The sequence below is a fragment of the Parabacteroides leei genome (genome assembly GCF_023369805.1).
GTDB lineage: Bacteria > Bacteroidota > Bacteroidia > Bacteroidales > Tannerellaceae > Parabacteroides > Parabacteroides leei.
Window position 1 is genome coordinate 57672 of the sequence record NZ_JAMBQG010000022.1, and the last position, 41860, is coordinate 99531.

Annotated in this window: 39 protein-coding genes (1 of these 39 running past the window's edge); 28 read left to right on the forward strand and 11 right to left on the reverse strand. The window is 44.6% G+C overall.

Annotated features, from left to right (window positions below):
- From M1P97_RS22375 to M1P97_RS22455, 17 genes are all read left to right on the forward strand, one after another.
- Positions 1-1206 carry the 3' portion of a phage tail sheath family protein gene (locus M1P97_RS22375; protein ID WP_195373544.1) on the forward strand. It extends 291 nt beyond the left edge of the window, so 1206 of the gene's 1497 nt are visible here — the last part of the coding sequence; the start codon falls outside the window, past its left edge; its stop codon occupies positions 1204-1206.
- Positions 1207-1250: 44 nt separating this feature from the next.
- Positions 1251-1712 carry a phage tail protein gene (locus M1P97_RS22380; protein ID WP_195373543.1) on the forward strand — a complete coding sequence of 154 codons (462 nt, stop codon included), beginning with the start codon at positions 1251-1253 and terminating at the stop codon, positions 1710-1712.
- A 1-nt stretch (position 1713) separates the two neighbouring features.
- Positions 1714-2193, forward strand: coding sequence for a phage tail protein (locus M1P97_RS22385; protein ID WP_195373542.1), 480 nt, complete (start codon positions 1714-1716; stop codon positions 2191-2193).
- A 3-nt stretch (positions 2194-2196) separates the two neighbouring features.
- Complete coding sequence (locus M1P97_RS22390; RefSeq protein WP_249390252.1) at positions 2197-2379, forward strand: hypothetical protein; 183 nt, start codon at positions 2197-2199, stop codon at positions 2377-2379.
- Between the two features lie 21 nt (positions 2380-2400).
- Positions 2401-3063 carry a CIS tube protein gene (locus M1P97_RS22395; RefSeq protein ID WP_195373540.1) on the forward strand — a complete coding sequence of 221 codons (663 nt, stop codon included), beginning with the start codon at positions 2401-2403 and terminating at the stop codon, positions 3061-3063.
- Between the two features lie 6 nt (positions 3064-3069).
- Positions 3070-4845 (forward strand): type VI secretion system tip protein VgrG, encoded by a 1776-nt coding sequence (vgrG, locus tag M1P97_RS22400; protein ID WP_249390253.1) that lies wholly within the window; start codon positions 3070-3072, stop codon positions 4843-4845.
- A 40-nt stretch (positions 4846-4885) separates the two neighbouring features.
- Positions 4886-5188, forward strand: coding sequence for a PAAR domain-containing protein (locus M1P97_RS22405; protein WP_195373538.1), 303 nt, complete (start codon positions 4886-4888; stop codon positions 5186-5188).
- Between the two features lie 4 nt (positions 5189-5192).
- Positions 5193-5612 carry a GPW/gp25 family protein gene (locus tag M1P97_RS22410; RefSeq protein ID WP_249390254.1) on the forward strand — a complete coding sequence of 140 codons (420 nt, stop codon included), beginning with the start codon at positions 5193-5195 and terminating at the stop codon, positions 5610-5612.
- 32 nt (positions 5613-5644) lie between these two features.
- Positions 5645-6127, forward strand: a complete 483-nt coding sequence (locus tag M1P97_RS22415) for a D-Ala-D-Ala carboxypeptidase family metallohydrolase (protein WP_249390255.1) — start codon at positions 5645-5647, stop codon at positions 6125-6127.
- A gap of 156 nt (positions 6128-6283) precedes the next feature.
- On the forward strand, positions 6284-6739 hold the full coding sequence (locus M1P97_RS22420) for an HU family DNA-binding protein (RefSeq protein ID WP_249390256.1): 456 nt from the start codon (positions 6284-6286) through the stop codon (positions 6737-6739).
- Between the two features lie 138 nt (positions 6740-6877).
- Positions 6878-7810 (forward strand): hypothetical protein, encoded by a 933-nt coding sequence (locus M1P97_RS22425; protein ID WP_249390257.1) that lies wholly within the window; start codon positions 6878-6880, stop codon positions 7808-7810.
- Between the two features lie 103 nt (positions 7811-7913).
- Positions 7914-11072, forward strand: a complete 3159-nt coding sequence (locus M1P97_RS22430; RefSeq protein WP_249390258.1) for a hypothetical protein — start codon at positions 7914-7916, stop codon at positions 11070-11072.
- 6 nt (positions 11073-11078) lie between these two features.
- A complete protein-coding gene (locus M1P97_RS22435) occupies positions 11079-11783 on the forward strand; it encodes a hypothetical protein (RefSeq protein ID WP_249390259.1) in 705 nt (234 codons plus the stop codon).
- A gap of 37 nt (positions 11784-11820) precedes the next feature.
- Positions 11821-14082, forward strand: a complete 2262-nt coding sequence (locus M1P97_RS22440) for a hypothetical protein (RefSeq protein WP_249390260.1) — start codon at positions 11821-11823, stop codon at positions 14080-14082.
- The gene (locus M1P97_RS22445) at positions 14069-17302 is read left to right on the forward strand and encodes a contractile injection system tape measure protein (protein ID WP_249390261.1); all 3234 of its coding nucleotides are present in this window, start codon (positions 14069-14071) and stop codon (positions 17300-17302) included. The genes M1P97_RS22440 and M1P97_RS22445 overlap by 14 nt, the downstream gene beginning before the upstream one ends.
- Before the next feature lie 37 nt (positions 17303-17339).
- The gene (locus M1P97_RS22450) at positions 17340-17885 is read left to right on the forward strand and encodes an eCIS core domain-containing protein (RefSeq protein ID WP_195373531.1); all 546 of its coding nucleotides are present in this window, start codon (positions 17340-17342) and stop codon (positions 17883-17885) included.
- A 12-nt stretch (positions 17886-17897) separates the two neighbouring features.
- A complete protein-coding gene (locus M1P97_RS22455; protein WP_249390262.1) occupies positions 17898-19190 on the forward strand; it encodes an ATP-binding protein in 1293 nt (430 codons plus the stop codon).
- A gap of 12 nt (positions 19191-19202) precedes the next feature.
- Here the strand turns inward: M1P97_RS22455 and M1P97_RS22460 are convergent, their stop codons facing one another.
- Positions 19203-19871 (reverse strand): DUF2490 domain-containing protein, encoded by a 669-nt coding sequence (locus M1P97_RS22460; RefSeq protein ID WP_249390263.1) that lies wholly within the window; start codon positions 19869-19871, stop codon positions 19203-19205.
- Between the two features lie 98 nt (positions 19872-19969).
- On the opposite strand from M1P97_RS22460, the gene M1P97_RS22465 reads away from it, so the two are divergent.
- The 3 genes from M1P97_RS22465 (at position 19970) to M1P97_RS22475 (ending at position 22043) form a co-directional block, all read left to right on the forward strand.
- Complete coding sequence (locus tag M1P97_RS22465) at positions 19970-20641, forward strand: SGNH/GDSL hydrolase family protein (RefSeq protein ID WP_195373528.1); 672 nt, start codon at positions 19970-19972, stop codon at positions 20639-20641.
- Positions 20642-20902: 261 nt separating this feature from the next.
- Positions 20903-21454 (forward strand): GNAT family N-acetyltransferase, encoded by a 552-nt coding sequence (locus M1P97_RS22470; protein WP_249390264.1) that lies wholly within the window; start codon positions 20903-20905, stop codon positions 21452-21454.
- A 64-nt stretch (positions 21455-21518) separates the two neighbouring features.
- Positions 21519-22043, forward strand: coding sequence for a GNAT family N-acetyltransferase (locus tag M1P97_RS22475; protein ID WP_249390265.1), 525 nt, complete (start codon positions 21519-21521; stop codon positions 22041-22043).
- Here M1P97_RS22475 and M1P97_RS22480 read toward each other — a convergent pair.
- From M1P97_RS22480 to M1P97_RS22505, 6 genes are all read right to left on the reverse strand, one after another.
- The gene (locus M1P97_RS22480; protein ID WP_249390266.1) at positions 22038-22802 is read right to left on the reverse strand and encodes an exodeoxyribonuclease III; all 765 of its coding nucleotides are present in this window, start codon (positions 22800-22802) and stop codon (positions 22038-22040) included. The two genes, M1P97_RS22475 and M1P97_RS22480, sit on opposite strands and share 6 nt — an antisense overlap.
- Before the next feature lie 90 nt (positions 22803-22892).
- Positions 22893-23645: a LytR/AlgR family response regulator transcription factor gene (locus tag M1P97_RS22485; RefSeq protein ID WP_249390279.1), complete on the reverse strand. Its 753-nt coding sequence runs from the start codon at positions 23643-23645 to the stop codon at positions 22893-22895.
- Positions 23645-24778 (reverse strand): sensor histidine kinase, encoded by a 1134-nt coding sequence (locus M1P97_RS22490; protein WP_249390267.1) that lies wholly within the window; start codon positions 24776-24778, stop codon positions 23645-23647. Before M1P97_RS22490 ends, M1P97_RS22485 begins: the two co-directional genes overlap by 1 nt.
- 5 nt (positions 24779-24783) lie before the next feature.
- On the reverse strand, positions 24784-25458 hold the full coding sequence (locus tag M1P97_RS22495) for a DUF2490 domain-containing protein (protein WP_249390268.1): 675 nt from the start codon (positions 25456-25458) through the stop codon (positions 24784-24786).
- Between the two features lie 22 nt (positions 25459-25480).
- Positions 25481-26164, reverse strand: coding sequence for a DUF4956 domain-containing protein (locus M1P97_RS22500; RefSeq protein WP_195373523.1), 684 nt, complete (start codon positions 26162-26164; stop codon positions 25481-25483).
- Positions 26148-26927: a polyphosphate polymerase domain-containing protein gene (locus tag M1P97_RS22505; RefSeq protein ID WP_249390269.1), complete on the reverse strand. Its 780-nt coding sequence runs from the start codon at positions 26925-26927 to the stop codon at positions 26148-26150. Before M1P97_RS22505 ends, M1P97_RS22500 begins: the two co-directional genes overlap by 17 nt.
- A 273-nt stretch (positions 26928-27200) precedes the next feature.
- Between M1P97_RS22505 and M1P97_RS22510 the strand changes: the two genes are divergently transcribed.
- The 4 genes from M1P97_RS22510 (at position 27201) to M1P97_RS22525 (ending at position 31193) form a co-directional block, all read left to right on the forward strand.
- The gene (locus tag M1P97_RS22510; RefSeq protein WP_249390270.1) at positions 27201-28814 is read left to right on the forward strand and encodes a carbohydrate-binding domain-containing protein; all 1614 of its coding nucleotides are present in this window, start codon (positions 27201-27203) and stop codon (positions 28812-28814) included.
- 85 nt (positions 28815-28899) lie between these two features.
- Positions 28900-30141, forward strand: a complete 1242-nt coding sequence (locus tag M1P97_RS22515) for a PLP-dependent transferase (protein ID WP_249390271.1) — start codon at positions 28900-28902, stop codon at positions 30139-30141.
- Positions 30138-30788 (forward strand): response regulator transcription factor, encoded by a 651-nt coding sequence (locus M1P97_RS22520; protein WP_195373519.1) that lies wholly within the window; start codon positions 30138-30140, stop codon positions 30786-30788. Before M1P97_RS22515 ends, M1P97_RS22520 begins: the two co-directional genes overlap by 4 nt.
- Before the next feature lie 123 nt (positions 30789-30911).
- Entirely contained in the window at positions 30912-31193 is a 282-nt protein-coding gene (locus tag M1P97_RS22525; RefSeq protein WP_195373518.1) for an HU family DNA-binding protein, read from the forward strand.
- Between the two features lie 136 nt (positions 31194-31329).
- Here M1P97_RS22525 and M1P97_RS22530 read toward each other — a convergent pair whose 3' ends face one another.
- Genes M1P97_RS22530 through M1P97_RS22545 form a run of 4 tightly spaced genes read right to left on the reverse strand, consistent with a single transcriptional unit; the run spans position 31330 to position 35776 of the window.
- Entirely contained in the window at positions 31330-32934 is a 1605-nt protein-coding gene (locus tag M1P97_RS22530; protein ID WP_195373517.1) for an MFS transporter, read from the reverse strand.
- Positions 32935-32952: 18 nt separating this feature from the next.
- A complete protein-coding gene (locus tag M1P97_RS22535; protein ID WP_249390272.1) occupies positions 32953-34023 on the reverse strand; it encodes an HlyD family secretion protein in 1071 nt (356 codons plus the stop codon).
- 21 nt (positions 34024-34044) lie between these two features.
- The gene (locus M1P97_RS22540) at positions 34045-35355 is read right to left on the reverse strand and encodes a TolC family protein (RefSeq protein WP_249390273.1); all 1311 of its coding nucleotides are present in this window, start codon (positions 35353-35355) and stop codon (positions 34045-34047) included.
- Positions 35333-35776, reverse strand: coding sequence for a MarR family winged helix-turn-helix transcriptional regulator (locus M1P97_RS22545; RefSeq protein ID WP_075557126.1), 444 nt, complete (start codon positions 35774-35776; stop codon positions 35333-35335). Before M1P97_RS22545 ends, M1P97_RS22540 begins: the two co-directional genes overlap by 23 nt.
- A 441-nt stretch (positions 35777-36217) precedes the next feature.
- On the opposite strand from M1P97_RS22545, the gene M1P97_RS22550 reads away from it, so the two are divergent.
- From M1P97_RS22550 to M1P97_RS22565, 4 genes are all read left to right on the forward strand, one after another.
- Positions 36218-36607 carry a hypothetical protein gene (locus M1P97_RS22550; protein WP_249390274.1) on the forward strand — a complete coding sequence of 130 codons (390 nt, stop codon included), beginning with the start codon at positions 36218-36220 and terminating at the stop codon, positions 36605-36607.
- Positions 36608-36619: 12 nt separating this feature from the next.
- Positions 36620-37417, forward strand: a complete 798-nt coding sequence (locus tag M1P97_RS22555) for a DUF6261 family protein (protein WP_195373513.1) — start codon at positions 36620-36622, stop codon at positions 37415-37417.
- Between the two features lie 22 nt (positions 37418-37439).
- Positions 37440-41138 (forward strand): InlB B-repeat-containing protein, encoded by a 3699-nt coding sequence (locus tag M1P97_RS22560; RefSeq protein WP_249390275.1) that lies wholly within the window; start codon positions 37440-37442, stop codon positions 41136-41138.
- 142 nt (positions 41139-41280) lie between these two features.
- Positions 41281-41860 (forward strand): Rpn family recombination-promoting nuclease/putative transposase (locus tag M1P97_RS22565; RefSeq protein ID WP_249390276.1); only part of this gene is annotated, 580 nt, incomplete at its 3' end.

Consider the following 41860-nt stretch of genomic DNA (forward strand, 5'->3'; position numbering starts at 1 on the left):
ATGGCTACTTTTAGTGGCAATCATTACACCTTATACTATCACATGACACTATTCTTTGCCAACGGAGGCGGAACATGCTACATTGTTTCCATAGGTGACTATCAAGCCGACCCACCTGCCCAAAGCTCTGTAGAGAATATCCTTTCAGAATTGAAAAAAGTGCAGGATATAACCATGTTGGTAATTCCGGAAGCTGTGTATAACAAAGCTGGTTACCAGAATTTATATACAGGGATGTTGGCGCATTGCAACAAATATAACCGTTTTGCCATCTTTGATATCCCTAATGGAGAAAGTATAGATGATTTTCGTTCCAAAATAGGCAGTAATTTCCTTGCTTACGGAGCTGCTTACTATCCGTGGCTGGAAACATCCGTACTATCGGATAATGATATTGACGGAGAGATATTAACCTGGAAGAAAGCTCCCGGTTTGGAAGCATTAGATAAGAATGAAAATATGAAGAAATATTTTGACGAATGTTTTACTCAAATAACGACTCAAAAGAACGGAGATAAAGTATTGGATGACAAGGCCGTCAAACAAGTCAAAAATGATCTTCATAACGCCTTGATACAAAACTGGCCACTTTATAAACTGTTGGCAAAGAAAGTGAAAGACTATCTGAACCTTCTTCCCCCGTCGGCAGCCATGGCCGGTATCTATACTATGGTGGATAATACGCGCGGTGTATGGAAAGCCCCTGCGAACGTATCGGTCAACTATGTAAATAAGCCGAAAGAAAATATAGACAACGCCATGCAGGCAGATCTGAATATGCCGATGAACGGAAAGGCTATCAACGCTATCCGTACCTTTCCCGGTGAAGGGATCAAGGTATGGGGTGCACGCACGTTGGACGGAAATTCGCAGGACTGGCGTTACATCAATGTGCGCCGCACAATAACTTTCCTCGAACAATCAGTGAAGAACGCCGCTCGCGCTTACGTTTTTGAGCCGAACGATGCCAACACGTGGATCAACATGAAATGTATGATCGAGAACTTCCTGCGTAGCGTATGGAAACGTGGAGGACTGGCCGGTGCAAGCCCCGAAGATGCTTTTGAGGTACATGTGGGCCTGGGTGATACGATGACTCCGGAGGATATATTGGAAGGTATTATGCGCATCACCGTATTGGTAGCCGTAAGTCGTCCGGCAGAGTTTATCGAAATCACTTTCCAGCAACAGATGCAAAAGAGTTGAATTTAATAAAACAAAGAAAAATAACAATTTAAAATCAGTACATTATGGCAGATGATGGATCAGCACAGAGTGCAAGTACGCAAGCATGGCCGTTGCCAGGTTTTTATTTCAAAGTATCAATAACCAACGTAGGAGATCTTTCTTGTAATGAGGTTTCCGGTCTTGACGCAGAGTATGAAGCTATAGAGTATCGCGCCGGTGATAGCCCGATATTCACTAAATTGAAAATGCCCGGACTACGAAAGTCAGGCGACGTAACACTGAAGAAAGGCATATTCAAGGACGAAAAAGCCATGTGGGACTGGTTCAATAAGGTAAAACAGAACATTATCCAGCGTGAAACTGTCACTATCAGCCTGTTGGACGAGTCTGGATCTCCGGTTAAGACATGGGAAGTGACAAACGCATGGCCGAAGAAGATCACTGTTGAAGGCTTTAAGTCCGATAGTAATTCTCCCTCGATGGAAACACTGGTATTGGCAAATGAAGGGGTAACTGTTAAGTAATATGGCGAAGAAGCAGGACCAAACAGAATGGATACCGCCCGTAGAGTTTCATTTTCGTGTGGACTTTCAATGGCAAAGCGAGCATTTCAAGGCTTCGTTCATGGAAGTGCAAGGACTGAATATGCAACTTCAAACAGAAGAAGTTCATGACGATAGTACTGTACGTGTCAAGATTCCTAAAGGTTCATCACATGGTAATATAACACTTAAGCGTTCTCTGGAGCCTCTTTCAGAACCGTTTACAGAATGGATGAATGAGTGTTTTGGTTACTTGGAAAACAGAAACAGGAAACTTAAGGCTTATGACATGGTCATTAAACTTCTGGATAAGGATGGAAATCCCCTTGCCGGCTGGTTGGGTAGGCATGCTTATCCTATACAGTGGGATATGAGCGGAATGAACGCTATGGAAGGCAAGTTGGTAACGGAATCTATTGTAATGGCCTGCAACAGTTTGAAACGTATAACAAATATCCGGTAGACAATGCCTGTTGTCATCAAGGAAATGCGCATCCGTACTGTGGTGGAGAAACGCATCATCACAGAGGCGGAGATTTCGGAAGAGATCGTCCGAAAGATAGAAGACCGTGTATTGGACAGGTTGACCGCCTATGAGAGCGATCAGCCTGCCGGTCTGCGGTGGAAACGAAAAAGGAACGAACGGTAAACAGAATAAAGAACTGAAGATATGGGGAAAATGACGCTGACAGCCTATACGGACGACAGTTTCGGCAGCGAATACAAATCGGTACTGGAACTGCCTATCAACCCGGACAAGGTGAAGCTCACCAAAGGAATCCGTTATGCGGAGGACAGGCAGTTGGGCAGCCTGAACGGATCGAACGTTTATGTGCGTTACCGTCCGGAAACCCTCTACTTCGAGTGTCTGCTCGACATGACCAATGCCATGGAGGAAGACGATTTGAAGAAGCCTGTGCGCAATATGGTTAACGAGATCGAAGAACGCCTGTACTTTTACAACAGAGATGGTCACCGCCCTTCGTTTGTCAAGGTACAGTATGGCGACATATCGTTTTACGGCCAGCTCAAGACGCTCGAAACGGAATACAGCTTGTTCGATCCGGACGGTATCCCGCTTCGCGCTGACCTGAAAGTGACGCTGACCGGCTATTGCAGCCAAAAGGAAGAGAAGAAACGTTTTTCGAAACGTTCGCCCGACGTATCGCGGCTGATTACGTTGAGAGAGGACCAGACCCTGGCTGCTCTTTGCGACGAGATATACGGCGATCCTCTCCTGGTAGGGCAGGTCGCTCGATTTAATAACCTCAACGGTTACAGGAATGTGTCTGCCGGCACACAGATACTGTTGCCTATGCTAAAAAAAGAATAAAAAATTATGGCAAATTCACCTTCAATCGCTAAAGATCGTGTATTATCCTGTTCTGTCTACTGTAACGGGACTAAGCTGAAAGATAATTATGCGCTGGTATCGGCTACGGTACGCCTGGAACTGAACCGTATCGGTAAAGCTACCCTGAGGTTCAACGCAGGTAATATGGACAAGCAGACCTTCGACGAAAGTGATGCCGACCTTCTGAAACCGGGCAACTCGATCCGGCTGAATGCAGGTGATACCGAAAAAGAAGATACCCTGTTCGAAGGTATTATCACCGGCCTGCGTGTCATCATCGGCAAGGATCTTCGTTCATATATGGTGGTGGAATGCCGAGACAATGCCTATCCTGCCACGCAGGGACGCAAGAACCGTATCTTCGAAAAAAAAGCGGACAGTGACATCATCAAGGAAGTATTGTCTGCTTATGGCAGTATCAAAGTAGATGCTACGCCTTACCAACATCCCACGCTGGTGCAGTATTACTGTTCCGATTGGGACTTTGCACTTTCCCGTGCGGATGCCAACGGTTTGTTTGTTTTCGCCAGCGGAAGCACTATTCAGGTGAAGAAACCCGAGGTAAGTGCATCACCGGTATTGACTGTAACCTATGGTTCCGACTTGATATCCTTCGACCTCGAACTCTCTGCAGGCGACCAGTTCACGCAGTACGAAGCGGTATCCTGGTCTCCCAAGACGCAGAAAGCCGTCAAGGTTTCAGCTTCTGCACCTTCACTTAATAAGCAGGGCGATTTACAGCCGAAAAACATTGCTACAGGTGACAGCCTATTGTTGCAAACCGATGCGCCGACTGATGAAAAGGCACTGAAGCAATGGGCGGACAGTATGGCCTTGAAAGCCGGATTGGCACGTTATCAGGGTTCGTGCAGTTTCTATGGCTCGGCCAATGTCATTCCCGGTTGCATCATCGAATTGAAAGGCCTGGGTAAACGTTTTAATGGTAACCTGTTTGTTGGCTCAGTGACGCATACCATAGAAGATAACGAATGGATTACCGAAGCAGGTGCGGGTGTATCTCCCCTGAATATCACCGACGAGACGGATGTGGTGTCGTCTTCCGCCTCCGGTTTCCTGCCCGGCTTGCAAGGACTTCATGCGGCAGTAGTGAAGAAACTCGATGGCGATCCGCTGAAAGAATACCGTATACAGGTGGAACTGCCCTGGCTGAACGGTAAAAGCCAGTTCTTGTGGGCACGTCTATCCACGATGTACGGCACGAACGGGATGGGCAGCTTCTTCCTTCCCGAACCGGGAGACGAGGTGATGATAGGTTTTATGAACCAAGACCCCGGTCACCCTGTCATACTTGGCGCACTGTACGGTGAAAAACATAAGCCGCCTTACGAATATGAAGCAAAGAACAACACAAAAGCTATCGTTACCCGCGAGAAGATGCGTATTGAGTTCGACGAGGAAAAGAAGATCATAACAGTCTCCACCCCCGGAAACAACAAGGTAGAAATCAATGACGACGGAAAGCATATCCGTCTGACCGACCAGCATAAGAACGAGATAAGTATGAACAAGGACGGCATTACGTTATCGTCTTCCAAAGATATAGTGTTGAAAGCCAAAGGTGCCATTACGATGGATGCCATTTCGAAAATCAGCGGTACAGCCAAGTCGGATGTCAGCCTTGAAGGAATGAATGTGAAGATACAGGCGAAAGTGGGCGCATCCGTCAAGGGAAATGCAACTGCGGAACTCTCGGCTTCGGGGCAGACTACGGTCAAGGGAGCGATGGTCATGATTAATTAATGGAAAATTGAGAATTTATGGATAAGAAAAGGAGGACAATATGCCACCGGCAGCAAGAATAACCGATATGCACACCTGCCCGATGCAAACCCCGGCGTTTCCCTCGCCGATACCGCATGTAGGCGGCCCGATAGCAGGGCCATGTGTGCCAAATGTACTGATAGGGAAAGTGCCGGCAGCCGTCGTAGGTGATATGTGCGTCTGCGTGGGGCCGCCGGATACGATCATAAAAGGTTCTTCCACGGTCTTGATAGGCGGAAGACCGGCAGCCCGGATGGGCGACAGCACCGCGCATGGTGGCACGATAGTCACAGGATGTCCCACGGTAATGATAGGAGGATAAATAGATGGATGAGCTGGATACTTTATTGGACAACAACGCCTTTCTGGGTAAAGGCTGGAGCTTCCTGCCCAAACTGACGAAGGATGGTGTGAAGATGTCGGCCTACGAGAAGGATATCGAGGAAAGCCTGCATATCCTGTTCAGCACTTCACCGGGCGAACGGGTAAATCGTTACGACTACGGTTGCCCGCTATGCCGTTATGCCTTCGAGCCGATCAATATGGCTGTCACCATCCGTATGCGCAACGACATCACCCGGGCCATCACTCTCTTCGAACCGCGTATCACGCTCGAGGATGTCTCTTTTGAAGAACGGCCGGATGAGGGGATGCTATTGATACAATTAACGTATACCGTTATTCGGACCAATAGCCGGAATAATATGGTGTACCCGTTTTATTTGAATGAAGGAACGAATATATGATGTGTTATACTATTCACTAATAGATTTGAATTATGAAATATTTTACTCTTGAAGAATGTACATATTCTGCCACAGCAAAAGACAAAGGCATTGACAATACGCCGAATGCAGAACATGAGGCACATATCGTGGAAAGCATAGAAGCATTACTAGACCCACTACGTGAGGCATGGGGAGTTTATTGCCGTAAAGTCAAGCTCGGCAAAGAAGGTATTAGTATCTCGTCCGGTTATCGCAGCCCGGCGCTTAATGCCGCCGTCCACGGTTCGAAGACATCCGCGCATTGTTACGGCTATGCCTTCGATCTGGTTCCGACGAATGGTCATATGATAGAATTCAAGCATTTTTGTCGTGATTTTCTCTCCAACCATCCGTTCGACCAGCTGATTTCCGAAAAAGAAAACAAGAACGGGGTTCCGAACTGGATGCATGTTGGTTACAAAAGTCCGCACGACGAACAGCGTCGCGCATTCCTTTCCATGATAGATGGTGAATATTGCCCTATGACCAAGTAAACGGACTATATCAGAATGTATAAATCCGACGAAAAACCGTAAGGCTGAACTGTCTTTCTCAATATGCCGTATTGAGGAGCACAATACGGCATATTGAACACCTCGATTCGGCGTATTGAGAAATTAACATATTTGCAAACTTAAAACAGAAAAGTTATGCCATTTTACAAGAAATCGTTCAACAAGCAGCAAGGGGTGTATTATCCCCGTGCTATCGTGCAGGGTAAGCCTGTAGAAACAGAAACAATCGCCAAAGACCTGTCGAAAATTTCCACAGTAAGCAACTCGGACGTTCAGGCTGTACTGGGCGATATCTCCGGCGTGATGCACACCCGCATGTCGCAGGGTAAGAGTGTCCACATCAAAGGCCTCGGCTATTTTCGCTACGTACTTGACACGAAAGGAGTGAAAGATGTAAAGGATTTCAATTTCAGTAAGCAAGTACAAGCCGTTCGTGTAGAGTTTATCCCCGAACGTACTCGTATGTCCAACGGAACATATAGCCGTGCCTTGGTAGAGAGCGACGAACTGGAGTGGATCGAACTTTCTCCTGATACCGAAGATCAAGACCCGGCTCCGGGTGGCGATGATGATAGACCGGTGATAGAGTGAGGGGAAATTGAACTTGGCTCTGTACCCTCTACCGTTGGAATAACTGACGGTAGAGGATTCTTATCTAAATTTAGCAGATTTCGATTCTCAGTATTTATATAAAATATAGATGATATTTATTAGAAATATATTATTGTTATGAATATAGAATTACAGCCAAAATTGACAAATTCACGAGTATATCAATTATCAAAAATGCCTAAGAAAACAATACAATTATTTGATAATCGGAATTGTACATCTGTGATACAATGTGATAAAATAAAATGGTGTACTAAAAATCTTATTTTACTTCGTTTTATGGGAAATTCGCTAGATGATCTTCGTGAGCGAGTAGAATATATACGTTTTTTAAGAGGGATACTCCCTGTTACCTTTAATTCACAATTACGGGATGCTTTTGATCGTATTTCCAATAAAAAGTCTTGGGATAATCTTCTGGAAAAAGAATGCGATATGGCACTCACTTCAGCATTTAATTCTTTTGATGGAAATTTGGAACGACATTCTCTAAAATATTTAAAACAATTATCAATAGATAAATTGATATATACTCCTAGTCTAAAAAAAGTGGAGAAGGTTAAAGATATGTATAAAGAAATCAATAGGGATAATCAAGATCCTATGGAGTTATCACTTGATATAAAAAATAAATACAAAACAGAGAAAGCTCCTAGCCCTAATTCCCTTAAAGTAAATTGGTCAGAGATATATACTTGTCCTCCTTTTAACTTAAATAAAAGTGGAGGCTATTTTTATAAAGGCCCAATAAATAAGATTCATACAACTATTTATATAAATAATCTTTTAAGTAAACAGTGGTTTGATTCTGAATCTTCTATTATTGAAGCTGCTATCCCAAAACAGTCAGGTGTAGAGGAAAAGTATTTAGGATTACACACGAGTTTAGATGGGAATCATGCATATAGAGATACTTCAGGTAATATAAAGAGCCCATCAATAGAATTAAAGAATAGATTAGAATCGGAAATAAAAAATATTACTCAAAAAGTAGTTTCTATTAGAGAACACAAAACTGGATTAACTCGAAATAATCTTTGGGGACATTAATTATTATTCATACATGAGCATATCTTGCATATTTATCTTTGGATTTGAATTATTTTCTAAATCTGAAATGAAAACAAGGAGCTAATAAAAAGTAGATAAGACAATGACACCATCCGGCAAACCCAGCGGCCTCCTCCGCACCACCTACGAAACCTCCATAGCCCGGCTCGATAACTTCCCGGCCATGGAGAGCGACTGGTGCGAACTGCTCACCCGACTGACAAAAGCAAATAGCGACATCCGCTACTGCAATGAAGAGGGTAGGGAGGAGGCGCTCGCCAGCCTGTGGGTAAACCATGTTCTGACGGTACTGGTCGACATCGCCCGGCAAGCGACGTCGACCGATGCCGAAAGCCTGCAACGGGAGGCCGGAGAATGGATAGTCCGTCTCGATCATTATATCAACAGAAATTGGAAAATCGGAAATAGCGAAATCTCTGCCGTCAAGGCCGCCCGCCAACTGAAAGAACGTTTAGAGAAGTCATTGTCTGAAAGGATACTCCGCACCATCCGCGACATTCGGGAGCATTTCGACTACTACCTGTCGCAGATAGAAGACAGTGGCGATATGGATGCAGCCTTGTCCCTGTTGATTATCTATCTGCGCAACTATGGCGGCATCGCACAAACATTCAACCGTCGCCTGAACAAATTAACCGAACTCTATCACCACGACATCCTGCACGCCGTACCGCAAGAGACGGTGCAGGATAATGCCTATATTGTTATCACCCCGACAGAAAACACCCAGGGTTTTACCCTGCCTGCAGGCGATCTTTTCCCTGCCGGAGAGAATGCCACCGATGAAGAATTGTTCTATCGAACTACCCAAAAGGAATACATTTCCCCTATACTGTGTGCCGGGGTGAATGCCGTTTATCTCAGACGGGGAGAGCAAAATAACGTAACAGCTATTCGCCGTCAATCCCTGTCATTTAAGGATACCGCTACCATTGAAAAACTGTTTGCCGACGAACACAGCCAGGCGTTACCTCTCGGCTGGCAGGTAGAATCTCCTATGCTGGTTCTGAACGAAGGCGAACGAAACATCAGTATTCGTTTCTGCCTGACCGACGACAGTATAGTGCCGGATCGTTTATCGGCAGCCAGTTTTATCCTTCAATTCAGTAGTGCGGAAGGCTGGATAGAGCCGGTGCGCATCTGGTTTGCTAACTTGAGACGGCCTATAGATCCGACCGAATCCACTGACTCTGTTCCCCGGCTTTATTTCGACTTTACAATAGCGCAGGACGCAGCTGCTCCCATTCCCTGCAACGAAGAAACGCATGGCCTGACAACCGAATATCCCGTCGTCCGTATCCTGACTAGCGAAACATATTGTCCCTACGACTGGGTTACCCGGTTGAATTTCGATGCCATAGAAATACGGACAAAAGTAACCGGTATCCATAATTTCACCTTCTACAATGAATTGGGTGCGGTCGATACATCCCAGCCTTTCCAACCTTTCGGCCTGCAGGCCGGAAGAGGTGCCTGGTTCCTCTTTGGTAACGGAGAAATGGGATTGAAATCTTTGCAGGAAGTCAGCCTGAAAGGTATCTGGAAGAAATTGCCTGAAACAAAAGTAGCATTCGACCAAATATACAAAGACTATGGAAGCAATGCCGATGCATTCAAAATTAAGACCGAATGGCAAAAGGGCGGCAAATGGCACAACTGCGGTAGTGAACAAAACCTGTTCACTTTTGATGGAGAGAATAAATTCAAACCTGCCGAAATAGTTTTCCGTGTGGAAAGCAGTAAAAAGCAGATGCGCAGTGCAGCCCCCCTTTATGAATACGATCGTGACCGTAACGGTTTCTTTCGAGCCACCCTCGACGCTCCCGTCATAGGTTTCGGGTTGGATGCCTACCGCACCCTTTTTACCGAAACGCTACTGCATAATAGTCGTTGCAAAGAAAAACAGCGTAAACCCCTGCCTTCAGAACCGGTTATCCCCCTGCTGGCTGATGCAGAACTCTCGTACATCGCATTAGAGACGACTTCTACCAAAGGAAATGAAAACCCATCTATCCGTCTGAGCCGTATCACAGCTTTGCCGGAACTGGAGCCATTCTCAATCAAAAAAGAATCACCGGTCCTTCCTGCTGCCCCGGCGGATAATATGTTGTATTTTGCTTTCCTTCATGCGAAGGGAGAACGAGCCGTACGGATGTATCTCGACATGGTCTTGCCTCCTTCAAAAAAACTGCCTGACGAACAGCCGTCCGCTGAAACTGTAAATCTGGCATGGGAATACCGGAACGGCAATAGCTGGCAACCCATTTCCTCTGATTCCGTCCGTGCCGAAGAAACTTCGGGATTAACGCAAAGCGGGTTTATCGAAATCAAATTACCGGAAAAGATAAATGATAACCATATAGATAAGCAAGGTCGTATATGGCTGCGTGTTGCTCTGACGGGTAATGTATCATCCTGTCTTGCCATCCGCAACATCTGGACGAACTGTGTCCGCCTCACCGCCGTGAATGGTGACGGAACGCCGTTACCTGCCGGAACGATACAGTCCCGTATAGAAGCAGACGAACGGATAGGAAACATCACCCAGCCCCTGAACGGCTTTGGTGGCCGGCCGGCCGAAGTGGAAGCCGGGATAGCCGTGCACCAGGTTTCACGTATCCATAACCGGCACCGGGCCATTACGATACAGGACTATGAACAGCTTGTATTGGAACATTTTCCCGAAGTGGATAAGGTACAGTGTATCACTACCCCGCCCAAGAATATCCGGCTCGTAGTATTCAGTAGTGCCGAAGATAACCGCTACTATCTTTCTCCGGCATGGAAGCTGGCGGAGATAAAAAGGCTTATCAAGCAGTACGCCTCCCCATTTATCTGCCTGAACGTAGTCAATCCCGTCTATAAGAAGGTCTTTATCAAATGCAAAGCCGTACTCTGGCCTAAAGTGAAAGACGAAGGAAAGACACTCCGCCAACTCATCGTTCTGGCTCAGAACTACATTGAGCCCTGGTACAGGAAAGGTGAAATTCCAATTACCGGACAACATTTCTCCTACAAGGAATTGCATGCCCGTATGGCAAATCACGAGGACCTTATGAAGCTGGTCTCCCTGGAGGTAGACGGAAAGAGCCTGCCTTATGTAAATATTGACATCGAGGATATCATCATTCAAAGCGATGATCCGACAGATGTGTTAATTCCGATAGTAACAATCGAATTGCTTTCTCCTCACGATGGTATCGGCCATGCTGAGATCGAAAGTAACTTTATAATAAGCTAATAGCCTATGACCCCTAATAACTTAAAAGATAGAAGTGCACTGAAGGAGTACTTCAAAAAAGGTAAAGTACCGACTGAAGAACAGTTTGCCGACCTGATAGATGCCGTATCCAACATTGCGGAAGATGGTCAGGTGGTAAGAACTTCCACCGGCTGGGCCTTCTTTCCTGAGCAGGGCGACACCTTGAACATCGGTCTTTATCCGAAGTCACCCGTTACGAGAACCGAACCGCCTGTATGGTCTGTTGCCGTCACGCCCGAAAAGGAACTGCTCATTAAAAACGAGAAGGATGACACGGTGATCGAGATAACGCAAGACAAGACCGTCACCGTACATGGTAACCTGAAGATAGAAGGCTGTGAAAAACCGTCTCTCCCCGAAGACTATATAAGTATTCCGGCCGATAAAAAGTGGCATGCCTTGCCGCTGGAAATTTCACGTGAAGGCTTCGGTTGCCGTGTGTACCGCATCTATGCCTCTTTCCGCGAACGGGGTACGGGATTGTGTCGACTGACACGTCTTACCGCCCTCTGGCTGAACTTTCTGGAGCAACGGATAGAGTCTCCCCAAAAACACTGGTGGGGTTGGTCGGAAGGTGTCCGTTTCCGTTGGTATGAAGAGAATGACACCCCTTGTTTGCAAATGCGCAGCAAGAAACGGTTGCCCGGCGGTGAAGTACATTGCCGGATTGTGGAAATGTACAAAGGATGAATTGGAAATTGAAAATTAGCAATTAAGGAATAAGGGAATGATTGAGATGGACGACAAACAACCCTATATCAGGCAGAAAACAGAAGACGAAGAACTGTATTCACGCTTGCAAAAACAGACGTTGACGGAAGTGCAACGCCTCTCAGGAAGGGTGTGGACGGATTTCAACGTCCACGATCCCGGTGTGACGCTGGCCGACATAGCCGACTATGCACTGACGGAGTTGGACTATAAACTCAACTTCCCTCTGGTAGATTACCTGACCACGAAAGACAACACATTCGATCCGAAGCGTTTCGGCCTTTTTCCGCCCGACGAGGTTTATACCACTGCCCCTGTTACAACTGAAGATTATCGCAAGCTTTTTTTTTCTTATATTCCCGAACTGGAAAACGTATGGATAAAATGTAATATGGATACCGGCGGCTACATCATCAAAGTGCTCCTTTCCCCCTTCGAGGAAGAAAACAAGGACGTTGTTAAGCAGATCAAGGCTATCTATAACAGTCACCGTAACTTGTGCGAATACCTCGAAGATGTGGATGTGGTTCATCCCGAAGAACTCGACTTTCATGCCGAGTTTGAGATCGAGCCGGGTAATGATGTCTCCGTCATACTGGCAAGGGTATACTTGACCATCCTGCGTTATCTTTCCGGTGGGGTGAGCCTGTCCATACCGGAAGATCAGCCTACTTCCGGCTTGTCGCTCGAACAATGGCTGGAAGGTTCGGAAAATGCCTTGCGTATTGTTATCCCTGAACAACAGAATACGGAGTATGAACTTTACAAGAAACTAACTGCCATAAAAGGTATTCGTTCGTTCAGTACTTGTTACCTGCAAAAAGGTCTGAATCCGTTGACCGACTTTTCGAAAGGCTACAGTCTTAAGATCCCCCGGCAGGAAGATGAAATGAGAAATATACGCATCCGATGCGGACGCTCGTTAGTTGATGTCGATATGGAGAAGTTCTCAGAGCAACTGAAAACTTTTTACTACACCAAAGGAAGTATCCGTACCAAAAAGACGGGGAAGAAAGAGTATGATTGGGGAAGCCCGGAAGGAACATACCGTGATATCTTCTCCCATTATCCTATCGCCAGGGAGTTTCCTGCCTGTTACCATCTCTCTACCGATAAAGTCACGGCCACGTCTTTTGAGGCTTACCTGAAACTATATGACCAGGTGATAGAAAACGGCTTACAGCAAGTAAAAGAACTTCCCCGCCTGTTCTCGATCCTGGAGATAGATATGAATTATCCATCCACCCGGAACCTTTATGTGCTTAAAAGTCAATACCTCGATTTTCTCGACCATTTGTATGGAGTGGAGAGCCAGCCCGTATGGATGGAAGAGTCCGATTGCTACGGAGAGACGGAAGAAGACATCCTGCGTCGCCGTACGGATTTTCTGCGCCACATCGCTCGTCTGTTAAAGAACCGGGCTAAAGCAAGGGATATTACCGATGAAAATGGAGGTGGGAACATACCGGCAGTAAAGGAATGGTTCTGTCGGCTACTTGGTATCAACTGGGACGAGAGCCGTTCCGTAGGTAACGTGCTGGCTACTCATAACCTGGTACTGATGAGGACAGAAGGAAAAGGCCAACGTTTCCGGGGACGTCTTGCTGCTAAGCTTATCTCCGAAAAGATGCTGGATGATGATAGTGTGGAAGCTGTCTGGCGTGTGGAATTACCAGACGATGAAGATGAAAAAATAGAGCAGTATGAAATGATGCGTCGCGAATTGCCTGTATTCAATCATAACTTCATCAGCAGCGGCCTCTTCCGGGGAGGTGTTCTACTGAGCAACTATCGCCTTGTACATGCTGCAGATCATGGGTATATGCTGGTGTTCAACAATCAGGAAGAAAAATTCAGCATGAATCTGGGACGTATCGGCAAAAAGGAACACCTGAACCTGCTTGCTAATATTCTCTGTCGTTATCTGTTGGAGCTGAATCGTGAGTGTGAAACGCTTTACATCGTAGAGCCGGTGCTTTCCGACATCCAAAATCCGTTCACCCTGTCATTTGTATTACCATCATGGTCTACACGCTTCCACTCTGCGCGTTTCCGTGAGGTATGCCGGGAGTTACTGCATTCTTTGCTTCCTGCCCATTTGAAAATGGATATTTATTGGCTGGGAATTTCCTCCATGCAGGAGTTTGAGGACTATTACCGGCTGTGGCGGAAAGCATTGGCAAGGCAATATACGGATGATGCACAAATGTTACTGGAAGGTATGAATAATGTATTGAAAAATACAAAAGAAAAGCAAAAGCCTGATGATAACGATTAATCACTTATCGTTCGATTTCGTCACTGCAGATGAACCCTTCGCACACAACTTGTATGTGGATTGGGACAGCTTTTGTCATGCCTGTATTGAAAAGGTTGTGGATGAATGTTTCTCTGCTTATGACAAAGACAAGGTGCTCTATGAAATAGAAACACTCGACCTGGACTTAGGTGTTATCCCGGAAGACGATTTTTATAAGGAATTTCCTTTCAGGCTTCGGGAAGAGTTGTTGAAGTCGCTGCCTATGTGGAATATACAGTCTGAAAGCCAAAAAAAGAAGACGGAAGCTTACCGGTTGGAGAACCTTTTGTTTTATCTGGAACACGGCTATCAAAAGGCAGAATGGATGGATGCCGATTTTAACCTGACGGAAGAACTGGAGTGGGCGGTCGTGCAACCGGAAGTCTATACGGAGAAAATCATACCTCTGTGCCTAAGCAAGGAACATGTCCTGCGTCGCGTGTTGTGGCAGACGGACGACGAGACCATACTTCTTCATATTTATACCATCTCTCTATTCAGGCCATCCGTCAGCCTGTATGAGAAACGTCGCTTTCTCGGAATGCTTCTGGATACGAACCCCGCCATCCCCATTCGTTTCATCCATGAGGCAAAAGACGACATGCAACTACACGATATGGCGGAACTGCTCGACACGTTGTCTGTTCGGCAGATCATGGTAACTGAAACAAGAGAACATGCTGAAGTGGATTTACCTCCATACTGGCACTACCTGTACGAATGGCTTGTCAGGTATTACCCTTTTGACGGGCTTGCTATCTTTGGTGGTAAAAATGAATTTATCCGCCACTTGCATCACCGACTATTGACATTCATCCGGAAGCGGAACTATTCTTTCTATCTTTCAAAAGAGGATTTGACTGTAGGTTTCTTGCTTGAAGTGTTTGGTCAGACTTATTACAAAGAGGTATTGAATGCCATTTATGACCTCCAACCACTCCAGGCAGACGGTTCACCTGTGTACGACGGATACCTCAACCGGGAACTATATCGTATGTTCCTGCGTCTTTCACTCTTGCGCTTACCGGCTGCAACTCAACTATTTCATTTATTGGACGTGGCTGCTTTGACCGTTTTCCTGAAAGATAGTCACCGAAGTAATGTAGATAAACGGATGCTGCTCACCTTACTGGCAAAGGAGAGACCGGCTTTTTTCATCGAATGGCTCCGTACAGAGGCTATAAAAGAAGTTGATTTGGTTACTTTCATTGCCGAAGCAACTAATGACGCAACTATTAACCGCTTACTTGCTTCTGTTTCTTTCACTGCAATAGAAAGGGTAGCAGAAATAACAGCCTACTTGCAAAACTTTATAAAAAGAACCGGTCTGTTAAACGGCATACCCGAAACTTTATTAAGCCTGGCCATGCATAAAGCGGTATTGCTTTGGATAGGAAACAGTTATTCCAACCTGTCGGAACCGGAGAGTATCCGGCAGCTGTTGCGTTTAATTTATCGGGAGATTACAGGTAATGATAACGAAGAGGTCATAGAAGTATGGTTAGTCGAGTTATATATATCGGAGAAAGAGGGAAAGCAATCGAACCTTCTATTGAATACCGGAATTTATACAGGACATTCTGTCCAAATTGATTTCAAGGAATGGTTACAGTTATCAAAAAAAGATTCTGATACCATTCAAATGTTGCTGGAAAGTCATTGGAATTCCTTGGATGGTTTTATCAGTTGGCTGGAAGATACATCTGTTTCTACCGACCGCAAACGCGAACTGCTACGAAAAGCGGTAGTCGAGAAACCACAGAAGTGGATTTCTTTGCTTCATAAGTTACCTGAAGCAAGTAAGGCAGTCTCTTTAGTGGCCGGATATTTATCTATCCGTTCTATGCTGCAAGGCATGGGAAAGACATGTTTCCATCAGGCAGCCGTATTATCGCAAACCGTAGAGTGGTTGGGGTATAAAGCAAACGATTTCCCATTCCTTACCAGGGGCAATATAACTCTTTCAAGTGCACTTCCGCAAGCCTTGTTGCTTTACATGCAGGATAAAGACACCTTGGGCGGCAGAACATTGACTGAACAGGAAGCGATACAGAAATTTTTATCCTTCCTCTACCTTGTTTATACTGGCAAATCGGATTATCGGAACAATGTCGAATGGACGGGATTATCCAACCAAATAGTTGCCAAGGCAAATAGGAATAACGTACAAAATCTAGAAAATAAAGATGTTGCAGAGAATAAAGAAATTACTAGAAATAAAGAAATAGGAGAACTGTCAGATATTACTCAACCGGAGATCATTAGGAAGAGATGGCTCCGCAATTATCTTTGTTGCCGTCCGAAAGAACTATTAGACTATATCCGTCTTTCTATTACCCAAAATATCATACCTTTGGACAAATGGCTGGAGTGGCTGGATATAAATGACTGGATGCGTTTGGTGGCAAGTCTCTCCCTGTCGAATGCAGAACTGTTGCAACAGATAACGGCCTGCTTATCGGAAAATAACCAGGCCGGAGAGATAGACTTGCGTACGGCGTTGGCTACCTATATTATAGAAAATCATCTAGAAACATATATGTATAACAACCGGAATGAGACTATACATTCTTTTGTACAGTCTCTTCCTTTTAAAAATAAAAAAGAGATGGATTTAAAAGTAGAAGAAGTTTTGAGGATAATGGAAAATTATCCGAAGGAAGAGATGCAAACGGGAGTTTCTGAAAACTTCCATGTGAATAATGCCGGCTTGTGTTTGTTCGCTCCCTGGTTACTGCGATTGATGCAACTGTGTGATCTTTTGGACGAACAGAGAAAATCCTTTAAGAGTGACCTAAGCCGACTCCATGCCGTATTTTTGCTGCAATATCTGACTTGTTCGCAAGAAAGGGAGTATGCTGAAACAGAACTGGTCTTTAATCGTATGCTTGTCGGTTTACCGATGCATCTTCCTCTGCCGAAACGCCTGGAGTTGACCGCTAAAGAAAAGGAAATGGCCGATAGTATGCTGGAAGGTGTAAAATCAAACTGGACACACATGAGAAACACGTCGATGGCAGGTTTTCAACAGAATTTTATAGTTCGTGGCGGACAGTTGGTGCAAGAGGATGAAAGATGGTTGCTGACCGTAGAAGATCGGAGTATCGATATTCTACTCGACTCTATTCCGTGGCCCTTTAAGCAGATACATTTACCATGGTTGAAGAAAAATCTACAAGTACACTGGCGTGAAAAGTGAAACTTTTAAGCTGATTATTGATAATACACTATAAAATATGGAAACAGAAAGAGTATATCAAGAAAAGACAGCTCGTACCATCCAGCAAAAGCAGGATGGTAGTGGAGCTTTACAGTTTGTGGATAACCGTCCGGTGAACCTGGCTCTACAACGGGTCGGTGAGGAAGAAGAAGATGCCTTGCAAGGTAAATTCGACGGAACTATCCAACGGGAAGAGGATAAGGATGAATCCTTTCAGATGAAAGCCGATACGGCGGTACAGAAGAAATCAAACAACACCGGCCTGCCTGATAATCTGAAAGCGGGGGTGGAAAACCTGTCTGGATTTTCACTGGATGATGTAAAGGTGCATTATAACTCATCACAACCTGCTACTGTACAAGCTTTGGCATATACGCAGGGAACGGACATCCATGTTGCCCCGGGGCAGGAACAGCATCTACCGCATGAGGCATGGCATGTGGCTCAACAAATGGCCGGACGTGTGGAACCGACTACCGAAGTGGGCGGCATGCCGGTGAATGATAATGTATCCCTGGAACAGGAAGCCGACGTGATGGGGGCAAGGGCAAACAGCTTATAAACGGAGAGACTTATGCGTGAATATATAGCGTGGTTTAACCAGGTGCTGACTGTTGCCATTCAGCTCTACTTCCAGCAAGATACGGAATATACCCGGCTGGAAGAAGTACGGCCTCCTGTCAATGGCTGGCTGGAGAAGGTGACAGGAGTCTCTGATATGACTTTCGGTGAGCAGGTGATTATCATGCTAGCCCTTATGCCTCACGTCTGTCCGCAGGTACTCGACATCTTTTTTGTGCAAAACAAAAACTTCGACCGGCAGTACACCGAGTTCGGTGGCTGGAAAGGGCTGTCGCATGGCGGTTTTCTGCCCACAGGTGAAACAGTCGCACTCATTCTCGCCGGAGAGGATGTCGAGATGCGGAAAGAAGTAGTCCGTCTATTCCAGAGAGACCATTGGTTCTACGGGAAAAATATCCTGCAACTTGAAGGTGCAGGCGAAGGAGAACCATTTCTCAGCGGCCAACTACGCGTATCTGAAGAATTCCAGAGTCGTGTGCTGCTGGACGTGGAGTATAAACCTGATTATAATATAGGTTTCCCTGCCAAGCGCATCACAACAGCCCTCAACTGGGAGGACATGGTGCTGGATTACCGGGTGGCAACAGAGATAGAAGAAATCAACACGTGGATTGTTTCGCACAAAACGATTATGGAAGAATGGGGTCTTTCCCGTTTCCTGAAAGCCGGTTACCGTGCCCTCTTCTACGGTCCACCGGGAACGGGTAAGACACTGACGGCCACCCTGCTGGGTAAGAAAAATTACATGGATGTGTATCGCGTGGATCTTTCCATGATCGTCTCCAAGTATATCGGTGAAACGGAGAAGAATCTCGCCAGGGTATTCGATCTGGCCGAGAATCGTAACTGGATACTCTTTTTTGATGAGGCGGATGCCCTGTTTGGCAAACGTACCTCTACCAACACTTCCAACGACCGCCACGCGAATCAGGAAGTAGCCTACCTACTCCAGCGTATCGAGGATTTTCCGGGAACAGTGGTGTTGGCCACCAACCTGCGATCGAATATCGACGAAGCATTCTCCCGCCGATTTCAGTCGGTCATCTATTTCCCTATGCCCACCGAAGAACTCCGTGCGGAATTGTGGCGAAAGATGCTACCGAAAGAATGGTTGGGTGAGAATGCGAAGGAACTGATCGATATTGCTGCCAAGACAGAGCTTTCCGGGGGCTCTATTGCCAATGTGGTACGACGGTGCGCACTGTTTCTGGTGGTCTCGAAAGAGAAACGACTGGATATGCAAATGTTGAGAGACGCGTTGCGGAAAGAGCAATTGAAGTGCTAAGGAAGAGATCCTTTAAAACCGATGGGCATAAGTCAGGCCTATTGCATGTTTGTAGTTTACCGGATCGTATACATTAAATATATGATAACGGTAATATAATTGCAGCGAGTTCTGTTTATCAATCTTGTAATCGCTTCCGGCAGAAAAACGGATGCGGTCGGTATGCATTTGTCCCTGATAGCCTGTGTCGTTGAATATTTCGGCATAGGCGAAGGGACATAAACCTGTCTTCCGGATCTTATAAGAGAGCGTAAGCATGGTCCGGAGATAGTTCTTGGGATGCTGTGTCCCCCTTTTGTATGTACTTTGAAACCGTTCACGAAGCGACAGGGAGAAGTTGCCGATAGGATAATTACCCGAAACATAAATGTAATAGCGGTTACGCAGTTCTTCGGATGCCTTATACTGGCAGAGCAACATATAAGCGATACCGGTTTTCAGGTAACGGTTGAACGTGTAGTTCACTTCTCCGGTGGTCAGGAACCATTCGGCTTGCCGGAAATTACTTTTCGGGCGTATATCTTCTTCAAATAAGAAAGAAAAGCGTCGGTATATTTTTCCGGACAGGCTGGCCTTGAATGCCATTCCTGCTCCGTCCATTGCAGCCAAGGGAGAATATCCTGTCGGTATCAATAGAAAGCATAGGATAAAGAAACAATTTCGTTTGAAATAGTCTTTCATGGAACTTAGAATGTGTTTTTAGTTTAGTATCTCTGCAAAGATAATGATAAAACTACTATTTTTGTTGTCATTGTAACTTAATTAAAGAAATTCATAGTATGAAAAACATGAAGAAATGGCTTTTATTAGCCATGTGTACATTGGCAACATCCTCACTTTTTAGCCAGCAGAACGACTGGGCGCAGTTCGGCCGTTATGCAGAAGCGAATAAATCGGTGCAGACACCTACACGGGTCGTCTTTATGGGAAACTCTATCACGGACGGTTGGTGGAATACCGACTCCTTATTTTTCAAAAACAACCGTTACATAGGCCGGGGAATAGGAGGGCAGACTACTGCACAAATGTTGGTCCGGTTCCGTGCCGATGTAATAAATCTGCAACCTAAAGCAGTAGTTATCCTGGCCGGTACCAATGATATCGCCCAGAATAACGGGTATATCTCACCCGAAAATATCCTGGGTAATATTATCTCGATGGCGGAACTGGCTAAAGCCAATAATATAGATGTGGTTCTCTGTTCCATCTTACCTGCTTACGAATATAGCTGGCGTAAAGGACTTGAACCCGCCGGCAAGATCATAGCTCTGAATAAGATGATCAAAGAATATGCCGATAAGAACAACCTGACTTATGTGGATTACCATTCAGCCATGAAAGATGAGCGTAACGGTCTTCCGGAAAAGTATTCGAAAGATGGCGTGCATCCTACAATGGATGGGTATGTGATCATGGAAAAACTGATCTCAGCTGCTCTTGAAAAGTATTAAAAGTCGCTGGTTACTCTGCCTTTCTCCCGGCAGAGTAACTTGCAAATATACACAGCAGCTATTGTGTATCTCAAAAAATCAAATACCTTTGCCTTGAATTCTTAAAACTGTTTTGTGACAACACAATCTTTACATATAGGTGCTTAATTACAGCCTGTAACTCTTCTCAGGCTGGTCACTTTTCTTTTTTTGGATCCGAACCAATATTTTATTTTCTAATATATACGATTGCCTGTTGAGGTAATCAAAAACAATCAATCAATGAATAAAAATGATGTTCAGGTCAGGAGAACTACTTCTGACGATTTTAATGACGTAATGCAGGTAGAAACGCAGGCATTCGGTAGTGCGAAAGAAGCGGAATGGGTAGCGGAAGTACTGGCTGATGCGAATGAACCTTATGTCTCCTTATTAGCTCTTTATGAGGGAGAAGCAGTCGGTCATGTCCTGTTTACACGGGGAATTCTGGATGAGGCCAAAGAGGCTTCATCGGTATATATACTCGCACCGCTGGCTATAAAACCGGCATACCAGAAACAAGGAATTGGCGGCCTGCTTATCGAAACGGGACTTCGGTATCTGAGGGAGTCAGGTGTTCGACTTGTCCTGGTTTTGGGACATAAAGAGTATTACCCTCGTCATGGATTTAAAGGAGACGCGGAAGGAGCCGGTTACTTTCCGCCTTATCCGCTTCCCCGTGAGTATGCCGACTATTGGATGTACCAATACCTGACATCCGATGTGGAGAGTATTCCCAAAGGCCGTATCGGGTGTACTGCCGCCCTGGACAAACCGCAACATTGGCGGGAGTAGGGAGAAAGTCGATACTGCCTGCTGGAAAAAGAATATGTATATTTGCCATCCTAATCGGAAATAAATGTATAAGATAGAAAAAGGAACAGCGGCGGATATCGACGAACTGGAACAGTTGTATAATGAGTTGAACGACCATTTGGAAGCAACAATCAATTATCCCGGCTGGATAAAAGGTATTTATCCGGTCCGGGAGGATGCGGTGAAAGGTATAGGATGTGGAGCACTGTTCGTCCTGCGGATAGAAGGACGGATAGTGGGGAGTATTATTTTAAGTCATGAACCCGAAGAAGCATACACCCAGATCCGTTGGGGGATAGAAGCGGATTATGCAGATATCCTGGTCATGCATACCTTCGTCGTACATCCTTTATTTATGAAGCAAGGCGTTGGTTCCGCTTTGCTCCGTTTTGCGGAGCAATACGGAAGACAGGAAGGAATGAAAGCAATCCGTCTGGATGTCTCCATACATAACGCACCCGCTATTGCTGCATATGAAAAACACGGGTATCGTTATGTGGGAACTGTCGACCTGGGATTGAATTATCCGCACCTGGTATGGTTCAGACTGTATGAACTGCTTTTATAGTTCAATCTCCAATACCGCCGGACAATGATCCGAGTGTACCGCATCATTTAGGATATAGGCATTCTTCAATAGCGGTTTGACCGGCTCGCTGACCATACAGTAGTCGATGCGCCATCCTTTATTGTTCTTGCGGGCACTGAAACGGTAGCTCCACCAGGTATATTGCTGCTTATCCGGGTTCAGAAAACGGAATGTGTCGATAAAACCGGCATCCAGAAAACGGGTCATCCATTCACGTTCTTCGGGAAGGAAGCCGCTATTGGTTGCATTACGCACCGGATCGTGAATGTCTATCGGTTCGTGGCAGATATTATAGTCACCGCAAAGGATCAGTTTCTTTCGTGTTTTTTGCAGTTCGACCACATACTTCTGAAAATCTTCCAGCCACTCCATCTTGAAAGCCTGGCGTTCATCACCGCTTGTACCCGAAGGGTGGTAGACACTTACGACAGAGGTGTCGCCATAGTCTGCCCGTATAAAGCGACCTTCATTGTCGTACTTTTCGATACCCATACCGATTTCTACATGATCGGGTTCGCGACGGGTAAGGATGGCAACACCGCTATACCCTTTCTTTTGTGCACTGAACAGATAAGGTGTGTAACCCAATCCTTCAAATGCTTCGATAGGAAATTGATCGGGCTGAAGTTTGGTTTCCTGAATACAGAGCACATCCGGTTGTTCCTGCATTAACCATTCGGGCAGTCCCTTGGTTACGGCTGCTCGAAGTCCGTTTACGTTGTATGTTATGATCTTCATATAATCTGTTTTATGATTGTTTATATGAATTCAAAGATACAATTTAACAAGCTGATGTACTAATTTTACCAAATAAATCTCTTGTCGGGTTTATCCTTTTCCCAGAAAATGGGTATCCAGATACTGTGTGAATTTGTCCTTATACTGATTACCGATAGGAATATATACGTCTTTTCCAAAGATAATACGGTTGTGTGCCACCGCTGTTATCTTGGAGAGGTTGACCATATAAGAACGGTGTACCCGCATGAACTTCTCGGGCGGTAGTTTATCCTCCAGTACCTTCATACTAAGGAGAGACATCACCGGTTTCTGGTCTTCTGAGAATATCCGCACATATTCATTCTGGCTTTCGATATACAAAATCTTACTCATATCGATACGTATCATCTTGTAATCCGCTTTGATATACAAATCGTTGTTTACGGAAACAGTCTCTTCGCCCGATGTGGAAACGACCGGAGCCGATTGAACGGGAGCGTTCAGCAATTCCATTTGCCGGAGGGCTTTGTTGGCTGATTTCAAAAAATCGTTGTATCCGAAAGGTTTCAATAGATAGTCGAGCGCATCTATCCGGAAACTTTCAACGGCATATTCCGAATAAGCGGTAGTGAAAATAATAAGCGGCTTTTTGGCTAGTGATTTGACAAAGTCCATCCCGTTCAGGTCCGGCATATTAATATCTGCAAAGATCAGGTCGACGGGGTGGGTGGCTATCACATCCAACGCTTCAAGCGCACTTGGACAAGCCTTTACAAGCTGAAGGAAAGGCACTTTCCCGATATAACCGGTTATCTGTGCCAGGGCCAGCGGTTCATCGTCGATAGCAATACATCTTATTATCATAATTGTATGGGTATTATCAGTAAGACACGATATTCATTCTTTTCACTTTGGATATCCAGCGTATAGTTATTATCATAAAGCAGGCGAAGGCGTTTTTTGACGTTTTCGAGCCCGATGCCTTTATGTTGTTCGCCGGCATTATTGAAACTGCTGTTTACTACTAGGCATTCCAGTTCATTCTCTTTTATCTCCATACATAGATGGATAAACGATTTCTGTTGGTAGCTGATGCCATGCTTGAATGCATTTTCAAGGAACGAGATAAATAACAACGGCGGGATCTGTATGTTCGGAACCTCTTCAGGCAGGGATATCCGGATATCGACCTGATCAGTATACCGTAGTTTCATCAGTCCGACATAGTTATTCAGAAAACGGATCTCTTTTTCGAGCGGCAGCGTTGGCAGGGCAGCGTCATACAAGACGTAGCGCATCATCTTGGAAAGTTCGAGAACGGTCTCTTTGGCTTTCTCTGTATCCAAGTCGATCAGGGCATGAATATTATTCAACGTATTCATGAAGAAATGCGGGTTGATCTGATGTTTCAGATATTCCAGTTCTGTTTGAAGCGTATGCTTTTCGAGTTCCTTCATCCGGTGTTCGTCACGTATGGATTTAAAGAGGAATTTGATTGCCACATTCAGCCCCAACACCAGAATGGCGATCAGGATGTGGTTGACCATCGGTGAGATCATGCCCGGCATACGCCACATAGGAGGATGTTCCGGTTGGCGGGGCAGTTCCTTTCCGTCGGGGAACTGATGTATCCTTTCGTTCATTGGCGGACGTTCCATCCTGAATTCACGGGGTGGCCATTTATCCGGGTTATCCGGTCGTTTTAACTTCATAAACGGATTCAGGGCAAAGATCAGGCAGACCGTTAATGCAGTAAATAACAGATACAACCACGACTTTTTCCGTATCAATAGGAGAGGGATAAGCGCATAGTTGTTGATAATAAAAAGAATGAAGAAAGGAGCGATAATCTTCCAGGCACGAAAAATATCGTTCCAGTTGATCGTCTCTCCGTTATATTTATGTTCCAGTACGGGCGAGATCCATATCACTACCCAGATAATCAGGTAGATCAGGTTCTCCAGGAGCCTTTGCCGTTGTTCTTGTTTTTCCATTCCGGTCAGAATTTATATGAATATCCCAGGCCTATCATGTGTTTACCATTCCCTTCGTCGTCATCTTTAAAATTAATATACCGGTAATACAGTTGCAGGGAGTTTCGTTTATTCAGTTTATACTTGCTGCCAGCTGTATATCTCAGTTTATTCATTTTATTTCCTTGTGGATCGTTCAGCGTATTATATAATTCAACAGATGCGTAAGGTTCAAATTTGCAATTCCGGATATCGTATTCCACTTCGAGCCGGCTGCGGAGATATAATTTCGGATTGGCCCGCTTACTTGTCTCTTTGATCCCGACACGATATGTACTTTGAAATCGCTCCCGTAAAGATACGGTAAAGCGGTCAAAACGATACGAACCGGTGGCATAAAAATAATAACGGTGACGCACTTCCCAACCTTTCGTCTCATGATTATAATTGATCAGATTATAGGTGCCTCCCAGTTTGAGAAACTTCCAGGGCTTATAACTTAAGTCGAGTGTGGTAGAGAAGCGGTCTGTTTCGCTCAGGTTGTCACGCAGGCGGAACTCTTCTTCCAGCGACAGATTCAGGCCCGGGACAATCTTCTTCGTTACATCGACGCTCAGTGACGAACCGAAGTCATTCTGGGCCCGGAGAGAAGAGCCTGCCAGCAGGCATAAAGCAAATAGTTTTACTTTCAGATATTTCATAAGGCAGTAGTTTTAACAGGTTTTATTCCCCTTCCCGCGGGAAACGGGTTAATGTATCGACTGTATTGATCTCCTGTGAGTCGGATTCATAATAGACTTTGATAAAAGCGGCATCACGCAGGAAATCGATATGCCCGATCTCTATCTTTTGTATATCCAATCCGGTACGACTACGGAGGTCGGAGAGGAGTTCATCCCTTTTTTCCGGTACGATCAACTGTATCTTATCGTATAAGATCAGTTTACAGGAAACGTGCTTCAACCAGCGTTCGCTTTCCTGTAGCCAGGTGACGAGAAGAAAGATACAGTTTGTTGCAATAAGCTCTGCGAAACTGATCTGTACAGCCAATGCATTGATGACGGAAAGGGCAATGATAATGAACAGGTAAGTCATCTCCCGGATAGGCACCGACTCTGTGCGGTAGCGTATAATCCCGAAGATGGCGAATATACCCAGTGCAAAACCAATCTTTAGCTTCACACTTCCCATTAGGATAATAAGGAAAAACACGCTGACATTAATCAGCGAGAAAGTGAAATAATAATCTCTCCGCCTGCTTTTGGGATAATAAAAGAAATGGATAATCAGGCCGACCACCACAAAGTTAAAGAGGAAGCGGAGTATCAGTTGTGTAAATGCATCCGTATCCATGACGGGGTTTCCCATCAACTGTGCTTCTTCTGCAATATCAAAGAATGTATCCATAAGAATAATTGGCTAGTTTATTTATTTGAGTTAGTTTCTTCTTGAAGCGATTTCGCTTAACAGCCGGGTTGGTCAGTAATATACCTAAACAGTATTTGCTGATACTGACCGGATGAATACGCAACCGGGAGAGATATTCCTTTGCACGGGAGGGCATATTACCATCCTGCTTAAGTTCGATGATGACCAATCCCGGTAGCGATTGTTCTATACCGGTAGCGAGGTTACGGAAACAAAGTCCGGTATCGATCGTAAGCCGTTCTGTTTTCTCCCGGTTTACAAGGGTGATACGGTCGAACTGGTTTTCCATCTGCAATACCAGTTCCTGTAGTTTGAAACAAGCATGTTTACAAAGGAATTTTTCTGCATCTGCCGTCTGGTAAGGGTTCATTCGGGGAAGAGGCATCCGTACTTTCCGGGTTCTACCTTTGTTGTTCTTATCTTTTATTTCGAGAAAGGTCAGGCTGGAGTCTGTGTAAGACCGCATCCGTATTTTCTCACGGGTACGGCGTCCGTTCTGGTGAGCCAGGTACATGGCCAGTCCGGGGGTATCCAGATAGATCGTTTGGTACGGGCTGATCCGTTTGCCATTTATTTCCTGTATATAATAGTCTTTCTGCAACTGTTCCAGAAATAAAGCCAACTGATCGATGGTAGTAGTATATTTCGTATCTGTCCGGTTCATCAGCCGGACCCCTTCCATCTCGGCCAGCGAGATGGAAGGGAAACCGTTCAGGATGGAGTTGATAACCTTTTCTTTCATTTTGCTTTTCAGACTAATAGATATACTTATTACATTTTGGTTTCAAAAATAGAAATGCTTTTATTGGATAAGAAAAATAATCAGTGAAATGCGAGTTTTATCCCATGAAGGAGGAGAGTGAATCTACTGTGTCGCTATGACGACACTACTGTGTGGATGTAGTAACATAAATCAGGGTATCTCTCTTTTCACTGATAAAAACCTCTTGTTTACAGATACTTTTTGGTGAGGCTGGGAAGGGAGGTTATTTTTGGAGATAAAAATGAAAGGATTATGATAAAGTATAATATTGTAAGTAGCTACTTGTTTTTATTTTCCCTGATCATATCGATATTGTCATTACCGTCTTGCAGTACGGATGATATCTCTTCCGGTGAAGAAACAAAGACAGTACCCGATGATGAGAAAGACTCGGTCGATAACTCTTCTTTTTCTACTACGGTCACTATTTCTTTTGACAATACCGTGACGGTTTCCAATCCGATGGCAGATAATGGTGTATCTGTTCAGGTCGACAACGGACAGGTAACAGTCGTTTCGACAGCAGAAGAGATAGAATACATCCTCTCCGGAACAACTGCCAACGGCAGGGTAAAGATATACAGTGATTATAAATTCAAGCTGACATTCAACGGTGTCTCCATTACGAATCCTTCCGGCCCGGCTGTCAATATCCAATCACACAAACGTGTATTCGTTCAGTTGAATGATAATACTCAGAATATATTGACCGACGGCTCTTCTTATGAAACGAGCGGAAGCGAAGACCAAAAAGCCGCCTTTTTCAGTGAAGGGCAACTGATCTTCAACGGTAATGGCTCCCTGACTGTCAACGGTAATAATAAACATGCCATTTGCAGCGACGATTATGTACGGATTTATGAAGGAAACTTTCAGCTGACCAGCAAGGTATCCGATGGCATTCATACAAACGATGCTGTCATAATCGATGGCGGCACACTGGTTGTCAATGCAACAAAAGACGCCATAGAATGTGAAGAGGGTTATATCCTTATCCAGGATGGTAATATTACGATTGTCAGCGGCGACGAAGGGATCACCACCTCTTACGAAGGCTCCGACTCTTCCATTAATCCTTATATGGATATCAATGGAGGAACGATCGATATAACCACCACAGGTACTTCCGCGAAAGGAATAAAGAGCCTCGGCAACCTGACTATCAACGGAGGTAACATAAAGGTGAAGACCTCTCTTCGCGAAGCGGAAGGTATCGAAAGCAAACGCGAACTGGTCATTAACGACGGTTATATCATTGTCGAAGCCTACGACGACTGTATCAATGCTGCTACCTCTATCATTATCAATGGCGGAGAAATCTACTGTTATAGTGCTGCAAACGACGGTATAGATTCGAACGGTACATTGACGATTACCGGAGGAACCGTTATCGCCATCGGAACCTCTTCGCCGGAAGATGGATTCGACTGCGACCAGAATACCTTTAAGATTACCGGAGGAACCATTATCGGTGTAGGTGGAGGAACCAGCACACCGACATCCAAGGAATGTACGCAACCTTCTTTAGTCTATGGTGGCAGTGGAACACAGAACACATTGTTCCATATCAGTGCAGCCGACGGAACAGACGTCCTGACCTTCAAAATACCACGTACACTTCAGCAAATGACCCTTTTGTTCAGTAGTTCATCACTGGCAAGCGGAGCAAGCTATACTCTGCAAACCGGAGGAACAGCGACAGGTGGAACCGACTTCTACGGACTTTACACCGGTGCCACTTATTCCGGAGGTACCCAGGCCGCTACCTTTACAACAAGTTCGATGGTGACAACCCTCGGTTCTGTCTCCGGTGGAATAGGTGGAGGCGGAATGGGTGGCGGAGGAGGCAGACCCGGCGGCTGGTAAAAAAACTTCCGTTTTGTATACTATGAAAGCAAATGAATGATACTTTTGTAACGGCAAAAAGAAAACAATACTAGAATAGTTCAGAATGGAAGATCTCAGTTTTGAAGCACGCGTGCTTCATACCCCTTACGAAAAGCCGGATGTTTATAACGCTTTATCCATGCCGGTATATAACACTGCCGCATATGAATTTGATACGGCCGAAGCGATGGAAGCAGCTTTCTGTGGACATACATCCGATCATGCATACTCGAGGATCACGAATCCTACCGTACAATATTTTGAAGACAGGGTACGCGCCATCACGGGAGCAATAAGCGTTACCGCCCTCAATTCAGGGATGGCAGCTATCAGCAATACGCTGATGACGATCGGACGTGCCCATGCGAATATCGTTACATCACCGCATCTGTTTGGAAATACGTATTCCCTGATGAAGAACACACTGGCCGCTTTCGGTATGGAAGCCCGCTTTTGTGACCTGACAAATCCGGACGAAGTACGTGCCAATATAGACTGCAATACCTGTGCTATCTTTCTGGAAGTAATTACCAATCCACAACTGGAAGTGGCCGACCTGAAATTACTTTCTTCCATCGGGAAAGAAGCCGGTGTGCCGCTGATTGCCGACACGACTGTGGTTCCTTTTTCTGTCTTTCGTGGGAAAGATCATGGCATAGATATAGAAATTATATCCAGTACAAAATATATATCCGGCGGTGCAACCAGCGTGGGAGGGTTGATTCTCGATAACGGAACTTTCGATTGGAGCCATTTCATTACACTGAAACACTGGTACGAACAATTTGACGAACGCGCCTTCACCGCCCGTATGCGGAAAGAGATCCATCGTAATCTGGGAGCCTATATGACACCGCAGGTTGCTTATATGCAGACGCTGGGGTTGGAAACGATGCAGGTTCGTTTCGACCGCCAGGGAACAACTTGCCTGGAGCTCGCAGAACGTTTACAGGCATTGCATGGCATTGTCTCCGTCAACTATACAGGATTGAAAGATAACCCATACTATAAGTTAAGCACAGCCCAGTTCGGCAAATATCCCGGAGCTATGCTGACATTCGACCTGGCCTCCCGCGAAGCCTGCTTTGCATTTATGAACCGTTTGCGACTGATCCGTCGCGCAACCAACTTGTTCGATAATAAGACACTGGCTATCCATCCGGCAAGTACCATCTACGGCGGTTTTTCGGAAGAACAGCGTCAGAGCATGGACATCAGCCAGCAGACCATACGCTTATCGGTCGGTCTGGAGTCGGTGAACGATCTGTATAAAGATATCGAACAAGCTTTAGCTACCGATAAATGAGAACCCTTGTCATAGCTGATAACCAGGATATCACTAAAGCCGGCATCTTATACCTGACAGATAAGATGCCGGAGATTGGTCTTGCGACTGAAGCGGCCGACAAGAAAGAGTTGCTTCAGCTACTGAGTCGGTATCCTGAAGCAATCGTTCTACTCGATTATTCATTATTCGACCTGAACGGGGCAGAAGAATTGATCATCCTGCAAGCCAGATTCAGGAAAGTATCCTGGATTCTATTCAGTGATGAATTAAGTGAAGATTTCATCCGCCGGATTATTTTCAGTAGCGAAGCATTCAGCATTTTGTTGAAAGATTCTCCTATGGAAGAAATATCCTCGGGCATACTCTCTGCTTTTCATTCTCAGCAATTTATTTGTAGCCGGATCAGGAACTTACTTTCCGACAAGAAAGTAACGCATGAACCTAAAGAACATCCGGTACTAACTTCTACCGAGAGGGACGTTTTGAAAGCCATCGCCTTAGGTAAGACAACTAAAGAGATTGCTGCCGAACGTTTTTCAAGTATCCATACCATTACCACTCACCGTAAGAACATCTTTCGTAAGCTGGAAATCAATAATATACATGAAGCAACCCGATATGCGCTCCGCGCCGGAATTATAGATTCTGCCGAATATTATATATAGAGTAATTTATTTCACTATCTTTACACCGTCATTAGTCGTCATACTATGGTTTATAGGTCCTGATGAACATTTTCCGGAATATGGCTGTTAATTTCATATATTATTAATTTTAAATAAGTACTCATGAATAGAGCAGAACTCATTACAGCCCTGGCTGAAAGAAGCGGGTTGCAAAAACAGAAGGCAAGCAAGGTATTAGAAGCCTACATGGAGATCGTAACAGAAGTATTATCAGAGAATGAAGAACTAACCCTGATTGGTTTTGGAACCTTATCCCCAAGACCACAAACCAGCCGCATGGCTCGTAACCCAAAAACAGGGGAACCTGTTATGATCGAAGCCAGAAGAACCGTTAAGTTCAAACCTGGCAAGTTCTTATTGGAAGCTATGAACGGAAAGAAATAAAATAGCTGAATTAACAGAAAGAGGCTATCTCAAAAGTAAGAAATAACGCTTAGCGTGTCAATCTCGTCAGGATAATGACGCTACAAAGCGACTTTGGAGACAGTCTCTTTTTTCTTGACCACCCACCAGCCTGAAATTATACCATATCTTCCCCGGCCTTGACAATCTCTACCTTCAACGTCTTGTGGAAAGGAGTAAAGCGGGCGACCACCATAACGACAATAGCAAAAATCAGTACATATCCGATAATCGTTTTCAACGCAAGCAGCAGGCTCTGCGATTGCAGGATCGTATAAAGGCTATTATTTGCCAGTTGGGTTGCATCTGTCATATTATGCCCCTGTGCCAGTGCACTGTTTAGCGACTGGTTATATTGTTGTGCTGCCAACGGGTTCTGCATACTCATATTTTCCGAGAGGATAGTCATCCCTTGCAACTGTACGCGATAAAGCATATTATTAAAGAAAGAAGATGCCAACGCCGGAGCCAGTACAGACCGGCAGGCTATCAGGAAAAAGGCATTATATATCATCAATTTGGGATTCATATCTTCCACCGCATAGACACCGAAAGCGATAAACAGGATCATCATACCCATTCCACGGAGAAACATAGGAAGATACAGCATTTCATATGTTCCGTTAGGCATGATCCCGAAATAAAGAATACTCAGATAAATCACATAGCATAACATACCTCCGGATATCAGTATCCTGAAACGCCATCGTTGCCAGCGGAACCACCAGAAACAGATCACCGCCCCGCATATAAACCCCGGCAACATCCATAGGTTGAGGAAGTTGGCGTGAACACTGTCTACCCGGATAATACTATTCATATAACTGGTGACCAGCGAACTGGTGGAAGAAAAGAACATGACCAGCATCATATAGAAATACCCGATCAAAGCCTTGCTGCTATTCAGTACTTCCAACCGGATATAAGGATTTTTCTTTGTCTTTTGCCGGAACAGGAATAGCCAGATCAATACCGGAATGGCCACCGCATATATCGTAATTTTTGTCGATGAAAACCAGTCGAGCGTTTTGCCATAAGTAGCAGAGTAAATGGTGAAAAGCAGGATAGAAGCCATCAGCAGGATACTTTTCCAATCGATCTCCCTGAACGGAAAGTTGATGGGACGCCGTGCATACCGGAAAAACATCAAGACAAAAGAGATGGCAACCAGCAACAGTAAAATAACGAAATAGTACATATACTGCCACTGGTAATAATAGGCCAGTTGTGCCGTCACCGCCATCGAAACCTGTCCGGCAGAGAATACGATCGGATAGAAGTAAGCATAAAACTCACTACGGACATTCTTCGGACTAAACAGCGGGCGGATCATCAGAATAATCTCCAACATGGCAAAAGCCTTCAGGAAACCGATAAAGAAACTGCATACAATAATAATATCCATCTGGTTGACCTGTGCGCAGATAAAACTGAGTATCACCTGCAATAAGAGGTCGATCAATAGGATCGTCTTGGTTGTCACCACCGGCCGTACCTTCGGTATAAGCGGATAAGCTACCGCCATCCCTGCCGAGGTGGCATAGTATGCCATACTGATATCTTCACTCAACACTCCCAGTGTACCGGATACCTCGGTGATCGTTCCGGTATAGGCACCATTGATAAGGATGATCGGAAGCATCACGACAAAAGCCGTTACAATACCCAACCACCGGGGAACCCAGGGACGGATCGGAACACTGAGAAGTGCTTGATTGGCCATCTGTTATTCTTTTGTTTATTAATTCCTTTTCAATGCTTCCGTTTCTACCATCATCCCGGCACGAAGCAAGTTCATATCCTCGGAAGATATATCCGTCAGGTCGATCCGGACGGGAATACGCTGCTGTATCTTTACAAAATTACCGGCGGAATTATCTGTCGGGACCAGCGAATATTTCGATCCGGTAGCTTCGGAGATTGCCGTTACTTTCCCGTGGAAGATACGATTGTCAACTGCATCGACTTTGATACGTACTTCCTGCCCGATATAAATATGGCTGATCTGCGTTTCCTTATAATTTGCCGTTATCCATTTGTCGTCGCCACGCACCAGGTTACTCAATGTCTGTCCCGCCTGCACCAGTTGCCCGGTTTCCAGTGTGCGGCGGCCCATATATCCATCAAAGGGAGCGGTGACGACCGTGTAGGAGAGGTTGAGCTGTGCCATTTCCAGGTCGGCCTCTTTGCGCAGGATCATGGCTTCCACACTGCCGCTTTTCTTGCTCGTCTCCGAGTATTGCGACTGGGCGACACTTTTCTGGCGCAGCAGGGCGTCGTAACGTGCCTGCATGGCTTCATAGTTGGCTTTTACCTGTTCGTATTGCTGTTGCGATACCGATTCTTCAGCCAGCAGGTTAGCATATCGCCGGTAATCCTGTTCCAGTTGCCACAGGCGGGCTTTCGTTTCGGCTATATTGGCATCCTGCACACTGACATTGACTTGCGAGGTTCGTATACCGGAACTTAATATGTCGCGGGAGGCATGGGCATCGAGCAGGGCAGCCTCTGCATCTTTCAGTTTGATGCGGTATTCCCGGTCGTCGAGTATCAATAGCGTATCACCGGCTTTTACATGCTGGTGTTCGATGAAGCACACTTTACTGATATAACCCGGAACACGGATATTGATCGGGGTGATATACTGATCGACAACGGCATCATTGGTTATCTCATAGTTTACATACTTCCAGAAATAATTGACTGTCCACGATATTCCGCTAAATGCCAGCAGAATGCATACCGTGTTGAGGGTGATGTTCCTTATTTTCAACCGTATGAGTTGTTTCCTTTTCTTATCTAGTGCAGACATATCGATCTGTTTTTATTCTGATTATAAATTACCGCATGAACGCATCAGTTGGTAGTAGCTGTAAATAACCTCCGTCCGTGCATTTGTCAGTTGCAGGTCGGCTTCCAGCCGGATACTGCTTGCATCCAGGAGGTCGGTCAGGATAGAGAGCTGGTTCAGATACCGGTTCCGTACGATCCGGTAATTCTCTTCCGCCTGGCGGACCGACAGGAGCAGGGCCTGTACCCGGTCGAGTGCCTCATGATGTTTGATCCAGGCACTTTTCACGTTGACACGGATATCCTGCATGATCTGTTCCTCCCGATTCTTCTGAATATTGACATATTGTTTTACTTCGTGCATCTTATGTTTATTCTGATACAATGAAGAGAGGTTGTAAGACAGACTGAGCGCGACATTCCAGTTGTTGGAAAACATATCTTCCATCGTAGTACTCAACGGACGCGCCAATGTATTGGCTGCACGGATGGAGAGCGTAGGAAGATAATCGGCCCTGGCCAGCCGGATATCATTCTGTGCCAGCCGGGTATTGTACCGGGCGATTTGCAACTCGGGATAGTTCTCATAAGCCTGGCGTACATACTCTTCATAACTTTGCAGCGAGACGGCCGTATAGAGCAGGGTCGTATCCGGTTGGAGGAGCAGCGTTTCATCCAGCCCGAGGATGACATCCATTTGCTGGGAGACGATGGCGATGTTGTCGTCCGCCTCCCGGTAGGCCAGCTGATCGTTGGTCAGTTGCAGTTCGCTGCGCAGTTCGTCATTACGGGTGACGATCCCTTCCTTCTTTAAGCGGCGGATATCTTCCAACCGGCGGGTCGACTCTTCCACATTCCGGGCGAATACATCCTTTTGTTTATACAAGCTGAAAAGATCCATATACCGGCTGAGCAGAAGTAGTTTTATCTCGGCTTCATTATTGGTCGAGTTCAGGGTGGCGATCTGCTTTTCCAATGAGGAACGTTCGATCGTATAATGAATCTTTCCTCCCCGGTAGATCGGTTGCGTAACTTCTACATTATAATTATGCGACCAATCCGGCATATCCGGATGTACGGGTTGCGAGAGTCCTTTTCGGAAGACGGTCGGCTGTCCGATATATCCCGTTGTAGCCCCGATATGGATATCCGGCAACCTGGATGTCTGTGCCGTCTTTTCCTTGTCGGCAGCGATCACCTCCTGCATGCGGATGGCTTTCAGTTGCAGACTATTCTCTGTGCCCAGACGGAATAATTCGTCGAGGGTAAGAGAATAAGCCTGTTGGGAACGAATCGCAACAGGCTTCAGAATAAACAGTAACAATAATAAACTATATCTTATCAAATATCTCATTCAGCTTAGTCAATTGCTTCATACACGATTCCATGTGACGGGGATTCATTCGTTCGCCTATCTGGTCATACATATCTTTCAACATCGATTTTATGCGTCTGGCCATTTCTTCACCTTCGGGAGTGAGGAAGATCAGTTTATTCCTCCGGTCGTTGGAGTCTTCCTGCCGGATCACCCAGTTTTTCTTTTCCAGGTTATTGATCAGGTTGGTCAGGCAGGCTTTGTCTTTAGCCGTCTTTTCAGCCAGTGTTTGTTGGCTGACTCCTTGTTCTTTCCACAGGCAGTGCATGATTTGCAGCATTTCGAAAGTCATATCGATATTATTCTGCTTGAGCAACCGTTGGATCGTTTGCCGGAAAGTCATTCGTGTTTTTAGAACCAAAAGGTTGAGTTCGTGGGCTAATTCGCCATTTGCTGTCATACTTGTTCTCTTTGTTGGCGCAAAGGTATGTATTTCTTTTGGATATTGGTTTAATGTTTGACTATTTATTTTTTAGGAAAGGATAGATATCAATGCTTCTCATTAATTTATGAACAAAGGATATTAGGGGAGGATATTTATTGTTTGAATTGGTGTGTGTATTTAAATATCTAATTATCAGATATTTAAAGTTGTGTAAAAATGACTAAAAAAAACGATCGTTTTTTCTCGCCATCATTTTTATAATTTGACAAAGTTAAAAATAATTATTTGCAAAACAATAAATATCTACTTTTTCTTACTTAAAATCAGCGGAATATAAATTGAAAATTAAAGCCTGTATTATTGTGTAATTGTGTTAAAATATTAGCGGATATAATGACTAAAAAAAACGATCGTTTTAGCTAGTCATTTAATTAAAAAACACTAGTATTAACAGACATGAAAGAGCAAAAAATGCAAATCGCCTATCTAAATAAAATAATATATTCCTATATTATTTCGTCGAAGGCCTACGACGATGCCATCCACTGTTGTAAAATACCTTCGTATCCCTACGACGACGTAATCCAACGTTGTAAGACACCATCGTACCCCTGCGACAATGTCATTCACCGTTGTAAAACACCGTTGAAGGCCTACGACGACACAATCCACCGTTGTAAAATACCTTCGTACCCCTACGGCAGCATAATCCAACGTTATACACACCCGTCGTACCTCTACGGCAGCATAATCCAACGTTATACACACCCGTCGTACCTCTACGACGATATACATTATTATTATGTATTATCAGCAAATAATATCCGACTAAATACTAATCATTAAATCATCTACATTATGGCAAACATACAAACATGCCCTAAGACACGATTAAGAGCCAACGAATGGCTAACTTTATGTATCTCCGTAAAAAACGAAATCCAGCGAGCCGACAGGGATATTTCGCTTTTTAAACCTGAGTTCGACAGCTTCGACGCCTGTATCATCCAATTCGACAACAGCCTGAACCGTTTGAGCAAAAGCGAATATACCAGAAAGTCGAACGAAGCGAAACGCAGGCTGAATGCTTCACGTGACGGACTTTTCAAAAAGATATCGGGCGATCTGAGTAATTCAAACAACGATATTGCAGCGGCGGCTGTCAGCCTAAAGATCGTAGTCGATCAGTTTAAATATATCAGCCAACTGTCTTTCGAAGATATTATCGGAAAGACGGAAAGTATCGTTGCCTATTTTAAATCGGATGATTATAAGGATCTTATCAAATTGCTTAAGTTGGAGGATCGTGTGACGCAACTGGAAACGGTCAACAATGAAGCAAAAAATATCCTTGCTAAAAAACTGACGGAAACGGGGCACCGTAATATACCCCGCAAAACGCCGGTCACGCGCCGGGAATTGAATATCGCTTACGATAAGCTGGTCGACCAGTTGAACTTCCTGTCCCGTCGCGACGGTGATACGGATTACCTGACTCTTTTTGCATTTTGGAATGCCCTGATCGACAAGGTACGTGTTACGATCTCACTCCGCAGCGGTGCCGCCAAAGGCGGAAAGACCGACAGTGGCGCAAGCAACCAGCCGACCACCCCGCCATCAGGCGGCGGCGATGATGATCGTCCGGTTATCGAATAATTATCAATCAAATAAATAAAAAATGAAAACAATACTACTTTTATGTTTATCTATCCTGTTTCTTCCGCTAACATTGGCAGCGGAAGGTTTGACGGTTACAGGTGGTACACAGAATACGGATTATTCTTACAAGGATAATGTATATACTGTCCTGACCGGGACGGCACTAACCTTTTCGGGGACAACAACGACGGATCGGATTGTGATCGCAGAAGAGGTAACAGCTGATATCACATTAAATAATGCAGATATACAATTTACATCATTTGATTACTATGGAGATGGAAATGCAGCATTTCATATAAATAAAAATGCAAGTGCCACTATAACATTGACAAATACGAATGTTTTGGAATCAAATGGAATGTCATCTGGTTTAGAAGTACCAAAAGGTGCATCTGTTATTATCAAGGGAGATGGGAAATTAACAGCTACTGGAGGACAGTCTTTAAAAAACTCCGGTGCAGGAATCGGTACAAAAAGAAGCTTGGAGGCTGGATCTATAACTATAAATTCCGGAACGATTATTGCTAAGGGAGGAAATGGGTATAGCAATTATTGGGGTAATTATTCCGGTTATGGTATTGGTAGTTATTCCGGTGAAAATGTCGTTATTAACGGAGGAAATATAACTGCTAATGGTGGAACCAATGCTGGCTCTGGAAATGGAGATCCTTTTTATAATGTAATTATTAATGGTGGTACTTTCACTGACTGTACTGTCTCTAATATTATAAAGTTTGATAATACAAACAATTCTTTTACTAATTGTACTTTAAACTTTAAAAATCCGGTGACATTGGTGAAAGATTATTCAGATTGTAAATTTAATGGTAATATAACAATAGCAAGCGGGAACTATACAAACTGTAAATTAAATGATAATAGAGTTATTAATGGTGATGTGACTATTAATAGTGGGATATTTACAAACTGCATTATACTTAATATTATAAAGTTTGATAATACAAACAATTCTTTTACCAATTGTACTTTAAACTTTAAAAATCCGGTGACATTGATAAAAGATTATTCGGATTGTGAATTAAATGGTGATATAACAATAGCAAGTGGGAACTATAGAAACTGTAAATTAAATGATAAGATAGTTATTAATGGTGGTACTCTCACTGACTGTCCTATTTCCGGAAATAAAGTGATTATAAACAAAGGAACAATCAATAATACAGAAGATAAAAATATAACAGCAAAAGATATAACTATCACTGGTGGGAATATAAATATTCAGTTACCAGAAACAGGTTGTGTAACCTCTGCAATTGAAGGAGATAATATTTTAATTAGTGATGGAAATATTAATATTAAAGGAGGCTCAGATCCCGATAGAGCAGAAGGCGGTGCAGGTATTCGTGTTTCTGAAGGACATGCGCTGACTATTACAGGAGGATATATCGATGTAGCAGGAGGTAGAGACTGTGCAGGAATAGGTGGAACAAAAAAGGAAAGATGTGGAACTGTTATTGTTAAAGGAGGTACTATAAAGGTAAAGAAAGGATCAAGTGGTGGAAGTTCATCAATAGGTGGAGGATATGATAAAGAGAACAGTGGAACATTAACTATTGAAGGAGGATCATTATATACAGATGGGACAATTAATGCATCGATTACAAATAATGTTTATCTCGGCATCACCCCCGAAATAGAAAATGTAACCGATATTTCGGTAGATAATAACCCTTATTATATTAATCAAAACTATGCAGGTGATAATAAGTTATATCTTTATATGACAGGTGCGGATCATACTATTACTGTACGCAAAAATGATAACAGTGTTACGACTTACACAGCGACTTATGTTTCCGCAGGTGTAGGTGGTGATGGCAGGAATAAAGGATACTTTACATTTGATGCAGGTTCGACAACTACTCCCACCGACAACTCTGCAATAGCTTTTGAAGCCGGTGATATTACTGCAACTTATAACAAAGAAAGCAATGAGCTGAAAGTAAAACTCACGGTTACAGAAAAAGTAACTTTCCGCAGTGCTGCCATGAACAGCGTGCAACTGACATTGACGGACGGAGCAAATATATACTTTTCCGATCACAAAACAGTTACCGGCTCAGGCGATTATACGTTTACTTTCGATACGAAAGGATTGAATGTCGGAAGCTACACACTTACCGCCAACTATGGCGGCTCGGCAACAAGCCTGACTGCCGGCGAACAAACAAAGACTTTGACAATCGAAAAAGCCGAAGGTAATACGGCTGCTGATTATACAGAACCGAATGCGCTAACGGCTACTTATGGACAGACATTGATAGATGTCGTATTACCGGGTGGTTGGGCATGGAATGCTTCGGGAACTTCTGTTGGAAATGTTAGTTCACCTCCGAATACTTTTGCCGCCACATTTACGCCTGCCGATACGAAGAATTATAAAACAGTATCGAAGAATCTTTCCGTCACGGTGAATAAGGCAATAGCCAGTGATCCGGGAACACCGGCAGTTCTTTCGCCATCCTCTGTAACATATGGAACAAAGCTATCCGGAATAACAATCACCGACGGCTGGCAATGGATGGATGGAACGATTGTGCCGACTGTAACTAATTCCGGTTACACAGCTTGTTTCCCTGTTACGGATTATACTAATTATGATTGGAGCAGGGTTAATGGTTATAATGAAGTCACTCATAAGGTAAACCGAACTATTACTGTAACAGTCAATAGAGCCGACCTGAAAGCTGCAGACTTTACCTTTGCCGCCCCGACCGATCTCGCCTGCAACGATTCTAAAAAGGAAGCTACTGTTGAAGCTAAATCCGGTTTGACAGGTATTGGTGCTATCACCATCAAATATTATAAAGAGGGTGTGGAAACCGACCCGATCGGAGTTGGCGAATACACCGTAAAGATCGACGTAGCCGAAGGTGATAACTATAAGAATATAACAGATTTGGAAGTCGGAACATTTTCTATCACTCCCAAACAATATACCATTGCGATCGCTTCCCCGATCGACCACGGTACAGTCACCGCCGACAAGACGCAAGCCACCGAAGGCGAAACCGTCACCCTGACTGTCAATCCTACGCAAGGCTACAAACAGGAAACGTTGTCCTATACTACCGACGGTGGCATAACGGGAGCCATCACCGGAACAACCTTCCTGATGCCTGCCGATAACGTAACGGTGACGGCAACTTTCAAAGCATCATCCGTGCCTCCGGTAAATCCTCCTGTCGATCCCGACGATCCCGACGATTCCGCCCCGGTTCGTTACACCGTCACGCTCCCCGCCATAGAGGGTGCGGCAACCGATCCGGTGGCAGGCAGCTACAAGGTAGAAGATTGGACTGACTTCACATTCTCTTTGACAGTTGATGAAGGCTATCTTGAACAATCGCAACCGGTAGTAAAAGCTAATGGCGTTACAATCGAATCGGGCGACGGGAAGAAATATGTACTGAAACAGGTATGTCAGGATACTTCCATCGAGATCGAGGGCATCGTCAAGGATCATCCGACAGCGAACGAATGGATCGATGGCGGCATCGATATCCGTACCGAAGATAAGGCAATTTATGTCGCTGCCCCGCGTGCCATGCGATTGCGGCTGATCGATATCAGTGGGCGCGTGATCCGCAGCACCGAACTTCTTCCCGGCGAAAACCGCATCGGGAATATTGCCTCCGGCATTTATGTCCTTGTATTGGATGGGGTAGGATCGGAAAAGATAATTGTAAAGTAAATAGAAAGAGGGTGTAAAGCACCCTCTTTTTGTAATATAAGGCTTTGCCTCATAAAAAATATTCAAATAGAATAACCGGTTTATAGAAATAATTATCTACATTTGCTCATATTTATTAACGGATATATCAAACCTATTAATTATGAACAAATTTATCAATCCTTTCTCGGATTACGGCTGGAAAAAGATTTTCGGCAGTGAAGTAAGTAAAGATCTTATCATTAGTTTCCTTAATGAAGTCATTCAACAGGAAGTAATCGTAGACATCACTTTTCGCAATGTGGAGATGCTTGGTCTGAAACAGGACCAGCGGCGTGCCGTATTCGATATCTTCTGCGAGAATGAAAGCGGAGAGGTTTTTATTGTGGAAATGCAAAAAAGCCGCCAGAAATACTTCTCCGACAGAGTATTGTATTATGCATCCTTTGCCATCCAGCAACAATCCATGATCGTAAAAGAGAAGTTGGAAAAAGAACCGGATGAAAGGATTCGTAAACGGTGGAACTATCATATCAGTAAAGTGTATGTCGTTTGCGTACTGAACTATATCATGGATCCATCGCGTCCGGAGAAATACCGTTGGGATATTGTGCGCATGGATCGTGAACTGAAGATTCCTTTCAGCGAAACGCTTAATGAAATCTATCTTGAAATGCCGAAATTTGTATTACCTTTGCATGAGTGTGATACGCTTTATAAGAAGTGGTTATATGTATTAAATA

Excerpts from the sequence above, each read along its gene's own strand:
- M1P97_RS22425 (WP_249390257.1), top strand. The coding sequence starts at position 6,878 with ATGAATATAGAATTACAGCCAAAATTGACAAATTCACGAGTATATCAA.
- M1P97_RS22420 (WP_249390256.1), top strand. The coding sequence starts at position 6,284 with ATGCCATTTTACAAGAAATCGTTCAACAAGCAGCAAGGGGTGTATTAT.
- M1P97_RS22515 (WP_249390271.1), top strand. The coding sequence starts at position 28,900 with ATGGAAGATCTCAGTTTTGAAGCACGCGTGCTTCATACCCCTTACGAA.
- M1P97_RS22475 (WP_249390265.1), top strand. The coding sequence starts at position 21,519 with ATGTATAAGATAGAAAAAGGAACAGCGGCGGATATCGACGAACTGGAA.
- M1P97_RS22480 (WP_249390266.1), bottom strand. The coding sequence starts at position 22,802 with ATGAAGATCATAACATACAACGTAAACGGACTTCGAGCAGCCGTAACC.
- M1P97_RS22500 (WP_195373523.1), bottom strand. The coding sequence starts at position 26,164 with ATGGATACATTCTTTGATATTGCAGAAGAAGCACAGTTGATGGGAAAC.
- M1P97_RS22505 (WP_249390269.1), bottom strand. The coding sequence starts at position 26,927 with ATGAAAGAAAAGGTTATCAACTCCATCCTGAACGGTTTCCCTTCCATC.
- vgrG (WP_249390253.1), top strand. The coding sequence starts at position 3,070 with ATGGCAAATTCACCTTCAATCGCTAAAGATCGTGTATTATCCTGTTCT.
- M1P97_RS22560 (WP_249390275.1), top strand. The coding sequence starts at position 37,440 with ATGAAAACAATACTACTTTTATGTTTATCTATCCTGTTTCTTCCGCTA.
- M1P97_RS22450 (WP_195373531.1), top strand. The coding sequence starts at position 17,340 with ATGGAAACAGAAAGAGTATATCAAGAAAAGACAGCTCGTACCATCCAG.
- M1P97_RS22535 (WP_249390272.1), bottom strand. The coding sequence starts at position 34,023 with ATGTCTGCACTAGATAAGAAAAGGAAACAACTCATACGGTTGAAAATA.
- M1P97_RS22445 (WP_249390261.1), top strand. The coding sequence starts at position 14,069 with ATGATAACGATTAATCACTTATCGTTCGATTTCGTCACTGCAGATGAA.
- M1P97_RS22470 (WP_249390264.1), top strand. The coding sequence starts at position 20,903 with ATGAATAAAAATGATGTTCAGGTCAGGAGAACTACTTCTGACGATTTT.
- M1P97_RS22415 (WP_249390255.1), top strand. The coding sequence starts at position 5,645 with ATGAAATATTTTACTCTTGAAGAATGTACATATTCTGCCACAGCAAAA.
- M1P97_RS22430 (WP_249390258.1), top strand. The coding sequence starts at position 7,914 with ATGACACCATCCGGCAAACCCAGCGGCCTCCTCCGCACCACCTACGAA.
- M1P97_RS22530 (WP_195373517.1), bottom strand. The coding sequence starts at position 32,934 with ATGGCCAATCAAGCACTTCTCAGTGTTCCGATCCGTCCCTGGGTTCCC.
- M1P97_RS22385 (WP_195373542.1), top strand. The coding sequence starts at position 1,714 with ATGGCGAAGAAGCAGGACCAAACAGAATGGATACCGCCCGTAGAGTTT.
- M1P97_RS22390 (WP_249390252.1), top strand. The coding sequence starts at position 2,197 with ATGCCTGTTGTCATCAAGGAAATGCGCATCCGTACTGTGGTGGAGAAA.
- M1P97_RS22510 (WP_249390270.1), top strand. The coding sequence starts at position 27,201 with ATGATAAAGTATAATATTGTAAGTAGCTACTTGTTTTTATTTTCCCTG.
- M1P97_RS22520 (WP_195373519.1), top strand. The coding sequence starts at position 30,138 with ATGAGAACCCTTGTCATAGCTGATAACCAGGATATCACTAAAGCCGGC.
- M1P97_RS22405 (WP_195373538.1), top strand. The coding sequence starts at position 4,886 with ATGCCACCGGCAGCAAGAATAACCGATATGCACACCTGCCCGATGCAA.
- M1P97_RS22545 (WP_075557126.1), bottom strand. The coding sequence starts at position 35,776 with ATGACAGCAAATGGCGAATTAGCCCACGAACTCAACCTTTTGGTTCTA.
- M1P97_RS22525 (WP_195373518.1), top strand. The coding sequence starts at position 30,912 with ATGAATAGAGCAGAACTCATTACAGCCCTGGCTGAAAGAAGCGGGTTG.
- M1P97_RS22540 (WP_249390273.1), bottom strand. The coding sequence starts at position 35,355 with ATGAGATATTTGATAAGATATAGTTTATTATTGTTACTGTTTATTCTG.
- M1P97_RS22490 (WP_249390267.1), bottom strand. The coding sequence starts at position 24,778 with ATGGAAAAACAAGAACAACGGCAAAGGCTCCTGGAGAACCTGATCTAC.
- M1P97_RS22555 (WP_195373513.1), top strand. The coding sequence starts at position 36,620 with ATGGCAAACATACAAACATGCCCTAAGACACGATTAAGAGCCAACGAA.
- M1P97_RS22435 (WP_249390259.1), top strand. The coding sequence starts at position 11,079 with ATGACCCCTAATAACTTAAAAGATAGAAGTGCACTGAAGGAGTACTTC.
- M1P97_RS22460 (WP_249390263.1), bottom strand. The coding sequence starts at position 19,871 with ATGAAAGACTATTTCAAACGAAATTGTTTCTTTATCCTATGCTTTCTA.
- M1P97_RS22495 (WP_249390268.1), bottom strand. The coding sequence starts at position 25,458 with ATGAAATATCTGAAAGTAAAACTATTTGCTTTATGCCTGCTGGCAGGC.
- M1P97_RS22380 (WP_195373543.1), top strand. The coding sequence starts at position 1,251 with ATGGCAGATGATGGATCAGCACAGAGTGCAAGTACGCAAGCATGGCCG.
- M1P97_RS22550 (WP_249390274.1), top strand. The coding sequence starts at position 36,218 with ATGAAAGAGCAAAAAATGCAAATCGCCTATCTAAATAAAATAATATAT.
- M1P97_RS22440 (WP_249390260.1), top strand. The coding sequence starts at position 11,821 with ATGATTGAGATGGACGACAAACAACCCTATATCAGGCAGAAAACAGAA.
- M1P97_RS22465 (WP_195373528.1), top strand. The coding sequence starts at position 19,970 with ATGAAAAACATGAAGAAATGGCTTTTATTAGCCATGTGTACATTGGCA.
- M1P97_RS22410 (WP_249390254.1), top strand. The coding sequence starts at position 5,193 with ATGGATGAGCTGGATACTTTATTGGACAACAACGCCTTTCTGGGTAAA.
- M1P97_RS22455 (WP_249390262.1), top strand. The coding sequence starts at position 17,898 with ATGCGTGAATATATAGCGTGGTTTAACCAGGTGCTGACTGTTGCCATT.
- M1P97_RS22395 (WP_195373540.1), top strand. The coding sequence starts at position 2,401 with ATGGGGAAAATGACGCTGACAGCCTATACGGACGACAGTTTCGGCAGC.